At 43.0% G+C, this 48832-nt stretch carries 43 protein-coding genes and 5 tRNA genes (1 of these 48 only partly in view); 15 read left to right on the plus strand and 33 right to left on the minus strand.

Going from position 1 to position 48832, the window contains the following annotated elements:
* The 5 genes from thiI to rlmM all read left to right on the plus strand — a co-directional run.
* Positions 1–278, plus strand: partial view of a tRNA uracil 4-sulfurtransferase ThiI gene (gene thiI, locus L4C39_RS14895; protein ID WP_429746653.1) — the final stretch only. 1171 nt of this gene lie to the left of the window's left edge; the window shows 278 of its 1449 coding nt (coding positions 1172–1449); the start codon falls outside the window, past its left edge; it ends in the stop codon at positions 276–278.
* A 481-nt stretch (positions 279–759) separates the two neighbouring features.
* Positions 760–1668 (plus strand): transcriptional regulator GcvA, encoded by a 909-nt coding sequence (locus tag L4C39_RS14900; protein WP_371711899.1) that lies wholly within the window; start codon positions 760–762, stop codon positions 1666–1668.
* Positions 1661–2293, plus strand: coding sequence for an alpha/beta fold hydrolase (locus tag L4C39_RS14905; protein ID WP_136996072.1), 633 nt, complete (start codon positions 1661–1663; stop codon positions 2291–2293). Before L4C39_RS14900 ends, L4C39_RS14905 begins: the two co-directional genes overlap by 8 nt.
* Positions 2283–2681, plus strand: a complete 399-nt coding sequence (locus L4C39_RS14910; RefSeq protein WP_017052999.1) for a DUF423 domain-containing protein — start codon at positions 2283–2285, stop codon at positions 2679–2681. Before L4C39_RS14905 ends, L4C39_RS14910 begins: the two co-directional genes overlap by 11 nt.
* Positions 2678–3769, plus strand: a complete 1092-nt coding sequence (gene rlmM / locus L4C39_RS14915; protein ID WP_371730729.1) for a 23S rRNA (cytidine(2498)-2'-O)-methyltransferase RlmM — start codon at positions 2678–2680, stop codon at positions 3767–3769. Before L4C39_RS14910 ends, rlmM begins: the two co-directional genes overlap by 4 nt.
* A gap of 141 nt (positions 3770–3910) precedes the next feature.
* On the opposite strand, the gene xni is transcribed toward rlmM, so the two are convergent.
* The 5 genes from xni to queF form a co-directional block, all read right to left on the minus strand.
* Positions 3911–4687, minus strand: coding sequence for a flap endonuclease Xni (xni, locus tag L4C39_RS14920; protein WP_429746656.1), 777 nt, complete (start codon positions 4685–4687; stop codon positions 3911–3913).
* 82 nt (positions 4688–4769) lie between these two features.
* Entirely contained in the window at positions 4770–6128 is a 1359-nt protein-coding gene (gene ppnN / locus L4C39_RS14925) for a nucleotide 5'-monophosphate nucleosidase PpnN (protein ID WP_113796490.1), read from the minus strand.
* Between the two features lie 253 nt (positions 6129–6381).
* Positions 6382–7947, minus strand: a complete 1566-nt coding sequence (locus L4C39_RS14930) for a GGDEF domain-containing protein (protein WP_113796488.1) — start codon at positions 7945–7947, stop codon at positions 6382–6384.
* A gap of 109 nt (positions 7948–8056) precedes the next feature.
* Complete coding sequence (locus L4C39_RS14935; RefSeq protein ID WP_429746659.1) at positions 8057–10315, minus strand: tetratricopeptide repeat protein; 2259 nt, start codon at positions 10313–10315, stop codon at positions 8057–8059.
* A 42-nt stretch (positions 10316–10357) separates the two neighbouring features.
* Positions 10358–11203, minus strand: coding sequence for an NADPH-dependent 7-cyano-7-deazaguanine reductase QueF (queF, locus tag L4C39_RS14940; RefSeq protein WP_429746661.1), 846 nt, complete (start codon positions 11201–11203; stop codon positions 10358–10360).
* A gap of 144 nt (positions 11204–11347) precedes the next feature.
* Between queF and syd the strand changes: the two genes are divergently transcribed.
* From syd to L4C39_RS14955, 3 genes are all read left to right on the plus strand, one after another.
* Complete coding sequence (gene syd / locus L4C39_RS14945; protein ID WP_429746663.1) at positions 11348–11893, plus strand: SecY-interacting protein; 546 nt, start codon at positions 11348–11350, stop codon at positions 11891–11893.
* A 2-nt stretch (positions 11894–11895) separates the two neighbouring features.
* Positions 11896–12672: a Zn-ribbon-containing protein gene (locus L4C39_RS14950; protein WP_017053007.1), complete on the plus strand. Its 777-nt coding sequence runs from the start codon at positions 11896–11898 to the stop codon at positions 12670–12672.
* Between the two features lie 403 nt (positions 12673–13075).
* Positions 13076–14281, plus strand: a complete 1206-nt coding sequence (locus tag L4C39_RS14955) for a carbohydrate porin (RefSeq protein ID WP_429746665.1) — start codon at positions 13076–13078, stop codon at positions 14279–14281.
* A gap of 92 nt (positions 14282–14373) precedes the next feature.
* On the opposite strand, the gene L4C39_RS14960 is transcribed toward L4C39_RS14955, so the two are convergent.
* The 3 genes from L4C39_RS14960 to metN are packed head-to-tail and all read right to left on the minus strand — an operon-like array spanning position 14374 to position 16923.
* A complete protein-coding gene (locus L4C39_RS14960; RefSeq protein WP_113796478.1) occupies positions 14374–15183 on the minus strand; it encodes a MetQ/NlpA family lipoprotein in 810 nt (269 codons plus the stop codon).
* A gap of 38 nt (positions 15184–15221) precedes the next feature.
* Entirely contained in the window at positions 15222–15899 is a 678-nt protein-coding gene (locus L4C39_RS14965; RefSeq protein ID WP_017053010.1) for a methionine ABC transporter permease, read from the minus strand.
* Positions 15889–16923 (minus strand): methionine ABC transporter ATP-binding protein MetN, encoded by a 1035-nt coding sequence (gene metN / locus L4C39_RS14970; RefSeq protein WP_017053011.1) that lies wholly within the window; start codon positions 16921–16923, stop codon positions 15889–15891. Before metN ends, L4C39_RS14965 begins: the two co-directional genes overlap by 11 nt.
* 192 nt (positions 16924–17115) lie before the next feature.
* Here metN and gmhB point away from each other — a divergent pair, with 192 nt between their 5' ends.
* The 4 genes from gmhB (at position 17116) to treC (ending at position 22098) form a co-directional block, all read left to right on the plus strand.
* Positions 17116–17670 (plus strand): D-glycero-beta-D-manno-heptose 1,7-bisphosphate 7-phosphatase, encoded by a 555-nt coding sequence (gmhB, locus tag L4C39_RS14975; RefSeq protein WP_017053012.1) that lies wholly within the window; start codon positions 17116–17118, stop codon positions 17668–17670.
* Positions 17670–18614, plus strand: a complete 945-nt coding sequence (gene treR / locus L4C39_RS14980; RefSeq protein WP_429746668.1) for a trehalose operon repressor TreR — start codon at positions 17670–17672, stop codon at positions 18612–18614. Before gmhB ends, treR begins: the two co-directional genes overlap by 1 nt.
* A gap of 313 nt (positions 18615–18927) precedes the next feature.
* Positions 18928–20352 (plus strand): PTS trehalose transporter subunit IIBC, encoded by a 1425-nt coding sequence (gene treB, locus L4C39_RS14985; RefSeq protein WP_429746670.1) that lies wholly within the window; start codon positions 18928–18930, stop codon positions 20350–20352.
* Between the two features lie 60 nt (positions 20353–20412).
* On the plus strand, positions 20413–22098 hold the full coding sequence (treC, locus tag L4C39_RS14990) for an alpha,alpha-phosphotrehalase (protein WP_429746672.1): 1686 nt from the start codon (positions 20413–20415) through the stop codon (positions 22096–22098).
* A 145-nt stretch (positions 22099–22243) separates the two neighbouring features.
* Here the strand turns inward: treC and L4C39_RS14995 are convergent, their stop codons facing one another.
* The 3 genes from L4C39_RS14995 to L4C39_RS15005 form a co-directional block, all read right to left on the minus strand.
* The gene (locus L4C39_RS14995; RefSeq protein WP_017053016.1) at positions 22244–23152 is read right to left on the minus strand and encodes a hypothetical protein; all 909 of its coding nucleotides are present in this window, start codon (positions 23150–23152) and stop codon (positions 22244–22246) included.
* Positions 23153–23254: 102 nt separating this feature from the next.
* Positions 23255–24820, minus strand: a complete 1566-nt coding sequence (locus tag L4C39_RS15000) for a winged helix-turn-helix domain-containing protein (protein WP_429746674.1) — start codon at positions 24818–24820, stop codon at positions 23255–23257.
* 82 nt (positions 24821–24902) lie between these two features.
* Positions 24903–25505 carry a YitT family protein gene (locus L4C39_RS15005; RefSeq protein ID WP_029203416.1) on the minus strand — a complete coding sequence of 201 codons (603 nt, stop codon included), beginning with the start codon at positions 25503–25505 and terminating at the stop codon, positions 24903–24905.
* Positions 25506–25853: 348 nt separating this feature from the next.
* Between L4C39_RS15005 and glyA the strand changes: the two genes are divergently transcribed.
* The gene (gene glyA, locus L4C39_RS15010; protein ID WP_017053019.1) at positions 25854–27104 is read left to right on the plus strand and encodes a serine hydroxymethyltransferase; all 1251 of its coding nucleotides are present in this window, start codon (positions 25854–25856) and stop codon (positions 27102–27104) included.
* Between the two features lie 251 nt (positions 27105–27355).
* On the opposite strand, the gene lipA is transcribed toward glyA, so the two are convergent.
* The 12 genes from lipA to leuS all read right to left on the minus strand — a co-directional run bounded on the left by lipA (position 27356) and on the right by leuS (position 39999).
* Entirely contained in the window at positions 27356–28321 is a 966-nt protein-coding gene (gene lipA / locus L4C39_RS15015) for a lipoyl synthase (protein WP_113796469.1), read from the minus strand.
* A 4-nt stretch (positions 28322–28325) separates the two neighbouring features.
* Positions 28326–28985 carry a lipoyl(octanoyl) transferase LipB gene (gene lipB, locus L4C39_RS15020; protein WP_371730723.1) on the minus strand — a complete coding sequence of 220 codons (660 nt, stop codon included), beginning with the start codon at positions 28983–28985 and terminating at the stop codon, positions 28326–28328.
* A gap of 232 nt (positions 28986–29217) precedes the next feature.
* Entirely contained in the window at positions 29218–29493 is a 276-nt protein-coding gene (gene ybeD, locus L4C39_RS15025; RefSeq protein WP_017053022.1) for a DUF493 family protein YbeD, read from the minus strand.
* Positions 29494–29621: 128 nt separating this feature from the next.
* The gene (locus tag L4C39_RS15030) at positions 29622–30803 is read right to left on the minus strand and encodes a serine hydrolase (protein WP_429746677.1); all 1182 of its coding nucleotides are present in this window, start codon (positions 30801–30803) and stop codon (positions 29622–29624) included.
* 83 nt (positions 30804–30886) lie between these two features.
* On the minus strand, positions 30887–31711 hold the full coding sequence (locus L4C39_RS15035; RefSeq protein ID WP_136996081.1) for a septal ring lytic transglycosylase RlpA family protein: 825 nt from the start codon (positions 31709–31711) through the stop codon (positions 30887–30889).
* Positions 31712–31714: 3 nt separating this feature from the next.
* Positions 31715–32836, minus strand: a complete 1122-nt coding sequence (rodA, locus tag L4C39_RS15040) for a rod shape-determining protein RodA (RefSeq protein ID WP_017053025.1) — start codon at positions 32834–32836, stop codon at positions 31715–31717.
* Entirely contained in the window at positions 32836–34719 is a 1884-nt protein-coding gene (mrdA, locus tag L4C39_RS15045; protein WP_113796463.1) for a penicillin-binding protein 2, read from the minus strand. The genes rodA and mrdA overlap by 1 nt, the downstream gene beginning before the upstream one ends.
* 6 nt (positions 34720–34725) lie before the next feature.
* The gene (gene rlmH / locus L4C39_RS15050) at positions 34726–35196 is read right to left on the minus strand and encodes a 23S rRNA (pseudouridine(1915)-N(3))-methyltransferase RlmH (protein ID WP_029203417.1); all 471 of its coding nucleotides are present in this window, start codon (positions 35194–35196) and stop codon (positions 34726–34728) included.
* A 4-nt stretch (positions 35197–35200) separates the two neighbouring features.
* Positions 35201–35518, minus strand: coding sequence for a ribosome silencing factor (gene rsfS / locus L4C39_RS15055; RefSeq protein WP_017053028.1), 318 nt, complete (start codon positions 35516–35518; stop codon positions 35201–35203).
* An 85-nt stretch (positions 35519–35603) separates the two neighbouring features.
* Entirely contained in the window at positions 35604–36641 is a 1038-nt protein-coding gene (gene holA / locus L4C39_RS15060) for a DNA polymerase III subunit delta (RefSeq protein ID WP_429746680.1), read from the minus strand.
* A gap of 8 nt (positions 36642–36649) precedes the next feature.
* Positions 36650–37237, minus strand: a complete 588-nt coding sequence (locus L4C39_RS15065; RefSeq protein ID WP_084654812.1) for an LPS-assembly lipoprotein LptE — start codon at positions 37235–37237, stop codon at positions 36650–36652.
* A gap of 185 nt (positions 37238–37422) precedes the next feature.
* The gene (gene leuS, locus L4C39_RS15070; RefSeq protein WP_429746682.1) at positions 37423–39999 is read right to left on the minus strand and encodes a leucine--tRNA ligase; all 2577 of its coding nucleotides are present in this window, start codon (positions 39997–39999) and stop codon (positions 37423–37425) included.
* Positions 40000–40177: 178 nt separating this feature from the next.
* On the opposite strand from leuS, the gene L4C39_RS15075 reads away from it, so the two are divergent.
* A complete protein-coding gene (locus tag L4C39_RS15075) occupies positions 40178–40648 on the plus strand; it encodes a zinc ribbon-containing protein (RefSeq protein ID WP_429746684.1) in 471 nt (156 codons plus the stop codon).
* 84 nt (positions 40649–40732) lie between these two features.
* Here L4C39_RS15075 and lnt read toward each other — a convergent pair whose 3' ends face one another.
* The 5 genes from lnt to miaB form a co-directional block, all read right to left on the minus strand.
* Positions 40733–42256 carry an apolipoprotein N-acyltransferase gene (gene lnt / locus L4C39_RS15080; RefSeq protein ID WP_429746686.1) on the minus strand — a complete coding sequence of 508 codons (1524 nt, stop codon included), beginning with the start codon at positions 42254–42256 and terminating at the stop codon, positions 40733–40735.
* Between the two features lie 39 nt (positions 42257–42295).
* On the minus strand, positions 42296–43189 hold the full coding sequence (gene corC, locus L4C39_RS15085; RefSeq protein ID WP_017051695.1) for a CNNM family magnesium/cobalt transport protein CorC: 894 nt from the start codon (positions 43187–43189) through the stop codon (positions 42296–42298).
* 72 nt (positions 43190–43261) lie between these two features.
* Positions 43262–43726, minus strand: coding sequence for an rRNA maturation RNase YbeY (gene ybeY / locus L4C39_RS15090; RefSeq protein ID WP_017051694.1), 465 nt, complete (start codon positions 43724–43726; stop codon positions 43262–43264).
* A gap of 38 nt (positions 43727–43764) precedes the next feature.
* Positions 43765–44832: a PhoH family protein gene (locus L4C39_RS15095; RefSeq protein WP_017051693.1), complete on the minus strand. Its 1068-nt coding sequence runs from the start codon at positions 44830–44832 to the stop codon at positions 43765–43767.
* A gap of 92 nt (positions 44833–44924) precedes the next feature.
* Positions 44925–46349 (minus strand): tRNA (N6-isopentenyl adenosine(37)-C2)-methylthiotransferase MiaB, encoded by a 1425-nt coding sequence (gene miaB / locus L4C39_RS15100; protein WP_029203265.1) that lies wholly within the window; start codon positions 46347–46349, stop codon positions 44925–44927.
* Between the two features lie 281 nt (positions 46350–46630).
* On the opposite strand from miaB, the gene L4C39_RS15105 reads away from it, so the two are divergent.
* Entirely contained in the window at positions 46631–47785 is a 1155-nt protein-coding gene (locus L4C39_RS15105) for a 2-octaprenyl-3-methyl-6-methoxy-1,4-benzoquinol hydroxylase (protein ID WP_429746689.1), read from the plus strand.
* Between the two features lie 242 nt (positions 47786–48027).
* Here the strand turns inward: L4C39_RS15105 and L4C39_RS15110 are convergent.
* The 5 genes from L4C39_RS15110 to L4C39_RS15130 all read right to left on the minus strand — a co-directional run bounded on the left by L4C39_RS15110 (position 48028) and on the right by L4C39_RS15130 (position 48709).
* Positions 48028–48112, minus strand: a tRNA-Leu gene (locus L4C39_RS15110).
* Between the two features lie 87 nt (positions 48113–48199).
* Positions 48200–48274 (minus strand) — tRNA-Gln (locus tag L4C39_RS15115).
* Between the two features lie 29 nt (positions 48275–48303).
* Positions 48304–48388 (minus strand) — tRNA-Leu (locus tag L4C39_RS15120).
* Positions 48389–48496: 108 nt separating this feature from the next.
* Positions 48497–48573, minus strand: a tRNA-Met gene (locus L4C39_RS15125).
* 51 nt (positions 48574–48624) lie between these two features.
* Positions 48625–48709: transfer RNA gene (locus L4C39_RS15130), tRNA-Leu, on the minus strand.
* Positions 48710–48832 lie beyond the last annotated feature (123 nt).

Below are 48832 nucleotides of genomic sequence, written 5' to 3' on the forward strand. Positions count from 1 at the left end.
GTAAAGAACAAGCGCCAGAAGTTGAACAAGTGACTGCGGTTGAAGACAATGCGGTAGTACTTGATATTCGTAGTGCTGAAGAAGAAGAGGCTAGCCCACTTGAACTGGATAGCGTTGAAGTGAAACATTTGCCTTTCTTTAAGCTTGCGACTCAATTTGGTGATTTGGACCAGTCTAAGACATACCTATTGTACTGTGACCGTGGCGTAATGAGCCGCTTACAGGCGCTTTACCTGCAAGAGCAAGGTTTTAGCAATGTAAAAGTTTATCGCCCTTAGAAACCGTTTGAGCGTTAGCTGAATTGAAACCGTTTACGATTCACTGATAAAGTGAGTAGTGAGCGGTTTTTTTATGGCCACTACTTTATTTTGAGATTGTTTCTTTGTCGTAAGCCTTTCTGATTTTCTAAGATAAGAAGATAAGAAGATAAGAAGATAAGAAGATAAGAAAAAAGTGACAGATAAAAAAACACCGCCATATAGGCGGTGTATAAAAATTTGACAGACAGGTCAAAAAAACAGGAAGCAGTCTTATCGCCACAGGGATAATGGGCAATAAACTACGGTAGAAATTCTACCTAACTCGAAATACGAGTTTGCAAACACAACATCGCAACAACTAAGCCAATTGATTCTGAGAGAACCAAGCCGTTCAGGCTAGCGCTGCGGGATGAAATATAGAATTTCTCTAGCCCTTAGGCAATGGACAATTTATAATGTTTCAGATTAAAAAAACTAATGTATTTTTTAGAGCGTATTTATGTCCAGAAGATTGCCACCATTAAACTCGTTAAAAGTGTTTGAAGCTGCGGCTCGACACTTAAGTTTTACCCGTGCCGCTGAAGAACTTTTTGTTACTCAAGCCGCTGTGAGCCATCAAATAAAAGCGCTGGAAGAGTTCCTTGCGTTGAAATTATTTCGCCGCCGAAACCGCTCTTTGTTACTAACAGAAGAAGGACAAGGCTATTTTCTTGATATCAAAGATATCTTCACATCTTTAGCCGAAGCGACCGATAAAGTGCTTGAACGTAGTGAAAAAGGGGCTTTGACCATCAGCCTTCCGCCAAGTTTTGCAATTCAATGGCTTGTCCCTCGGCTTTCTGATTTTAATCAACAGCAACCTGATATTGATGTACGAATCAAAGCGGTTGATATGGATGAAGGTTCACTGACCGATGATGTGGATGTGGCGATCTACTATGGACGAGGAAATTGGCCAGGATTAAGAGCCGATAAACTCTATCAAGAATTCCTGATTCCACTCTGTTCACCCTCGTTACTTTTAAGTAACAAACCATTAGAAACTCTAACTGATATAAATCATCACACTTTGCTTCATGATACCTCAAGGAAAGATTGGAAATCGTTTGTGAAGCAGAACTCAATCGAAGGTGTAAATGTTAACCAAGGGCCAATTTTCAGTCACTCGACGATGGTGCTTCAAGCTGCGGCTCATGGACAAGGGATTGCACTTGGTAATAATGTACTGGCTCAGCCGGAAATCGAAGCGGGTCGTCTGATTGCGCCTTTTGATGAAATATTGGTGAGTAAGAATGCGTTCTATGTAGTGTGCCACGATAAACAGGCTGACATGGGGCGAATTGCCACTTTCCGTGATTGGATGTTAGCGAAAGCGCATAAAGAGCAGGAAGAGTTACTGGATGACTGAGAATAATCATCAGCTGATTAATGGCGCAGAGCATAAGGCGACGTTTATTTTTGCTCATGGCGCTGGCGCGGGAATGGATCACCATTTTATGGCTTCTGTCGCGCAAGGGTTAGCTGAAAAAGGCATTAAAGTGGTGCGCTTTAATTTTCCTTATATGATTCAGCGAGCAGAAATGGGCACCAAGCGTCCGCCGGATCGCGCTCCTAAGTTGCTCGATGCTTATGTTGACGTCATCAATGAACATGCAGGCGTACCAGTCGTTATTGGTGGCAAATCGATGGGGGGAAGGATGGCGAGTTTATTAGCCGATAACCCTCTCGTCGCGGGAGTGGCTTGTTTGGGTTTTCCATTTCACCCTCCGGGTAAGCCTGAAAAATTTAAAGGCGATCACTTAGCGACAATCGAAAAGCCTTGTTTAATTTTGCAAGGGGAAAGGGATACATTTGGTAAGCGTGAAGAGTTTACTGACTTTGATCTATCTCCGATGATTGATGTGGCGTTTCTCCCTGATGGCGATCATGGCTTTAAACCGCGTAAACGTTCTGGTTTTACCGAGCAGGGGAATTTAACCTTAACAATAGATAAGCTCTCTGCTTTCATTTTTGAGGTTTTAGATGAAAAGTAAGTATTTACTCACTATTGCAGGGATGTTTTCTGGGCTTGGTGTGATGTTAGGGGCCTTTGCCGCGCATGGTTTAAAGGCTCAATTAGCGCCATACTTGCTTGATGTTTTTAATACGGGAGTGCTTTATCAATTGCTTCACTCCTTCGCGATCATTGCTTGTGCGGTGTTGCTGCGCTTTAATCTTGGAATAAAGTCGCAAAAATATTTTTTCATTGCGGCAATTTGCTTTATTATCGGCATCCTTTGTTTTAGCGGCAGTTTGTATGCGCTAGCACTAACAGGCATAAAATGGTTTGGCCCAGTCACTCCATTTGGTGGTTTGTTGTTTATTGTCGGATGGGGAAGTTTCTCTTTCGCGGCATTCAATATTAATGAGGTTACTAAGTGAAACACGTATTACTGTATTGTCGTTCTGGTTTTGAAAAAGAGTGCGCAGGTGAAATTCAAGACAAAGCAACGCAACTTGAGGTGTTTGGTTTTCCTCGTGTAAAGAATAATAGTGGTTATGTTCTTTTTGAATGCTACCAAGATGGTGACGCGGAAAAACTGATCCAGAAAATCGATTTTCAATCATTGATTTTTGCTCGTCAAATGTTTGCGGTTGCCGCTGAATTAAAAGAGTTGCCGTCTGAAGACCGCATCTCGCCAATTTTGGCTGAGCTTGGTGATATTGATGGTTTCCCTCGCTGTGGTGATATCCGCATCGAAACTCCAGACACTAACGAAGCGAAAGAGTTGCTGAAGTTCTGTCGTAAATTTACGGTGCCGCTGCGTCAAGCTCTACGTGGTAAAGGGATCTTGTTCAATAAAGACCACCCTAAAAAACCAGTACTGCACCTTTGCTTTATTGCGCCAGGGCACTGCTACGTTGGTTATTCACTACCAACTAACAACTCTCAGTTCTTCATGGGTATCCCACGCCTGAAGTTCCCATCTGATGCACCAAGCCGTTCTACACTGAAATTGGAAGAAGCGTTTCACGTATTTATTCCTCGTGATGAGTGGGATGAGCGTTTAGCATCAGGCATGTGGGGTGTCGATTTAGGTGCTTGCCCGGGTGGTTGGACTTACCAACTTGTTAAGCGTTCAATGTTCGTTCACTGTGTTGATAACGGCATGATGGCAGATAGCTTAATGCAAACTGGCCAAGTTAAGCACCATATGGAAGATGGCTTCAAGTTTGAACCACCACGTAAGAACGTGACATGGCTTATTTGTGACATGATTGAGAAACCATCACGTGTTGCTCAGTTAATGGGTGAGTGGTTGATCCGTGGTTGGGCGAAAGAGACAATCTTTAATCTTAAACTGCCAATGAAAGGTCGATACGATGAAGTACTACAAGATATCGAGAACTTGAAGCAGTTTTTGAGTGACAATGATGTGAAATATAAGCTGCAAGCGAAGCATCTTTATCATGATCGCGAAGAGATCACGGTGCATATCCAATCTCTATCGAATATTTCACCCTATTAATATCGAGTAATGTGAGAGTGATAAGTTAAGTTCTTCGCTTAAGCTTGCGTGTTCTACATCAAATAATTCAAGGCCGCTGTCTTATACTTTAAGACAGCGGCCTTTTCGTTTATTGAGCCGTAGGATTGTCAAAGCTGCTTGCTATGAGCCTGGCTGTTCGAACCTCAGGTCTTGCAAATTAAAACCGAGTTCAATGTCGGTTTTGAGTGCCGATATTTGCTTACAGATTCGAGCTGATTCAATGTGCTCATCGAATTTCTTACGGTATTTTGGTAGCAACTCTTCTGAAGCATGTGCTTGTTCTATATCTTTAAACTGCGTCAAAATCTCTTTTGCTGCTTTGGGGCCAATGCCGGGGATTCCGGGAACTTGGCTAGAACTTACGCCCGTGAGCCCCCAATAATCAGCTAGTTGATCTGGTGTCACGCCAAACTCTTTCTCTATGAAGGGTTCATCTAACCAGCGGTGCTGAAAATAATCACGGATCTGTAATGTCGGGGTTAGAAGTTGGCAGTAGCCTTTGTCTGTTGAAATGATGGTGACTTTCTCACCGTGACTGGCGACTTTGGTTGCCAGTGTTGCGACTAAATCATCGGCTTCATCGCCCTCAGACAGCAGTGAGTCTATTCCTAGCTCCCACCATGCTTGCTGGATCGCATCCAACCCTTTCATAAGCGGTTCAGGCATGGGTTTGCGGTTCTGCTTATAAGTAGGAAGTACCTCGGCTCGCCACCCTCTGTCTTGTTCGTGGTGATCGAATACAGCGATGATATGAGTCGGTTGAGATTCCGATAAAATGCGATTTAATGTGCGAGTGGTGGTGGTGATGGTTCTTGCAATATCGTTAGGATCTGGCTGGGCAGAGTGCACCCGGCGGATCAGGTTGAGCGCATCGATAATAACAAGATGAATAGACATAACATTCCAATAAAATAAGGGGCCATTTAGCCCCTTATAGTAACTGACTTAGGAATCAGTTTAAACGCTGTTGCCGATGATCTTAACGGTTTGCGATTTGGTAGCAGGGAACATAAGCACTGCCCGGTAGCTTCATGCGTTGCTGCTCAACAAAATCATTCAGTAGCTTATCCATTTTTTTCATCAGTGACGCATCGCCATCAATGGTGAATGGACCGTGACGTTTGATCTCTCTGATCCCCTCCGCTTTTACATTACCAGCCACAATACCAGAGAACGCTTGGCGTAAATTGGCGGCCAAGTTTTCAGGGCGTTGGTTTAGGTGTAGATCCAGATTCTTCATATTGTCATGAGTTGGGTCGAAAGGAAGTTGGAACTCCGGGGCTATTTTTAGTGACCAGTTGTAGCTGTATGCATCGCCGCTCTGCTTTCTGTGCTCACGCACTTCAGGCATGGCTTGGCTCATTATTTGCGCCGCTTTTTGCGGATCATCAATAACGATTTGGTAATGTTTCTGTGCCGCTTCGCCTAGTGTGTCACCAATGAATTTATCAATGGAGCGGAAGTAGGCTTCACTCTCTTTCGAGCCCGTCAATACGATTGGCATCGGCTGATCTTTATTTTCTGGGTGCATCATAATGCCGAGAATATACAGCAGCTCTTCAGCCGTTCCCGGTCCTCCAGGGAAAATAATGATCCCATGGGCCATGCGGACAAACGCTTCTAAACGCTTCTCTATATCAGGCATAATGATAAGTTCGTTCACAATTGGGTTAGGTGGCTCAGCAGCAATGATTGACGGTTCAGTTAACCCAAGATAACGCTGTTCAGCGTAGCGCTGCTTAGCGTGGCCGATAGCTGCACCTTTCATCGGCCCTTCCATCGCCCCTGGGCCACATCCTGTACAGATATTCAATTCACGCAGCCCAAGCTCGTGCCCAACTTCACGGGTGTATTGGTATTCGCTAGGATTAATTGAGTGACCACCCCAACACACCACTAAATTTGGCTCAATGCCAGGGGTAAGAGCACCTGCATTGCGTAATATCCCAAAGACGAGGTTCGTAATGTGGGTGGCATTCGTGAGGTTAAGATGCTGGTTATCTGCTAAGTGCATATTGACGTAAACAATATCGCGAAGCACAGAAAACAGATGTTCTTGGATCCCTTTAATAATCTCTCCGTCCACAAAGGCATGCTCTGGTGGATTATGGAGCTCAAGTTTTATTCCGCGTTCACGGCGCATCACATTAACATCGAAAGATTGATACTTATCGAGCAGTTCTTGCGAGTTATCGGTGTGGCTACCTGAGTTCAATACCGCCAATGTGCAGTTGCGATATAACTGGTATAGATCACTAGATGCAGTTTTTTTAAGACGCTCAACTTCAAGTTGAGAAAGCAGATCCATGCTACCTGCTGGGCTAATATGAGTGATCATAATGCCTCCTTTGGTGAGAGGTGAACAAAATACCCACGTTGTAATTAGAATCGATGCTACTGGACTAATTTGATGACAGAACAAATGCAAATGGTTCAGTGGTGAACAACTTGGAGAGGTTCATTTTTGTAGTGGGTATCATTTAGCTTAGCAAACAAATTGGGGATTGTTTTGTGATAACTGATTGAAAAATTTATAGCAAATGAATAATTAGGACAAAAGGGAATGAGGAAAGGTGGAAATAGTACTTAAACTATTTCCATACCACTTGATTCGTTCCTAGGTTTTTCGCTTCATTCAGTGAGCAATTTAATCGCTCTAAAATGATTTCAGGAGTATCAGAATCTTTAAAGCTAGTCGTTGATGCCGAGAGAGTGATCGTGATGCTCTGATCTCTAAATTTGAACGGTAACTTGCTGACACTTTGCTGAATACCTTTGATTAACTCATGGCAATATTCGTCGGTTTGTTCAGGCAAGATCAAAATGAACTCTTCACCTGAAAAACGAGCGACAGTGTCGGTATCACTTGCCGCTTTTGCTATGGTGCGTGCAATGATTTTAAGCGCTTTATCTCCGGCAGTATAACCAAAGCTATCGTTGATTTTTTTGAAGTTATCGATATCAAAAAGCACCATTTTCAATGCTTTTTGCGAACGTATCCAGCGACGATATTCCAACTCTAATCGATCCGTTAAGGCGGTACGGTTATACACTTTAGTTAAAGGATCAAGCAGCATTCTTTGAGCTTGGTCATCCAGACGTCGACGATAATCTTGTGTGACTTCAAAAAGGGCTTCTAACTGGTTTTGACCATATGCCATTCTTTCGTTGAGTGCTTGTTCACGCTGTTCTGCATGATGTAAGCGTTCAGACAGTGATGACAGCTGGCTAAGAAGTGGGTTAATAGTTTGTTTTAATTCATCTAATTCTGAAGAATCTTGGACGGACTCCTGGCTTCGCTTAACCAGTGAGCTTAGCTCATCGTTCATCCCTTTTCTGTGTTCAAAATAGCTTTGGCTTTGATCTGAATTTTGTGACGAGGTTTTAAGTGAAGAGGCGAGTGATGAATTAATTTGTTCTAAAAACTGTTCTGACGTTTTACGTTCTAAATGAGTACCCTGAATGACCAGTTTCAATATTTGTAATGTCAGCTCAAGGAGAGACTCCGTCGACACTCCGATCAGTAGCTTGGCTCGAATATCAATGAGGACATCACCGGACTCACCATCGAAATCGAGTTCCGTGATTAAGTGTTGTAATTCATCCGTTAAGCAAGAGAACAGCTCTTTATCAGGGGAGTGATCAAAACTCCCAACCGAATGGCTAGAATTAGACGCCATTATTTTAATGGCACGTTCATAAATTGTTAGTAAGCGAATCGCGTGATCGACCTTTTTGTTCCCATTTGTCGCCGGGAAACTCAGTAAATTACGCAGGTCACGTTTCAGTTGAGCAGGTAAGCCTGTCACTCTCTGAAGTGTTTCACCACTATGCTTGATCTGTTCATCAAGATGTCCAGTTTGTTTTTCCATAGCCAACGTTTTTTGTTTTAGCATTCTTTCTAATACCGCAAGTCGTGGTATCAGGGCGCTAATTTCTTTTTGTTGTTCTAATTCTTGTTTTAGCGCGATTAAGTTGCTATCAAGTTGAGAATTTGTACCTACACAAGCTGAACTTAAAGATGTGACGATACGCTTAAGAATCTTTTGTTCTCGTTTAAATTTGAATGATGTATCTCTCTGTGTCAAACGCACTTGTTCCAACTGACTTTTTAGCTGGTGTAACTGTGTTTGAATATCTTTTTCGAGAATGCCCATGGATTGTTAAACTTCGACAAATGATCAAGCGTAAGCTTATTAATGAATCTCTCGATAATAGCAAAAAAAGTCACAAGGTCACGTGTTGCAAGTGCCGACAGGGCAGTTTTTATTCATCTTTTAGCATTTTTTTGATGTTATCCTCATTCTGGTAAGAAGATTGAATTTTTATTAGGCCTTGATTTATTGCATGTTTACACGCTTCTCTTATGTTACCAGTTGCAAGGCTTGCCGCAGGGGCATTATCAATCGCTTTGAAATATACCCATTCGCTACTGTGTTCTTTGAGGCTTATATCACGAGCAAGGTGTGTTGACATCAGTAGAACATCAAGCAGTTCTTGATCGTTTATTGCCGTATAGGCGCGTGGCAAAAATGGATAATCCGCGATACCAATACGAATACGACGATTGATTTTTCGATTGGGTTCAAACTCATTAATCCAAGTTTGGATTTTGCTAAACATCGCCTCTGGTGAAGCATTACGGTCTGAATTTGATTCAATATACAACAAGTTAGCATCAGAGAAGTGATAAAGGCGTGAGGAACCTTCAACTTTGGAAGCAAGGTATTGTCCAAAGGATTCTTCTAATTGTAGTCCAGATTTGTATCCGTGTTGGATATACATACTGCGTAAAAAAGGCAAATCAATCATCACAAACCGTAGTCGGTCATTTAATGGCTCGTGAATGAGCTCTCCCATTTGCCACTGCTCAAAGGTATCACTCGTTTTTTGGAGTGAACTTGATAACTTGGCATTAAGCATGCGTAAGTTACGCAATTTTGAGCGTGAATGAGTATAGAGCTGCTTGGTTAATTTACTATTTTGTCGGTTGAGAGCCTGGATAATGAACCCTCTGCGCATGACGACAAAAAACAGAATTATAGAGAGAGCAAACAGGGAAAACGCGATTTTTTGATATTTTCGATGTTCGATCGCCATCTGCTTTAGCTCATTTTCTTGATTGGCGTAATGCAGAGTTTGTTCAGCGAACTCTTTTTGTTGTCTAAAGGCATCCTCACTGATCTGGTTGAGTTGCTGCTGTTTTATCGCCACTAACATGTTGTATTTTTTCATGTAATCAAGGGCGAGGGCATACTGCTCATTTTGTTCGTAACCCATTGAAAGTAAGTCGTATGAACGTTGCATAAGATCTTTGTTTTTGATGTTCTTCGCGATGGCTAACGCTTTATGAGCGTGAATAATGCCATTTTTACTTTCATGCTGATGATAAGCTAATCCCGATCTTAATAGTTCAGCTTTAGCTCTGAGTGCTGAGATGTCGGTGTATTCTAAAAGTTCGATTGCGCGGTTGAGGTACTGCTCTGCAAGAGGGTAGTTGTAAAGGTTTAGGTAAGTGGCCGCCAAACTGATGCGCACTTCGATAACTTGTTCTATGTTTTGTGCGGTGCTTTCATGATCCAGTACATTAAAAAAGTGCACTAAGGCTAAATTATATTTTCCTTGTTGAAAGTAGATGTCGCCCATCATTTTTAAGACATGAGATAGAATAGGAGATTGGTCATACTTATTGTAGAAATCAGCCGCTTGAGACAGATGCTCAATGGCTTTGTCCAATACTTGTCTTTCTAAGAACAGTTGCGCTAATAATCGGTTTACTTGTGCCAGTTGCGGGCTTAAATCGCTCTCTACTGACTTCCAATAACCAAACAGTAATTCAGATAAAGCTCGATTGTACTGTTTGTGGTTGAGGTAGAACTCCCCAATTTGTAAATGGTATTCAATGAGGTTTTTTTCGGAGTTACTGGTATTAATGAAGTTTTTTGCTTCGGCGTAAAAATTCTCCGCCGCTGATATTTCACTTTCTTTCGATGCGATCTTTGCTCTAAGCATGGTTAGGCGGTAGGTAATGCCTCTGGTTAGTTGCTGTGAGTTGTCTAGCAACTGTAAGTTATGATCGATGTTATCAAGGGATAGCTTCGCTTTTGTTGAGTCGTTATCGGTTAGCCAAACAAGGCGAGTTCTTAAAATATCAACGTCCATCTTTTGGTAAGGAAGGCGATGTGTTTGGGTAAGGGTAGAGGCTAAATCGAGTTGTTCTAATGCTTGACGAGTATTACCTAGATTGAATTCGGCTTTGGCCAGAACCTTATATGCATCAATGCTGGCTCTAGGTGAACGAAGTCGGTTATCTGCCTCTTCTCTTGAAAGTGCAGTTAGGCTTTTATCACTTTGATCGGAAAGTTGGCGCTGTACAAGATAGTTACTTGCAATTTTTTTTGCCTGTATTGGTGATATCTCAACCAATTTATTTGCGTCATTAAGCTGAGGTGATGAGTAAATAGTGGCATTTACTCCTGACGATAGCAGTGCACAAAATAGCAATAACAGTCTTAGCCAGCGCATTTTAATTCCTTTGAGTTATATATCGATTGATTTGTAAATCGATTACTGACGAGCCATGCGACAGTTGTGGCTTGGCTTTGCTTGCTCGGTAGAACGGTACGGGTTGATGTCTAATCCACCACGGCGAGTATAGCGTGCAAAAACAGTGAGTTTGCTCGGCTGACAGTATTTCATAATATCAGTGAAAATGCGCTCAACACACTGTTCGTGAAATTCATTATGCTCACGGAATGAAACTAAGTAACGCAGTAATGACTCACGGTTAATCTGTTTACCTTTATATTGGATTTCAACGCTGCCCCAATCTGGTTGATTGGTGATTAGGCAGTTTGACTTCAATAGGTGGCTGTGCAGAGACTCTTCAACGATGTTTGTTCCTGCGGCGCCAGAAAGCAGTGTAGCATCGAAATCATAGCTAGTGATTTCAATATCTTGCCCGTCAATGCAGTCACCTTCCATCGTAACAATCGCTTGAGTGGTGTATTGGGTAACAGGGTTTACTTCGACTTCAACCGCTTCACCTGCACACTGTGACAGATCTTTTGCAAGACTAGCTTGAACGGCAGACCAGTCGTTGAAACGAGTTTGATTGTAGCTGTTAAGGTAGAGCTTAAAAGATTTAGATTCAATCAAGTTTGAGCTCGTCGCGGGGATATAAACTTCAGCTACGGCGACTTGCGGTAGGCCTTTATTGTTGAGCCATGATAGTTCGTATAATGTCCAAATATCGTGCCCCATAAATGGCAATTCGTCACCTAATTCAAGATCATCTCGGTTTAGGCTACGTGGTACGGGTTGTAGTAGGCTTGGATCGTACTGAGATGCGTATTCAGTCTTTTGACCAAGGGTTAAACCTGCTAGCTCTTTTGCGTCAGAATATTTGCTCATACTTTCGTTTAAATTCGATTAGAATGGCATGAATTTTACTGAATCCCCCTTTTGCTGTCATTAAGCATTTACTTGGTTGCCTTCAACTATTTGTATAAAAGGTGGGGTCACACATTTATCTTGTCCATCTTTTAGGAGATCTTCATGGATCAATCTGCCGAGAAAGCTTTATATTCATTCAGTCAACGCTATCTTGATGAGTGGCAAAAACAGCACAATAGCTTGCCAGTTAACCAAGAACTGGTGGATTTAGTTTCCCCTTGTGTAGAAGAAAAACGTGCCGATGACGTGTTATGGAGAGCGCACCCTCGAGATCAGAAAGCGGATTTCACGAATGTTGAGAATGGCATTGAGCTGACGTTACATGACGATATTAAAACCTTCTACGGCACACAATATAGCGCGGATATGGATGCCAAATGGCAAGATAACTCACTGACGCTGCTTCAAGTTTGGAGTGATCATGATTTTAAACTTTTACAAGAGAATATTTTGGGACATTTAGTCACGCAGCGTCGTTTAAAGTTAAAACCGACGGTATTTATTGCGGCAACCGATGCTGAGTTGGATGTGATTTCGATTTGTAATTTAACGGGTAATGTCATTCTGGAACGCCTAGGGACAAGCAACCGCGATGTATTGGCTGAAGATTTAGCGGAATTTTTAACGAAACTTGAGCCTGAGGTTTAATTATGTACGTTGTTGAACTCCAGTTTGAGTGCTTTGATAACACGACGGTTTCAGCTGTCGATAAAGCAGTAAATGGTTTGATGGATGCATTTCGTTACAATGGACAGGTACTCGGCCGAGAATTTCCGATTGTGATGGGCGACGGAGAATTTTTTGTTCGAGTGGTGTGCCCAGAGCAAGACAGTTTGCATCCGCGGAATCACTCAGACTTCGTGAAAGTGTGTTTTGATCGCTTATCTAACGCGTGCCTTCTTGCGCCTAAAATGCGTTTGTTAGGGCGAGATCTTAACTCCGAAGAAGTGGCAGAAGATGAAACACCGAGTTGGCAGGTGTTATACACGACATTCGTTCATACTTGTTCACCTTTGCGCAGTGGCGATAGCTTGCTGCCAATCCCTTTGTATCGCAACCCTCCTACATTCAACGGCGACCATAAAGCCGTACTGAAATGGCAGACAGAATGGCAAGCCTGTGATGAAGTACAAATGGGCGGTGGTTGCCGTGCTGAACATGCAACGCTAGCTGAAATCAGTGATACTAAGAGTGTATTGTTTAAACGTGGTTGGGGGTTAAGAGGGCGTATTGAGTATCTGACTAAGGTACCAACCTACTACTATTTATACCGTGTGGGTGGAATCAGCTTGAAAGATGAAAAAGAGCGCAAATGCCCTCAATGTGGTGGTGAATGGCTGCTTGATGCGCCGATCCACGATATTTTCTATTTCAAGTGTGATGATTGTCGACTGGTGTCAAACATCTCTTGGGATCATCTTAAGTAACTCTCCTGTTTTGATTTAAACGTCATATTTTAGATGTCGGAGCACTACCTAAGTGTTCTGATATCGATTTTCCCTTTGGTATTAATTATTTACCTTCTGTTTCCTTACTCGATTTCATGACTTCGATACCGATCTTTTCCCAATATTTCTTACTCCCTAATTGTTAGCTACTGTTCCCTGAATACGCGCAGAACGTGTTATTCCCCTCTTGCTTCAGCTCCAATGTATTCATTGAAATAATCCAACACTCATCAACTTTTAGTTACCTCAATAGTTAGCCTGATCACAATAATCAATCAGTTCTCTTTCAATTTATATTCATCTCAATATAAATGGGATCGATCCCATGGGAATGTTCCCAATTTTGATAATCACCTGATTCTAAATCTAAAAGGAATGGACGATGAAACTGTTACCTATTGCTGCAGCGCTTACTACTGCTTTACTTACTCCTAGTTTATACGCTGGTGAAACCGCACCATTGGAATTTAATGGCTACATGCGCGGCGGTGTTGGCCTTAGTAATGAAGGTGGTTCAAATAGCAAGTGGGAGGTGAGTAAGGTTGGTCGCCTCGGCAATGAAAATGACCTGTATGGTGAGTTTGGTTTTAAGAAAGAGGTGTATGCAGAGGGCGACGTTTCGTTTTTAGTTGATTCTATGTTGTCGTACTGGCAAGGACAAGATGAGAACGCTGCGGATAAAAACGTTGATGTGGTGCAATTGAATGTTCAGGCTGTAGGGTTTTTTGAAGATAAGGATATTGGGATTTGGGCGGGTGAGCGCTACTACCAACGTCATGATGTGCACATCGTTGATAACTATTACTGGGATGTAAGTGGTATTGGTGCTGGTGTTGAACACATCAATATGGGCCCAGGTAAATTATCGGTGGCTTTGATTCAAGACACGGTCACGGGTGACATTGCCGATGGTAAAGAAACCACAGCCATGATTGCTGATGTACGTTATGCGGGCATTCCACTGTGGAACAATGCTGATCTTGAGGTCGGTATTGATGTGAACTTTGCCAATGAAAAGCAAGGTCAAACTGTGGATGCGGATGACAGCGTAATGCTAACGGCGAGCTTGAATCAGAATCTTTCAGGTGGCTTCAATAAAACCATTCTACAGGTTGCTAACTCTGGTTATGCAGAGCAGATGACGACTTTTGGGACGGGTAAAAATATCGTTCGTGATGCAAACAACAATGACGCCGATGGCTTCAGATTGATTAACTGGGGCGTACTTGCGATCGGCGAGAACATCGAGTTTGGCCACACTGTTCGTTATGCCGCGTCAACCGGTGTTGGCGCCAATAACAGTGATGATGATTCTTTTAGTGCGGTAATTCGCCCGCTTTACAAGTGGGATAAACGTATGCGAACCATCCTTGAAATTGGTGGCTTTGTTGAAACCATTAATAACCAAGATGGTGCGGGTGGCAAGCTTACTGTGGCTCAGGCTTGGGTACCGCAAGTGGGTTTCTGGTCGCGTCCTGAATTTCGTATCTTTGCGACTTACCTAAACGACGCTGAAAACGACAATGCTTTCGGTGAAGGTAAAAACAGCGAAATGAGTGTTGGTATGCAGGTGGAAGCTTGGTGGTAAGCCGATTTTCCTAACCAGTCTAAACCAACAAAAAAGAGGCTGACATTATGTCAGCCTCTTCGGGTATCTATAGGGTGCTGTCGTTTAGTTGATTACCAACCTTTTACTACGCCACCTTGGAAGATTTCAGATGCTGCGTTGTATACTTCGTCTGTTTGGTAAGATTTCACAAAGTTTTGTACGTTTTCAGCGTCTAGATTTTCAATACGAGAAACAATGATGTTCACGTATGGAGACTCTTTATCTTCAACAAAAATACCGTCTTTTTGTGGTGTTAAGTTGATGCTGCTTGCGTAAGTGGTATTGATTACTGACAAAGCCACATCGTCTAGAGAGCGAGGAAGTTGCGCTGCATCTAGCTCAACAATCGTAATATTCTTTGGGTTGCCAACGATATCGCGAACGGTTGCTAGAAGGCCAACGCCATCACGAAGTGTGATAAGGCCTTGCTGTTCTAAAAGAAGTAGAGAGCGGCCAAGGTTTGTAGGATCGTTCGGTACCGCAATACGTGCATTGTCTTGGATTTCATCAACACTTTTAACCTGCTTTGAATAGCCTGCAATTGGATAAACAAAGGTATTACCCGCAATCGTGATTTTGTATTCACGGTCAGCGATCTGTTGATCTAGGTATGGCTTATGTTGGAACGCGTTGATATCGATTGAACCATCGTCTAACGCAGCATTAGGAGTAACATAGTCAGTAAAAGTGACGAGCTCAACATCAAGTCCAAACTTCTCTTTAGCAACTTTAGCGGCAACTTCTGCTACTTGAGCTTCTGCTCCTGCCATTACGCCGACTTTGATTTTTGAAGTATCGATCTCTTTTTCTCCACAACCTGAAAGCACAAGTGCTGAGGCGGCAACGGCAATGGCTAATAAGCCCTTAAGATTAAATTTCATGACTCTCTCCTTGTTATATGATTATATTTTTTATCTAACTATCTGTGATCAACGCGGCGAACTAGTGCATCGCCAATCGATTGAATTATTTGTACTAATATAATAAGCATTACAACCGTCACTGCCATGATAACAACGTCGTAGCGGTGGAAGCCGTAGCGTATGGCGACATCACCCAAACCACCACCACCAACAGTTCCAGCCATTGCAGAGTAACTGACTAGCGTCACCATGGTGATCGTGACTGAGTTAATAATGGTTGGTAGTGCTTCCGGTAATAATACTTTGGTAATAATCTGGCGTGGCTTAGCACCCATTGATTGCGCGGCTTCGACTAGACCTGTAGGGACTTCTAAAAGCGCACTTTCAATTAAGCGTGCAACAAATGGGATAGCGCCAATCGTTAAAGGAACAATGGCAGCAGTCGTGCCGATGAAGGTGCCAATTAACAATTTAGTTAAAGGAATAATCGCGACCATCAAAACTAAGAAAGGGACTGAACGTCCGATATTGACGACTGCACCTAAAATACTATTGAGTTTGGTATTTTCTAACAGCCCACCTTTTTTACTGGTATGCAGAATTACACCTAGTGGGATCCCCACAGCAAAACCTACAATGCCAGCGACTGCGACCATGTAAAGGGTTTCAAGAGTTGCGCCTAGTAGTAGGTCACCATTTAAACTTAGCCAATCGATGATTGAATTAAAGGACATAACCTAATACCTCTACTTTTACTTTGTGTGCGCGTAAAAATTCAATCGCGCCGTTATCATCTTGTTCTGTTCCGAATAATTCAGCGACCATCATGCCGAATTTTACGCCGCCAGCGTAATCTAAGTCTGAGCTTAAAATACTGACATCGATATTGAATTTACGTGCGATTTGCGTCATTAACGGCGCATCAACGGTTTCCCCTGTAAACTCCAAACGCAATAGAGGGTAACTGCCATGCACTCGTGTTTCTTGTAGTCGAGCTTGGTAATCTTCAGGAATCGAAAGATCTAAGGTCGAGCGGATAAATTGATGGGCTAACTCTGTTTTTGGATGAGCAAAAATATCGCCAACACTGCCTTTTTCTACTAGTTTTCCGCCACCAATAATAGCCACTTCATGACAGATGCTTTTAACCACATCCATTTCGTGAGTGATTAATAACATGGTGATATTGAGTTTACGGTTAATCTCGCGCAGTAACTCTAGAATTGATTGAGTAGTTGCGGGATCTAGCGCGCTGGTGGCTTCATCACAAAGCAGTACTTTTGGATCAGACGCTAGCGCACGAGCAATGGCGACACGCTGTTTTTGTCCGCCACTTAAATTTGATGGGTAGGTCTCTTTCTTATCCGCCAAGCCAACTAAATTGAGCAGTTCAGTGACTTTTTTGTTGATGTCACCTTTGTCTACTCCTGCAAGCTCTAACGGTAGGGCGATATTACCAAAAACAGTTCGAGAAGAGAGCAGGTTAAAGTGTTGAAAGATCATACCGATGTTACGTCTTGCAGCACTTAGCTCAGATTTAGAGAGTTGTGTTAAGTCAACACCATCAACAATGACAGAGCCACTGGTTGGAGCTTCTAGCATGTTGACACAGCGTATAAGAGTACTTTTCCCTGCTCCTGAAGAACCAATAACCCCAAAAATACCACCTTGAGGAACTTGGAGGTTTATATCTATTAAGGCATTGATTTCTTTAGTACCTTGATAGAAAGTTTTGTTAACTTGATTAATTTTAATCATCTAAAAACCTATGCAGGAGTAACAGTGGAAAATGTTGTTCAAAGTTTGAATCTATAGAAGATGCTATGGGCTAACTTGATTTAAGTCAATAGATATTTTGACGTCTAGACGTCTAAAGGGCAATTAGGTAGTGCCGTAAGAAATAAAGCGTGTAATAATTCTTTTCATATAGAGTAGATAGAGACATAAATTTTGGCGAAACCAGCAGTTTTTCTAGATCGCGATGGTGTGATTAATGTTGATCATGGCTATGTGCATGATGAGCATGATTTTGAATACATCGATGGTGTCTTTGAGGCGACAAAGAAGCTTCAAGATATGGGGTATATGTTAGTCCTCGTGACGAACCAATCGGGCATCGCTCGTGGCATGTTCAGTGAAGACCGCTTTTTGTCTTTAACGCAATGGATGGACTGGAATTTTGTCGATCATGGCGTTGAGCTTGATGGGATTTATTACTGCCCGCATCACGCAGAACATGGCGTGGGTAAATACAAAGAAGATTGTGATTGTCGTAAGCCTAAACCCGGTATGTTTATCTCTGCTCGTGATTTCTTAAAAATCGATATGGAAAAATCCATTATGATTGGCGATAAAGCAGAAGATATGATGGCAGCCGAAGCGGCAGGGGTTGGAACGAAAATTTTAGTGAGGACAGGTAAACCAATCACTGAAAAAGGTGAAGCCATTGCCACCGTTGTACTTGATAGTATTAAAAATGTTCCAGATTACGTGCTAGGTGCTTAATGAACAAAAAACTCACTATTCTTGATATTGCCAAACTTTCTGGTGTAGGGAAATCAACCGTTTCACGAGTTATAACCAATGATCCGAAAGTGAAACCTGCAACACGAGCAAAAGTTGAACAAGTAATACAAGAGTCTGGCTATGTTCCATCAAAGTCAGCGCAATTGATGCGAGGTGGGAGTCAAAAAGTGATCGGGGTTATTATCTCTCGCCTCGATTCTCCCTCTGAAAATCGAGCGGTGAGTACGATGCTCGCTGAGCTTTATCGTGCGGGCTATGATGTCGTTATTATGGAGAGCCAGTTCAGTCGGAGTAAAACCAATGAACATTTAGCAGTATTACAAAAGCGTAATGTTGATGGTGTGATTGTATTTGGCTTTACTGATTGTGATGTTGAAGCTCTGAATTTATGGCAAGAAAAAGCCGTCGTTATTGCATTGGATACTCAAGATGTATCTTCGGTCAATTATGACAACATAGCCGTGATCCAACTGGCCATTTCTCATTTAGAGCTGATGGGTATTAACGATATCGCCTTTATAGGGGTAGATCCTAGTGATCGTTCCACTGGTGAACTACGTTTAAGTGCCTATCTTGATTGGTGCAAGAGAACGAGCGTCGAGCCTAATTATAAGACAGGCCAACTGCACCATGAAAGTGCTTATGGGTTAGTCGATGACGTGATTACGGAAACAACGCAAGCGATTGCGTGTGCGAGTGACACTCTTGCGCTAGGCGTAATCAAACGTCTACAAGAGCTGAAACGTACGGATATTGCGGTGACAGGTGTCGGCGGAAATGATCTGCTTTCTTTTCTTTTTCCGAACATCTATAGCATTGACCCTGGCTACTCTCAAGCAGGAGAAAAGGCAGCTAAGTTGTTGATTGCTCAGCTTTCTGGTGAGGGTGATATCACACATGTAACCCAAAAGCCTGTTGTTTAAAACAGGCTTGTAACCTATTTAAATAATGACCATTCATCCATGATTTTAAAGGAAGTCACCCTAAATCGTGCCGTGAAACTCACCATTGATTCCTATCTATTTAAGCTATTGTTTATTCATTTAAAATAAAATATTGTGTGATCTCTTTCAATTAATGGGAATGTTCCCATTTAAAGATTCTATTGATCTGTGCAATATACTCACATTGATGTTTGGGAATGTTCCCATGACGGTAGGTATGAAAGTAGAGCTTGTTTGCGGGCACAGCCTTACTAACGTGCAGAATTCAGGAATAGAAATAGGGTGGATAGTTATGAGTAAAATAGCGAGACAAGACGTTGAGCGTCTTATACAGCTTGTCGGAGGGAATGATAACATTGCTAGTGTTAGTCATTGTCTCACTCGGTTGCGCTTTGTATTAAATGATACGGATCTTGCAAATAAGCAGGAACTAGAATCAATGCGCTTGGTGAAAGGCTGTTTTACTAATGCAGGACAATTTCAGGTTGTTATCGGCACTGAAGTTGATGAGGTTTACGCTATTCTCATTGAATTATCAGGCAAAAGTGAAGCGTCAAAAGATGAGTCTAAGCTCGCTGCTCGTCAGAACATGAATATATTAGAGCGCGGAATTTCCCATTTAGCAGAAATTTTTGTTCCGCTTTTGCCCGCAATTATTACGGGTGGTTTGATTTTAGGTTTCCGAAATGTGATTGGTGACATTCGCATGTTCGACGGGAAAACCCTTGTTGAAATCAGTCAATTCTGGGCAACCGTGCACTCATTCTTATGGTTGATTGGTGAGGCGATCTTCTTCTTCCTTCCTGTTGGTGTTTGTTGGTCTACCGTTAAGAAGTTAGGTGGAACACCAATTCTTGGTATCACGCTTGGGGTTACCTTGGTCTCGCCTCAATTAATGAATGCTTACATGATCGGTAAACAAGTGCCAGAAGTCTGGGATTTTGGGCTGTTCGTGATTGAGAAGGTAGGCTATCAGGCTCAAGTGATCCCGGCAATGTTAGCCGGTGTAGCATTAGCCTTTATTGAAACTAACTTAAAACGAATTGTACCTGCCTACTTATACTTGGTGGTGGTGCCATTTGTCTCCATCATTCTTTCCGTCATTTTAGCTCATGCTTTCATTGGTCCCTTTGGACGTGTGTTAGGTGATGGCGTTGCTTTTGCGGCAAAAGCGGCAATGACAGGCGATTTTGCGGTGATTGGTTCTATTATCTTCGGTTTCTTGTATGCACCGTTAGTCATTACCGGGATCCATCACACCACGAACGCTGTCGACCTTCAATTAATGCAAGACTTAGGTGGCACGCCAATTTGGCCTCTAATTGCTTTGTCTAATATTGCTCAGGCATCAGCTGTAGTGGGTATTATTATTCTGAGTAAGAAAGAGGGCGAGCGTGATATCTCTATTCCTGCAGCTATCTCTGCTTACCTAGGGGTAACGGAACCTGCGATGTACGGTATCAACTTAAAATATAAGTTCCCAATGCTTAGCGCGATGATCGGTAGCGCAGCGGCGGCGGCGATTTGTGGCAGCGCTGGCGTTATGGCGAACGGTATCGGTGTTGGTGGTCTGCCCGGTATTCTGTCTATTCAACCTCAGTACTGGACAGTTTACTTAATAGCGATGCTGGTGGCGATTGTTGTACCTGTGGCGTTAACACTACTCAGCTACAAACGAGCACAAGCGAAAGGTGAGTTAACTGCCGTTAACGAATAATAGATTTTGGAGTGATGCTTTTGTCACTCCGTTTTTGATTTTTAGTAAGAGTAAGTCGAGATGATGATTCAAAAGAAAGATGCGTTGTGGTGGAAAACAGCAACCATTTATCAAATTTACCCAAAAAGTTTTTGCGACAGTGGTGCTCAAGGTTCTGGTGACATTAAAGGCATTATTTCAAAATTAGATTATCTGAAAACATTGGGTATTGAGGCAATCTGGTTAACGCCAGTCTACGAATCACCGATGATCGACAATGGTTATGATATTTCAGATTATTACGCGATAAATCCAGAATTTGGAACCATGGAAGATTTTGAACGTCTGCTGTCGGAAGCTCACCAGCGCGGCATTCGAATTATCATGGATATTGTCGTGAACCATACCTCAACGGCTCATGCTTGGTTTCAGTCAGCTCTGGGTGACAAAACAAGTCCATATCGTGATTATTATATTTGGAAAGATCCAGTAAACGGAGGTACTCCAACGAACTGGCAGTCTAAATTTGGTGGAAATGCATGGGAGATGGATGAGGCGACAAGCCAATACTACTTACATCTTTTTGCAAAAGAGCAAGCCGATTTAAATTGGGAGAATCCACAAGTTCGAGATGAAGTGAAAAAAGTCATCAGCTATTGGGCTGAAAAAGGGGTGGATGGTTTCCGGCTAGATGTGATCAACCTGATCTCTAAACAGCAAGACTTCCTTAATGATGAGATTGGAGATGGGCGACGTTTTTATACTGACGGCCCACGAGTTCACGAATACCTGCAAGAGATCAGCGAAGCGGTTTTCCAGAAATACGGGAGTGTCACGGTTGGTGAAATGTCTTCAACGACGTTAGAGCATTGCCAGCAGTACTCAAGTACGGATAATAAAGAGTTGTCTATGGTGTTCAATTTTCATCATTTAAAAGTGGATTATACGAATGGTGACAAATGGACAAAAGCGCCATTTGATTTTGTTCAGCTTAAATCAATTTTCAATCATTGGCAGACAGGCTTGAACGGCAAAGGTTGGGGGGCGTTATTTTGGTGTAACCATGATCAACCTAGAGTTGTAAGCCGACTGGGTGATGATAAGCAATATCGAGTTGAATCTGCCAAAATGCTTGCCGCGTCTTTGCACATGATGCAAGGAACCCCTTACATCTATCAAGGTGAAGAGATCGGCATGACTAACCCTCATTATACAGATATCAGCCAATATCAGGATGTTGAGAGCACTAACATGTACGATATTATGGTGAACCAACAAGGGGTGGAACATCTGGATATGATGGCGATCTTAGCGCAAAAATCCCGCGATAACTCACGAGCGCCGATGCAATGGAACAGTGAGCCTTACGCCGGATTCTCACAAACTCAGCCATGGCTTGATGTAGCGAATAATTACCCTGAGATTAACGCTGAGCAAGCACTTGAACACAAAGACTCTGTTTTTTACTTCTATAAGAGCTTGATTGAGTTACGTAAACAAGTGCCAGTGATTACGGATGGCAGCTATCAAGACCTCTTGCCTGAGCACTCATCCATTTTTGCGTATGTACGTGAGAACGAAGGGCAAACCTTGCTGTGTATTAACAACTATTATGGTGAAGAAACAGAGAGCGTTTTACCTGAGCGTTTTGAGATGATGAAGGCTAAGAGCCTGTTATCCAATTATCAAGTGAGCGAAAGTTTAGTTACGTCTCATCACCAAGTGCTACGACCTTACGAGACTCGTATTCTCCTGATTGAAGATTAGCCTCGTTACTATTTCAAGAAACCTAATTCTCAGTTCCCCCTAAAGATTTAGGTTTGAACAAAGGCTTTGGAGTGCTCCCAAAGCCTTTTTTATTGTTTGTGGCTAGTCAGCAGCCACGCTCAGGTTCAGTGAATCTAAGTCAGGGCTAGCTAATCGAAGTCAGTACCGCTGCTGATTCTTCGATCGTAGATTGCTCTACAGACATCAATTCAATCTGCTCAACTAGTCCGAGCGTTGGGTTGAACCAACGCTCAGACGATGTGCCAAACTCTGCTGAGTCCATCCCGACACAGCCAATGTAGTAAGTGTTTTTTTCCGTAAGATTCGCAGCTTCGATGGATTTACCCGAAACAGTGAAGCTCTTACGTACACCTGTTTCATTAATTTCTTGCTGCCAAGTAACTTGGCATGAAGCATCCGTGGGCAGTGATTGCACCCACTGGTGATCTTCAAAGTCACTTAACATATTCGAGACAGCTTCCCCTTCTAACGTGATTTGCATTGAAATAGTTTCTTCACTGATATCAATGATCGGGCTGCTCTCTTTTACGTCTGTTCCTTGCAAACGGAACAGTGGGCTGCTGTACATCATTCTTGTGATGTATTGGCTACCAATCAAGTAGGCATTGGTGATCTCGTGTAGACTGCGGTCGAGACCTGCAAAATAAATGCTGCCGTCTTCTTGTGTACCTTCAGCATTCGTCATGATGTCTTCAGAAACATAAAATTCGGTGATGCCGTAATTGATCAGGTCGTTGATAACTTGAACTACCGCTTTATTGCCGGCCTCTTCTTCTAACCCTGCAATAATGAGTTCACCGCTTAAAGGAGTGAAGTTCATGGTCATCACGCCTTCAGTCTGACCATCTTTGGTAAATGAGTAGCCCAATGTTGTTTCTGGTTTAGGGGAAAATGCAGAGCTCGCAATAGGGTAATCCACCTGACTGTTTGGACCTTTATTACCATCTATTGAACCAGAAGAAGAGCTACCTCCGCCACCACAACCATAGAGAGCAAAGAGAGAGGTCGCTAGCAGCGTCATTGTTTTTTTCATGTTGAACATTCCTAAAGTAGAAAGCCCTTGGTGGGCCCGATGTTTTTTAGAATGCTATTGCTTGAGGAGTAAATAGGGCAAAAAACGAAGTCACATAAGATCTTAATTTATATTTAAGTTATTTATTTTAAAGGGCTTTTTGTTGTCCTTTGAGAACTGCTGCCCGACAGCGGTGCAGTAGTTAAGCATTAAGTTTTCCCACTGCTTTATGATTAGAGGCTCTTTAACGCTCAGCTTTAAGCTCTTCCAAGGCTGTAGGCAGGTCGATTTAGATTCAGGTTTAGATAGTCGAGCGAATAGATCTTCGGATGGAACCACTCTTAATAACGCGACCAGAGACTCCATGTAGTTGAGGCGGAACTTCTCCATGTTGCCTTGCTTATAAGCAATGTGAGAAACCATCATATAAACCAACGCATTTTCGATCGTAGAGTTTCCTGAGGTATTGGTTAGGAGTTCTTTTGCGGTTTGCAGGTCTCTCAGTTTGAAATGAATGGTACCAACCCACAGTTTGAGTTCGTCCGGTAGTAACTTAAATCGAGTTTGAACAAGATTGGTGAATGCAATGAGCTTCTTCTGATCCGTTTCAAATAGAGCAAGTTGTCGCGCAATCAGAGTAGAGGTCATGGTGTTGAGTTTGATGTCATCAAACGTGATGGTTTTACCACTCAGCAATTCGCTGACTTCAGTGTTGTCGACTGACCATTCTGGCGACAATGGTGCGGGCAGAGCAAAGTAGTTAGCTAACTTTCGGTTGATCTCCATAACGCTGCTGCTGATATTATTAACATCAATAGAGTAAACCCCACCAAACGCCAGTTTCCCTGAGTTTGGGTAAATCAGGCTTATTTTAGCGACAAGGCGTTTATCTACTTCTTGATCCTTTAGCTGAATGTTAAGCAGGTAATCACTGGTACGCATGTTCTTTGCACCCGGAAAGAAGGGAGAGCTATCTATAGGGTCAAGGAAGTAGCTTGGCGCATCTTGGTTAGCAAGATCGGTGTAGGCGTATTCAATCTGCTGTTGAAGTAGCAATGCTTTTACGACTTTTCGGTATTTTCTGGAATTATCGCCAATGGCATCCAATCGATTCAGGAGAAGTTCGACCTTAGGAATCAATCGTTGGTCGCGTTCGACTTCAGAAGCACGAGTCGAAGGTTGCCAAAGCATATAACCCATTATCGCAGTGTTGATCAGTAAAACCAAAGACACCACAACAAGCCAAGAGTTAACTGAATTGGTGCTAAATCCTTTTTTACTGGTTGGAGATTCTATGGCTGCATCTCCCGCTGTGGTATCAGGGGAGTCCGCGGCAAAGCTAATCGAGCTTGGGTTAAGGAAATAGCCCTTGCGTGGGTAAGTCACCAGTATTTTGGTTGCATCGCTATCAGGCAGATATTTTTGAAGTACTGAACGTAAGGTACTGATTCTGTTTGTCAGAACATTTTTGGAAATGAAGTTACTTTGCCATACAGATTCAATGATGTGCTCGGCAGCGAGCGGTTGACCAACGCTGGTAAGAAATAACACTAAGAGCTCGATAGAACGAGGTTCTAAATCTATGATCTGTTCGCCGCAGCTTAAGACTCGTGTGTTGGGGTTGAATTCCAAGCCTTCAATGTAAATAGAGGCTTGTTGGTCTTTGGCGCTAGAGAGATAATCTTGCATAGAAAAGGCGACGGTTTATAAAACCTAAATACTAGCTGTTTTTGTTATTAAAAACAGCTAGTAATTCATAGGGTGGTTGGTATTAAGATACGTACTTCACAGTGTAGCGTGTTGGTTTGTGGTTCATTGCTAATACGACATTAAGCGCGACAGCTCCTAGTACAGAGACTGCAATGACTTCTGGAGCAACGAAGAAGCAAGATGTGAAAAGAATACAGCAATCGATAGCGAGCTGAGTCTTACCGACTGAAATCCCAAACTTGTCTTGAATGACCAAGCAAAGTACATTGAAACCACCTAAGCTTGAGCGGTGTCTGAATAGAATCAACATGCCTAATCCCATCAGTAATCCCCCTGCAATCGCACAGTAAATGATGTTCATTGTGTCGAGTGAGATCACTAAATATAGATGATCGGCAAAAACTGAAACTAACGCGCCAGAAATAGCACTATTGATCGCAAATCGGTGTCCGAAACGTCGCCAAGCGAGAATGTAGAAAGGACAGTTTGCCACAAAATACAGTATGCCAAATGACAGAGGAATGAACTGGGTTAATAATAGTGCTAGTCCTGTTGTGCCGCCGGTTAAAAGGTTCGCGGCCTGAAGGAAGAAAACACCCTGAGCAACTAAAAAGGTGCCTGTCAGTATTGCCATCCAATCTTCTTTACGTGAGTGTTTTTCCATCATTCTTATTTTTAACTGCTTAATAATGGCGTGCATAGTAGAGAAAAGATGATCTTTTCGGTAGCTTGAGAGGTTAAATTAAGGTAAACCTATGTAATCTGCGTTTTACAGGGTGTAAAACGTGAAATTGACACTCAATGTAATGACTCATGCGTGAAGTCGTTTCAGTATGAGGAGCGTTGAATGTCATTATGAAAAAACTGCATGATAAATTTTGCATTTACTCTTTATGACCTAGATCAAATTATGTAGAATGCATTTCATCAAAAACGGTTACGAAAACGTTTGCTTTCGGTCGTTGAGTGGTTTTTTTGAAACTTTCAGTACAATCTGAGTCAGGAGATACAGATGCTTAAGCGTGACATGAACATTGCTGATTACGATGCGGATCTATTCGCAGCAATCCAAGAAGAGACGATTCGTCAAGAAGAACACATCGAGCTAATCGCTTCAGAAAACTACACAAGCCCACGTGTAATGGAAGCTCAAGGTTCTCAACTTACTAACAAATACGCTGAAGGTTACCCTGGCAAGCGTTACTACGGCGGCTGTGAGTTCGTTGACAAAGTTGAAACGCTAGCAATTGAACGAGCATGTGAACTATTTGGTGCAGAGTACGCGAACGTACAACCTCACTCAGGCTCTCAAGCAAATAACGCTGTATACATGGCTCTACTGAATGCTGGTGATACCGTTTTAGGCATGAGCCTTGCTCACGGTGGTCACTTGACTCATGGTTCGCCTGTAAACTTCTCAGGTAAGCTTTACAACATCATTCCTTACGGTATCGATGAAGCAGGTCAGATCAATTACGAAGAGATGGAAGCGCTTGCGATTGAGCACAAACCTAAGATGATCATCGGTGGTTTCTCGGCTTACTCTCAAATTTGTGATTGGGCGCGTATGCGTGAAATCGCGGACAAAGTTGGTGCTTACTTCTTCGTTGATATGGCTCACGTTGCAGGTCTTATTGCTGCTGGCGTTTATCCAAACCCTGTACCTCATGCTCATGTTGTTACAACAACAACGCACAAAACCCTTGCTGGTCCTCGTGGCGGTCTTATTCTTTCTAATGAAGGCGAAGACTTATACAAGAAGCTAAACTCAGCAGTATTCCCTGGTGGTCAAGGTGGCCCTCTAATGCACGTTATCGCGGGTAAAGCGGTAGCGTTCAAAGAAGCTCTAGAACCAGAATTCAAAGAATACCAAACACGCGTGGTTGCTAATGCAAAAGCAATGGTTGCAGAATTCCTAGCTCGTGGTTACAACATCGTTTCAGGTTCAACAGAGAACCACCTGTTCCTTGTCGACCTAATCGATAAAGACATCACAGGTAAAGAAGCGGATGCAGCACTTGGCTCTGCGAATATCACTGTGAACAAGAACTCAGTACCAAATGATCCACGTAGCCCATTCGTTACTTCTGGTATTCGTATCGGTTCTCCTTCTATCACTCGTCGCGGTTTCTCAGAAGCAGACGCGAAAGAGTTAGCGGGTTGGATGTGTGACATCCTAGATAACATGGGCGATGAGTCCGTTATCGAAGCGACGAAAGCTAAGGTATTAGAGATTTGTAAGCGATTACCTGTTTACGCATAATCGAATGTCTAGAATAAAGAAAAAGGAACGGTAATCGTTCCTTTTTTTGTGCGTGCTATATTTGTAGCAAATTGAAAACTAAATGCTAAATGCTAAATGCTAAGAGCTAAATGCTAAATGCTAAGAGCTAAATGCTAAGAGCTGGAGAAAAGGTGATAGGCATAAAAAAAGTTGATGGGTAAACATCAACTTTTTAGATCGGATTCTACTAGCAGGGAGAAGTGACTATCCACTGTCTCTCGTCCTCGGAATTATTTAATTTCCATGCCTTGAGCTTGTAAATCTGCATGGTAAGAAGAGCGAACAAATGGCCCACATGCAGCATGAGTAAAGCCAAGCTCTAGAGCAATCTCTTTTAGCTCATCAAACTCAGCAGGTGGCACGTAGCGTTCCACGGGTAAGTGGTGACGGCTAGGTGCTAAGTATTGACCTAGAGTTAGCATGGTTACACCGTGCTCTCGAAGATCTTTTAGTACTTGAACGATCTCTTCTTTGGTTTCACCAAGTCCCATCATAACACCCGATTTTGTTGGGATATCTGGGTGCTGTTCCTTGAATTTCTTCAATAGGTTGAGTGACCACTTATAGTTCGCTCCTGGGCGAGCTTTACGGTACAAGCGTGGTGCTGTTTCTAGGTTGTGGTTAAAGACATCTGGCGGATTGTCTTTAAGTAATTCAAGAGCAGTATCCATACGGCCACGGAAATCAGGAACCAAGGTTTCGATTCTGATCTCTGGGTTTAATGCGCGAATTTCACGGTTACAATCTGCAAAGTGTTGTGCGCCGCCATCACGTAGGTCATCACGGTCAACTGAAGTGATCACCACGTATTTAAGCTGCATATCCTGAATGGTTTTCGCCAATTTTTGTGGCTCATTCGTTTCTGGTGCAATTGGACGCCCATGAGCAACATCGCAGAATGGACAACGGCGAGTACAGATCGCGCCTAAAATCATAAAGGTCGCGGTGCCGTGGTTGAAGCATTCTGCGAGGTTTGGACAAGATGCCTCTTCACACACCGAGTGAAGTTTGTTTTTACGCAGAGCCGATTTGATATCTTGAATACGTTTACTGTCAGAAGGAAGTTTGATTTTCATCCATTCAGGTTTACGCAGTACTTCTTTTTGCTCGGTTGGCATATTCTTAACGGGAATTAAGGCCATCTTTTCAGCGTCACGGTATTTAACGCCTTTTTCCATTTGGATAGGTTTGCTCATGATTTTATGCTTCTGCTGTAATGTTACTTTCGGCTTGGATATCCACTTGGTCGTAATCAAGTAGAGCCACAAGCTCTTGTATTAGTTGTTGTTCTACGGGTTCTAGGCTTTCTGGACCACCAAATTGACTCACCTGAATCATTTCCATACCTTCATAACCACATGGGTTAATACGCAGGAAAGGGGATAAGTCCATATTGACGTTGAGAGCCAGTCCATGGAATGAACAGCCTTTACGGATGCGAAGTCCAAGCGAACATATTTTCTTACCATCGACGTAGACTCCTGGGGCGTCAGGTCGGGCGGCTGAATTGATATTGTATGCTTTTAGCGTATTAATTACGAGATTCTCAATGTGCGTAACGAGATCTCGCACTCCGAATTTTTTCCTGCGAATATTAATTAGAAAATAAACAACAAGTTGGCCAGGACCATGGTAAGTCACTTGCCCACCACGGTCACTTTGCACTATCGGAATATCGCCTGGGTTTAGGACATGTTCTGCTTTGCCCGCTTGCCCTTGAGTAAACACCGGATTATGTTCAACCAGCCAAATTTCATCGACTGAATTTTCGTCACGAGTATCGGTAAAATCATGCATGGCTTTCCAGACTGGTTCGTAATCTTGTCTGCCTAACTTTTTAACGATCAGTTGATTGTGCAAACCGCGTTCCCTCAAGGATTAATAAAGTGTTTTCATTATAAACTCGAAAAGCATTTCTCACTACTGGAAATCCGTATCAATTAACAGATGTTGGCAGTAATCGTTACAACTGGTTTTAAATACTGTTACGTTTCAGTCGTCTGCTAGATAAGAAACTTATGTCTAGATAGCAAAACAGCGACTATTGAGCCGCTGTTTGATGTTTTTGTTCGGAATCTGGTGATATACCGAATTACAGAACCATACGTACGATATCAATCTCGCCTAACTCTTTGTATAGAGTTTCGACTTGTTCGATAGAGGTCGCCGTAATATTAATGGACACTGAGTTATAAGTACCTTTACCACTAGGTTTTACTGTTGGGCAGTAATCTCCTGGTGCATGGCGTTGGATAACTTCTAAAACCAACTCAGGCAGCTCTGGTTTAGCATAACCCATTACTTTGTACGTAAACGAACAAGGAAATTCCAGTAGGTCTTTTAGTTTAGCATCAGAATTAATGTTCATGTTTGACTCCAAGTTGGAAAGCAATTTTCGATAACAAGGGCGGGATATTACTGGCAATGAGGTTGGAACTCAAGAACAACAAAAGCCGCATTTAGCGGCTTTTGTTATTAGAAAGAACAAATTCTAAGTTAGAACAAGCCCTTTAGCAGTAATACGATGTAATCCCATAAGCGGCTAAATAGGCTGCCTTGCTCTACATTTTCAAGTGCAAGCAGTGGGTATTCAGCGACATCTTCACCATCAACTTGGTAGAAAAGTTTACCAACAACATCACCTTTACTGATTGGCGCTTCAAGCTCTTTCTCTAGAACAAAGCTCGCTTTTAGGTTCTTCGCTTGGCCGCGAGGTAAAGTTACATATGTATCTGTATCTACACCAAGAGCAACGGTATCTTTGTCACCCATCCAAATTTTCTCTTCAATAAACGTTTCACCAGCCGTGTGCGGTGCTACTGTTTCGAAGAAGCGGAAGCCGTAACCCAGTAATTTCTTACTTTCAGATTTACGAGCGTTGGCATTTTTGGTTCCCATCACAACGGCAACAAGGCGCATTTTACCTTCCGTTGCTGAGCTAACTAAGCTGTAACCAGCATTACTTGTGTGGCCAGTTTTAATGCCGTCCACATTCATGCTTTTATCCCAAAGAAGGCCATTACGGTTGTATTGAGTAATGCCGTTGTAGGTGAACTTCTTCTCAGAGTAGATTCGGTACTCTGCTGGCACATCACGAATAAGCGCTTGGCCAAGTAAAGCCATATCGTAAGGTGTTGAGTATAAATTAGGGTTGTCTAGGCCGTGCACGTTAGCAAAATGCGTATCTGTCATGCCAATTGAGCTTGCCCAAGCATTCATTAAATCGACAAATGAATCTTCAGAACCTGCAATATGTTCAGCCATCGCAACACAGGCATCGTTACCTGATTGGATAATAATGCCGCGATTTAGCTCTTCTACTTTTACCGTTGTGCCAACTTCAATGAACATCTTTGAGGAGTCTGGGAAGTTTTTAGCCCAAGCATTTTGGCTAATAACGACATCATCTTGTAGGCTGATATTTCCGCGATCTAACTCCTGACCAATGACGTAGCTGGTCATCATTTTGGTTAAGCTCGCTGGAGACAGTTTGGTATTCATCTCTTTTTGCGCGAGAACTTTCCCTGAATGGAAGTCCATTAGAACAAAACCCTTCGCTGCGATTTGCGGAGCGTCAGGTACGACAATAGGAGCGGCAAACGCTGAAAATGCGATAGAGGCAGAAAGCGCGACCGATGAAGTTAAAATAGATGTAACGATTTTTTTAGTTTTGTTCATTTTGGGTGCAATTCTTTGGTTAACTGTCGGTATCTTAACAGAATCATTCTGGCAAGTCAGAAATGGTAACACTAGAAGCAGTGCTACTCATTGTCAATAGTGTTACTCATTGTTAATTTTGGCGTATGCTTTTTGATAAAAGCGGATGAATAGCCCAACATTTTAACTTGTTCTAAAGTTGTCTGCGTCAGAGCGTAGTCATTAAATGGGCCAAGGAACACTCGGTGCTGTTGCTCTGTACTCTCAAGAAAACTAGCAACTGATAGTTTTTGACCTAATTCATCCGCTAAAGTTCGGGTACGTTCAGGATGTTTTGAAGTGGCAACTTGAATAATGTACTTAGGCAGTAGCTTATTGGCTTGTTCGCCTACTGGTTTATCGATATTGATCACTTCAATCTCGACACTTGCTGTCCCTGTTTTAACGACATCGAGTTTATAAGCGGCGGCATAGCTAAGATCTATGATTCGACCTTCATGAAAAGGACCACGATCATTGACTCGAACAACGGCTGATTTTCCATTATCCGTATTGGTGACTTTAACATAGCTAGGAATCGGTAGCGTTTTATGGGCGGCAGACATGGAATACATGTCATAAATCTCACCATTTGAAGTTAGGTGCCCGTGAAACTTCTCTCCGTACCAAGAGGCTTTTCCTTGCTGTTTAAACTCATTGGTATTTTTGATTATTTTGTAATCTTTCCCTCTGAGTGTGTAGTCCGTATTCCCTCCTAGACTGTAAGGTTCATATTTTGGATGTGCATCTTCAATATGGTCAACAGTCAGTGGGGCATCAGGGGCAATATCATTATCTATTGAGTAGCGGCTAGCATCCTCTTTAGTTGAGGTGCATCCAACTAAAACGGTGCCAAATAGAGCGAAAATGAAACAGCTGCGCATGGTCATAATTTATGTTGCCTTTGAGAATGCTTTTCTATGTGTATGGATCGACATTAACATACCGAAACCTGCCATAAGTGTCACCATAGAGGTTCCACCATAGCTTATCAGGGGCAGTGGTACACCAACTACGGGAAGAATGCCGCTCACCATGCCTATATTTACGAAAACATAGACAAAGAAACTGAGAACGATACTACCAGCCATCATTCTCCCAAAAGCGGTTTGAGCTTGGCTCGCTAAGAATAGCCCACGACCGATGATAAATAGATAAAGCGTTAATAGGAGTAAAATACCTATCATGCCCCATTCTTCTGCGATGACTGCAAAGATAAAGTCAGTATGTCGCTCTGGAAGGAACTCCAATTGTGATTGAGTACCTTGCAACCACCCTTTGCCTGAGATGCCACCTGATCCGATTGCGATTTTACTTTGAATAATGTGGTAACCCGCTCCGAGAGGATCAGATTCCGGATCAAAGAGGGTTCTTACGCGAACCTTCTGATATTCACGCATCAAAAAGAACCACAGGATAGGGATAAAACAACCTAAGGCTGTTGCGGCAGCCGCGATGATCTTCCAACTAATACCAGCCAGAAAGATCACAAAAATGCCAGAAGCAGCAATGAGGATTGAGGTTCCTAAGTCCGGCTGTTTTGCAATCAAAATAGTGGGAAGAAATACCATCACTAATGATATTACGAGCGTTTGAAAGGTCGGTGGGAGCGATCGCTTACCGATAAAGCGAGCGACCATTAATGGTACTGCAAGTTTGAGTAATTCTGATGGTTGGAATCGAACAAAGCCTAGGTTAAGCCAGCGTTGTGCCCCTTTTGAAGCCTCACCAAAAAACAGTACGCCTAGCAGTAGAACCACGCCACTGACAAAAAGTAAGGGCGCAAGCGTTTCATAGGTTCTCGGAGAGATCTGCGCTAAAAAAAGCATAACCCCTAAGGCTAAAGCCATACGCATCGCTTGGCGATCCATCATCGCCAGGCTCTGACCACTGGCGCTATACATCACAATGAGACCAAACCCCATAAGCACAAGTAAGCCAAGAAGGAGAGGCAAATCAATGTGGAAGCGCTCAAATAAAATTCGATTGCGACCGGTTGATGGATCCAGTTTCATTACTTGTTAGCCTCTTTCGAATTGAGAATGACATGGTCGAAAATTTTGCGAACCACAGGCCCACCATTGCTTGAACCACCGCCTGCATTTTCAAGAACTAGGGTCACGATCAATTGTGGATCATCAACTGGGGCAAAACCGGTAAATAATGCGTGATCGCGTAAATGTTCCGCGAGCTCATCTGCGTTGTACTCTTGATCTTCTTTAAGGCCGAATACTTGTGCGGTCCCCGATTTTCCCGCAGACACATAAGACATTTTTTGGAATGAGCGTCTTGCTGTTCCCTTTTTGCCGTGATTCACTCGGCGCATCCCATCTTTTGCGATATCCCAATAACGAGTAGGCACGTTAGTGATAGGCGGGTAAGTCACGATCTCAGAAAGTTGTTGAGAAGAAAATTCGCCGCCATTCTCAATGGTTGAACGCAATAGGTGAGGAGCTGTCACTTGGCCATCATTCACCAATACTGATGTTGCCTTGGCAATTTGCATCGGTGTTGCCGTCCAATAACCTTGGCCAATACCAACAGGAATAGTATCACCTTGATACCATGGTGTTCTGTGTCTGCCCATTTTCCAGTCTCGGGTTGGCATATTGGCTTTGCTCTCTTCGTTGATATCAATGCCAGTGTAATCACCAAAGCCAAACATCATCATCCAACGAGATAGGCGGTCGATCCCCAGATCAAACGCGATTTGATAGAAAAAGGTATCCACAGACTCTTCAATTGCTTTGGAGATGTTAACTTTGCCATGTCCCCAGCGAAGCCAGTCTCTGAAAGGTTTGGTTTTTGAGTTGGGTATTTTCCAATAACCGGGATCGTTACGTGTTGTACTTGGTGTAATAACCCCTTCCTCTAATGCCGCGACAGCAATAAAGGGCTTAATGGTTGATGCTGGTGGGTAAATACCGAGTGTGGCTCTATTTACCAGTGGGCGGTCTGGGTTGTTGAGTAGTGCGTTATAACCTTTCACCGATATTCCATGCACAAATGCATTGGGGTCATAACTTGGGCTAGAGACCATCGCAAGTACGCCATTGTCTTTCGGATCCAGAACAACGGCAGAGCCTCGGCGTCCATCTAATAATTTAGTGACGTACTGTTGTAGCTTAATATCTAAATTAAGAACAATATCTTTCCCTGGCACAGGAGGAACATATTTTAGAGTTCGAATAATTCGCCCGCGGCTATTGACTTCCACTTCTTGGTAGCCGGCAATCCCATGTAAGACATCTTCGTAATAGCTTTCGATGCCCAATTTCCCGATATCACGGGTTGCTTGATAATTGGAGTCTTTCTCTTCTCGAATCAGTTTCTGCATATCGCGGTCATTGATGCGAGACACGTAACCAATAACGTGAGTAAGTTCTCTTCCAAAAGGGTAGAAACGCTTTAGTGTTGCAGTCACTTCAACCCCAGGGTATTTGTGCTGATTAACTGCAAAGATTGCGACTTGTTCTTCTGTTAACTGAGTTAATAACGGGACCGACTTAAAACGGCGAGCGCGTCTTTTCTCTTTTTTGAAGCGAGCCACTCGTTCTGGAGAGATCTCTAAAATTGCTCGAAGACGTTCAATCGTCTCATCGATGTTTTTAATTTTTTCAGAGGTGAGTTCTAAATTATAAACAGGGCGATTTTCGGCAAGTAATACACCATTACGATCATAAATCAGGCCACGGTTGGGCGCGATAGGAACGACTTTAATGCGATTGTCGTTAGAGCGAGTTTTATAATCTTGGTATTGGTTGACTTGGATGTTGTATAGGTTTGCAATGAGAAGCCCCATCATCACAATAATACCAATAAATGATACAACAGCACGGCTAGAAAATAGCCGTGCTTCTGCTTTGTAATCTCGTATTTGGCTACGTCTGCGTAACATTACAAATTATTCTCGGTGGTACGGATGATTAGTTGTAATACTCCATGCTCGATATAAGCTTTCAGCCATAACGATTCGAACAAGGGGGTGAGGAAGTGTGAGTGCAGATAAAGACCAACTCTGCTCAGCTGCCGCTTTACAAGCTGGTGCTAACCCTTCAGGTCCACCAATTAGGATAGAGACATCACGAGCGTCTAACTTCCAACTCTCTAATTGACCAGCTAGCTGTTCGGTATCCCATTTCTTACCTGGGATATCGAGCGTAACAATGCGGTTGCCTTTAGGTACGGCAGCCAACATCGCTTCCCCTTCCTTTTGCAGAATACGAGCAATATCAGCGTTCTTTCCGCGCTTGCCTGCTGTAATCTCAATTAAATCGAGTGGCATGTCATGTGGGAATCGACGACGATATTCTTGAAAGCCTTCCTCTACCCACTTGGGCATTTTTGTTCCGACTGCGATTAATTGAATTTTCAAAAGACTAGCTCCACAACTTTTCTAGTTGGTAAAGCTCACGGTGTTCCTCTTGCATCACATGCAACATGCTTGTGCCTAAATCTAGAACGACCCATTCACCTTCTTGCTCACCGCTAATTGCGATAGGTTCAATACCTGATTTTTTCATTTCATCGGCTACATGTTCTGCGATAGAAGCGACATGGCGCTTAGAAGTGCCCGTACAAACAATCATGTAATCTGTGATGTTTGATTTGCCTTCTACATTAATCGTAACAATGTTTTCTGCTTTCATGTCGTCAGCTTTATCAGCTAAGAAGTTGTTCAATTCTGCTTGTAACACGGTGTGTTCCTCTGGGGCTTAGATATAAGCTTTAAATAAAATGGTAAAAATGAAATTCATTTCGCGGGCAGTGTATACCACGATTTTAGTTGTGAAAAGCGGTCGAGAACGGTATCTCATGCTCAGGCTTACACACTTCTAGGCTTAACTGTATTAATTGTGGCCAAGGTGAATGTTCATATTGTGTTTTTGCTGTGAGCTCTATTTGAGTCAGTAAAATGAGCAGTCGATGAATCTTAGCTACAGATAAACGCTGAAGCGCGGCATTATAAAACGGTCGCTTTGATTGCCATATTCTATTTTTTTCAAAGACTTGAGCCATATTCGTCAGCTTCGATTGTTGATGCATTCTAAGCAGTAGGCTGAACTCTTTTTGAATGCTTCGAAGTAGAATGACCGTTTCGACACCTTCAGCTTCAAGCTGACGTAATATCCGCTGTGCCCGATTGGCTTTGCCTATTAATAGGGCATCGATCCAATGAAAAGTCGTAAAATGATTATGTCTGCTTAAGGCTTCTTCTAAGCGAACGAGCGTAAGTTGTCCGTCAGGGTAGAGTAAAACTAATTTTTCTAAGCTCTGAGCCAGTGCAAATAAGTTACCTTCATGCCACTGAGCAAGCATTTGTAGTGCTTCTGGATCTGGCTTTAAGCCTAATTTTCGACAACGAGCTTGAACAAACTGTGGTAGACGCTGGATGTCTGGCGTTAAGCAGCTGACCCAGTCACCCTGTGCGGAGAGGGCTTTGAACCATTTGGCATTTTCTTGCGCTTTCGTCAGTTTGCTACCGACAAGGATCAGTAGAATATCGCCATGAAGCAAGCTTGATAGTGCGAGTAACTCTTTTGCTATTGCCGCATTTACGCCTGATTCTGGAAGCTCTAATTCAATAATTTGGCGAGAAGAAAACAAGCTAAGTGCTTGGCAGCAATCCGCAACTTGATTCCAATCCAAACTGTTATCAATTGAAAATCGATGCTTTTCATCGAACCCTTGCTCTTTAGCGATATGTTGAATCGCTTCGCGGCTTTCCTGAAGCAGTAATGGTTCATTACCAAATAGCAAATAGACGTTTTGAAGTTGACGGCTAAGGTGCTCGGTTAATTTGTCTGCATAAATGCGCATTATTGATCTTAATTACTGCTTGTTGATTGGTTATTGCTATTAGGCAAGCTTGACGTCGCGATATCACGAGATTTTTTTAGCTCAGCTTCACTTATTTGAGTTCGAGTTCGAGCAAGCTGACGGATGATCTGAGCGGCAGCCTGTGTTCGCATTTCACTTTCAATGACATCTCGTTCAACCGATTTTGCTAGGGCCGTTAATGGGTTGTCTAAGTAATTACGATTTACGGTAGTGGAGAACACGTCTGAACCGATAGTTGGTAGAGTCACTCGATAAGAGACTTTATAGGTCAGCTCTTTCTCTGCGGCTTGGCTGTTTTGGTATAGAGAAAGAGTCCGTTCATCGATGCTTTCATCGATGAGGTGAATATTGGGAGTGGTGTTCGATGGTGTTACAAGAGTGATATTGTTAAGTATTAGCTGATCTTTAACATCACGAGTTAACTCATTATATTGGTCGAAACTGGTTAGTGAGAGTGTTGCAAGCTCTTGTGGGATGGAGTATTCGCCACGTAAGTGGAAGCCACATGCACTGACTAAACTAGTAAGTAAGACAACAAGTGAAATCTTCATTGACGGTAGGGAAAATAGGCGCATTGTTTGATGGCTCTCATGTAGTGGAATACTTATCTCAGCCCACTGTTGTGCTAATGAAATAGGTTGAGATAAATAGTTGGTTAGTTTGAATAATAAACAGGACAGTAATGGCTGTCCTGTTTAAAGACAGATTAACTACAAAATAGTTCGTAATTAATCTGCCACATTAAATTCACGTCGCAATCTTAGTTAGCTACGATGTTTAGAAGCTTGCCTGGTACAAAGATAACTTTACGAATCGTTAAGCCATCTAGGAACTTCTTAGCGTTCTCATCGTTTAGACCAAGTTCACGAACTTGTTCTTCTGTTGCGTCAGCAGCAACCGTTAGCTTCGCACGTAGCTTACCGTTGATCATTACAACGATAGTTTTCTCGTCTTCCACTAGCGCTTTCTCATCAAACGTTGGCCATGTTGCTGAGTCTACGTTTGATTCACCAAGTGCAATCCACATTTCGTAAGAGATGTGTGGAGTCATTGGGTAAAGCATGCGAACTACTGCTTTAAGCGCTTCATCAAGGGTTGCGCGATCTTGTACTGATTCTTGAGGTGCTTTTGCAAGCTTGTTCATCAGTTCCATGATTGCCGCAATCGCAGTGTTGAACGTTTGGCGACGGCCAATATCGTCTGTCACTTTCGCGATAGTTTTGTGGATATCACGACGAAGTGCTTTTTGGTCACCAGATAGCGCAGAAGCGTCAACAGATTCAGCTGTACCCTTAGCAGAATGAGCGTGAACCAATTTCCAAACACGCTTAAGGAAGCGGTTTGCGCCTTCAACGCCAGACTCTTGCCACTCAAGCGTCATGTCTGCAGGCGATGCAAACATCATGAATAGACGTACTGTATCAGCGCCGTACTTGTCTACCATCTCTTGTGGGTCGATACCGTTGTTCTTAGACTTAGACATTTTGATCATGCCTGAGTGCTCAACGTTACGTCCTTCGTTATCTACCGCTGTTTCAATGCGACCTTTGCTATCACGTTCGATGGTCACGTCAGTTGGAGCAATCCACTCTTTCGTGCCTTTTTCGTTGGTGTGATAGAACGCGTCAGCTAGAACCATGCCTTGACATAGAAGTTGCTTGAACGGTTCGTCAGACGTTACGTAACCCGCATCACGAAGAAGCTTGTGGAAGAAACGAGAGTAAAGCAGGTGCATACAAGCGTGCTCGATACCACCAACATATTGGTCAACCGGTAGCCAGTAGTTTGCTTTTTCTGGATCTAGAATGTCGTCAGCTTGTGGTGAACAGTAACGTGCGTAGTACCATGAAGATTCCATGAACGTATCGAACGTATCAGTTTCACGTAGAGCTGGTTCGCCATTGAACGTTGTTTCAGCCCAAGACTTGTCAGCTTTGATTGGGCTAGTTACGCCATCCATTACTACATCTTCAGGAAGAATGACTGGCAGTTGGTCTGCTGGTACTGGGTGAACTTCACCGTCTTCAGTGGTTACCATTGGGATTGGAGCACCCCAGTAACGTTGACGAGATACACCCCAGTCACGTAGACGGAAGTTTACTGTCTTCTTACCTTTGCCTTCAGCTTCAAGCTTCGTAGCAATTGCATCGAACGCTTCTTGGAACGCTAGACCATCGAATTCACCAGAATCGAACAGTACACCTTTTTCTGTGTAAGCTGCTTCAGAAACATCTAGTTCAGAACCGTCTTCAGGTTTGATTACTGGGATGATATCGATGCCGTACTTAGTTGCGAATTCATAGTCACGTTGATCGTGAGCAGGAACCGCCATTACCGCACCTGTGCCGTAATCCATAAGAACGAAGTTTGCTACGTAAACAGGTACAACACGACCGTTAAGAGGGTGGATAGCTGTTAGACCAGTATCCATACCTTTCTTTTCCATCGTTGCAAGTTCAGCTTCTGCCACTTTTGTGTTGCGACATTCATCAACGAATGCAGCAAGCTCAGGGTTGTTCTTAGATGCTTTCTCTGCAAGAGGGTGACCTGCAGCGATACCAACGTAAGAAACACCCATTAGCGTGTCTGGACGTGTTGTGTACACTTCTAGCGGTGCTTCTTCGCCGTTAACAGCGAAAGATAGCTCAACACCTTCAGAGCGACCGATCCAGTTACGCTGCATGGTTTTAACCATTTCAGGCCAACCTTCAAGGTTGTCTAGATCGTCTAGCAGCTCTTGAGCGTACTCAGTGATCTTAATGAACCACTGTGGAATTTTCTTTTGTTCTACTGGAGTGTCACAACGCCAGCAGCAACCGTCTTCTACTTGCTCGTTCGCAAGAACAGTTTGGTCGTTTGGACACCAGTTAACAGAAGAAGTCTTCTTATACACTAGGCCTTTTTCGTAAAGCTTAGTGAAGAACTCTTGTTCCCAGCGATAGTACTCTGGAGTACAGGTCGCGAATTCACGTTTCCAGTCGTAACCAAAGCCTAGAAGCTTAAGTTGGTTTTTCATGTACTCGATGTTTTCGTAAGTCCACGGTGCTGGAGCGGTTTTGTTTTTTACTGCTGCATTTTCAGCTGGTAGACCAAATGCATCCCAACCAATAGGTTGCATAACATTTTTGCCTTGCAGTCGTTGGAAACGAGATACCACATCACCGATAGTGTAGTTACGCACGTGACCCATATGCAGTCGGCCACTTGGGTACGGGAACATTGAAAGACAGTAGAATTTTTCTTTGTTTGGGTCTTCACTTACAACAAAAATTTCATTGTTGTCCCAGTGTTGTTGAACCTTTTGTTCAATCTCTTGCGGGTTATATTGTTCTTGCATCGATGGTATCCGGTTATCTTGGAATTTGTGAGTTCGGTTAGAACAGAATCTAGTTGATCGTCATAGAATACCTAAAGGAGCGTAGTACAACAATAGAAATACCTATTCCATTGGTTATCTGTAGGCGAAGAGTTCTACTATGATCAATAGAATGAAGGTAAATTCACGGAGGTGGGGTATGCCAAAGCGTAAAAAAGGTTATGAAGAAGTGCTAGAGGATGTGGTTGAAACACTCAAACACAGCCCAGATGAGATAGGCAATGTGCTTGAAACCTCTGGCAAAGTTGTTAATGCTGCCAATGATATGACAAAAGATGAGCTCTCATTAGTCTCTGCCTATGTTAAATCTGACTTGAAAGAGTTTGCTGATAATTATGAAGAGAGTAAAAGCGGCCCATTTTATTTGATGATCACCGACACTATTTGGCAGGGATTACTGGAAATTACCGATCGAACCAAAGTGGAGTGGGTAGAGCTATTTAAAGATTTAGAACATCAGGGGCTTTATCAATCAGGAGAGGTGATAGGGCTAGGTATTTTGGTCTGTGAAAACTGCGGACATAAAGTGCAATATAGCCACCCAACCGTCATTTCAACCTGTTCCCGTTGTGGAAATAATGGGTTTAGCCGCCAAGCGTTAAAACCATAGCGAGGTCAGTTGGCTTTCTAGCTAAAAAAAGGAGGTATGATCCACTCATACCTCCTTTTTAATGCCATTACGATAGGACTTAGATTATTCTTTTCTGAATTTCCAACCCACCACTAAACTTAACAGCACCCAAATATATAACGGCCAAGTGCCTACCGTTCGATACGGTGTCATGCCATCCGTTGAGGTTAACTCAGCGTTAAGAACCGCGGTCTCAAATTGTGGTGCGAGTTCAATTATCTTTCCTTTGTAATCAGTGACACCTGTGACGCCATTGTTGGTTGAACGTATCAGAGGTTTGCCTAGTTCTAGGGCACGCATTCGCGCAATTTCCATGTGTTGCAAAGGCCCGATAGAGCGGCCAAACCAAGCATCATTCGACAAGGTTAAGATAAAATCGGTCTCTTCGGTTACGTTCTGCCTAACTTGTTCATTGAAGATGATTTCATAACAGAGTGCAGGAGCTAAGTGACGCCCATTTGCCACAATATTCGGTTGCACAAAATCACCGCGACTGAACGAAGACATCGGCAAGTTGAAGAAAGGGGCTAATGGCCTTAATAGAGCTTCTAAAGGAACAAATTCGCCAAATGGTAATAGATGGTGTTTATGGTAACGCTGATTTACATCATAGCGGTAGTCACCATAAGGCGTAGCTCCTATTGCGAGCACACTATTGTAATACTTTCGGTTTTCAGCTTGGTTAACCACACCAGTAATGATAGCGCTGCTGTTCATTTTGGCCGCTGAATCTAAGTTGCTTAGAAAGGATGAGACTTCAGATTCAAAAGCTGGGATTGCAGCCTCTGGCCAGATGACGATATCAGCATCCCAATTTTCACGGCTTAGATCGGTGTACTTCATGATGGTCGGCCAACGTTGGCTTGGCAGCCATTTCTTCTCTTGATCGATATTGCCTTGAATAAGTGCAACTGATGTTGTTTTTTCTGGGTTTGGTGTTACCCAGTTGATGTTTCGAATTCCAAAACCTGACGCAAGGATCACCATTGGGATAATTGAGACTGCCCAGCGTTTATGGATGATTGCATAGGCCAAGCTCGATGCGGAAACGACAATTAAGAGAGTCAGTAATTCCACACCTCCAATAGGAGCAAACGGGGCGAGGGGGCCATCAATTTGACTATAACCCAGCCAAAGCCACGGGAAGCCCGTCATTACCCAGCCTCGTAGCCAGTCGAAAACTAGCCACAGAGCGGGCAGCACGAGAAAATATCGAGATCGAGATCCGCGCTGTTGAGTATGTGGGAAGAATTTGTTTAAACACCAAGCAAACAAGCCTGAGTAAATGGCTAAATAGCCGACCAGCATCGCCATGAGAAATAGGTTAGCAATGAGTGGCATTCCACCGAAGCCTGCAATGCTGACGTATACCCAACTGATGCCAGCACCAAATTGACCAATTCCCCAAGCGTAACCAATCGCTAATGCACTTTTAGGGCTGCGATTATGAATTAACAGGAAAAAAATGGCAGGGCTGAGAATGGCTAACGGCCAGATTTGATATGGAGCAAAGGCAAGTGTGGTTGTTGCGCCAACAAAAACGGCCGCAAGCGGCCGTAGTAGGCGATGAGTAAGTTTATTATTCATCTAATTATTTTCTATGTTCTCTATATAAAGAAACTAGCGTTACTCTTCGGTAGTCGGAAGAGGCTCTTCATCTGGAATTGTTACCTGCAATTGGACAACTCTTCGATTATCTGCTGCCGTTACCTTAAAGCTATAGCGACCTATTTCGACAATTTCTCCGCGTGAAGGGAGGTGTCCAAAGTTAGTCATAACCAACCCACCTACAGTATCTACTTCTTCATCGCTGAATTGAGTACCAAAAGTGTCATTGAAATCTTCAATTGTGGTTAAAGCTTTAACTGCAAAGGTATGTTTGCTCAGCTTACGGATATCAAGCTCTTCTTCTTCATCGTCGAATTCATCTTCAATTTCGCCAACGATCTCTTCTAAGATATCTTCAATGGTGACTAGGCCAGAAACACCGCCGAATTCATCGACGACAATCGACATGTGATAGCGTTCCTCTCGGAACTCTTTCAATAGTCGATCAACGCGTTTGCTTTCGGGAACAACCACCGCAGGGCGGATCACTTGTTCAATATCGAATGGTGCGCTTCCTGAACCTAAGTACTTAAGTAGGTCCTTCGCTAATAGAATGCCTTCCACATGGTCTTTGTCTTCACTGATCACTGGGTAGCGAGAGTGTTGAGCATCAGTAATCAACGCAATTAATGTATCTAAATCATCAGTGCGTTCTACTGTAACCATTTGCGAACGTGGCAACATGATGTCACGTACTCGCATTTCGGAAATTTCCATTACACCCTCAAGCATGTCGCGGGTGTCGTGGTCAATAAGGTCATTAACTTCAGAATCTCGAATAACATCTACGAGCTCTTGGCGATCTTTTGGATCACCTTGAAATATTTGACCTATGCGTTCTAAGAAGGACTTTCTACTCGGACCTTCAGACTTTTTACTTCCCTCAGAAGTGGGGGGGTTACCTTCGTTCATGATTTCTCAAAAAATAACGCTATCAGATGTGTGATAGCACACATAAAGTAGATCTAAGCTAAATACTTAATACTACTGTTTTTCTGCGATGTACGGGTCGTCATAACCCATAGATTGCATGATTTCTGTTTCGAGACTTTCCATCTCTTCAGCTTCATCGTTCTCGATATGATCATAACCTAGCAGATGCAAGCTACCATGTACAACCATATGCGCCCAGTGTGCCAGTAGAGGCTTACTTTGCTCTTCTGCTTCTTTTTCGACAACTTGGCGGCAAATGATGAGATCACCTAAGAGATCGATCTCGATACCCGGAGGCGCTTCAAAAGGAAAAGATAACACATTCGTTGGTTTATCTTTGCCACGGTAGTCATAATTTAGCTGGTGGCTTTCTTGTTCATCCACAATACGAACCGTTAATTCAGCTTGAGGTTGAAATTGAGTGATGGTTTTGTCTAACCATCCCTGAATATCTTTCTCGCTTGGAAGGCCGCTTTCATTTTCGACCGCTAATTGTAGATCTAGTTCGATTGACATTGGTTCACCAGTAATCTTAGTGCGTAATAATAATTGAATTAGTTTGTCTGCGTATTTTGTGCAAGGGCAGATTCACGCTCTTCACGGCGGCGCTGTTCTATTAATTTGCGCTCTTTTTGATCGTTGTTTTCCCATTTCTCATAAGCGTTAACGATACGAGCAACCACTGGATGTCGTACAACATCGTCAGCTAGGAAGAAATTGAAGCTAATCTCATCGACATCACTGAGCACTTCAATGGCATGGCGTAAACCTGAACGCGCGCCACGTGGTAAGTCTATCTGGGTAACATCGCCAGTAATTACCGCTCGCGAATTAAAACCAATACGAGTTAAGAACATCTTCATCTGTTCGATAGTCGTATTTTGGCTTTCATCAAGAATGATAAAGGCATCGTTCAAAGTACGTCCGCGCATATAGGCCAGCGGTGCAACTTCAATGACGTTACGCTCAATTAATTTTTCAACACGCTCAAAACCAAGCATTTCAAATAGAGCATCGTAAAGAGGGCGTAGGTATGGATCGACTTTTTGGCTTAGATCGCCCGGTAAAAATCCTAGCTTTTCTCCAGCCTCGACCGCTGGACGCGTCAGTAGAATGCGACGAACTTCTTGACGTTCTAGTGCATCTACCGCAGCCGCAACAGCCAGGTAGGTTTTACCCGTACCAGCAGGGCCAATACCAAAGGTAATGTCGTGAGTGACCATATTGACCAAGTATTGGCCTTGGTTAGGCGTTCGTGGCTTGATGACGCCTTTCTTGGTCTTGATGAACACCTCTTTGCCGTGCTCCATGACTGAATCGGCAACGTGCTCTAATACACCAGACTCTTTGATCGCTAAGTGGATATGATCCGGTTCGATGTCGGGAGTATTACCACGGACAGGAGCGGTTTCAACATATAGCGTTTTTAAAATATCAAGTGCAGCAGAGGCTGAATATGCCTTACCAACAATACTGAAATAGTTATTTCTATGGTTGATTTCGACGCCTAAGCGACGCTCTAGCTGTTTGATATTATCGTCGAAAGGACCGCAAAGGCTGGATAAACGGCGGTTGTCAGAAGGTTCTAGATCAATTTCTAAAGTTACTATTTTATTGCTCAATGCGACCTCACATTCAGACTATCTAATAAAGCCCGAGGACATCGGGCTTTATTGATACATTATATTGTTATTTTGAGATTATGCTTTTGCAACTAGGGTGTAAAGGTTGCAACGCCTAATTCATCTTCTTTTCGTGTTTTTTCCATCATTTCTGTTGGAGAAGTAACGCTTCGAAGATCCATCTCTTTTTCTGTACGTATCAGCTCACCGCGCAATGAGTTAGTGAAAACATCGGTAATTTTAACATCTACAAATTGACCGATTAGGTCTGCAGAACCTTCGAAGTTAACCACACGGCTGTTTTCAGTACGGCCACGAAGTTCCATAAGGTTTTTCTTCGATGGGCCTTCCACTAAAATACGCTGCTCTGTACCTAACATTAGACGAGAAAAACGCATCGCTTGAGCGTTGACCGTTTGTTGTAGTTCGTACAAACGTTCTTTCTTCTCTTGCTCTGGAGTATCACATGGATAGTCTGCCGCAGGAGTGCCTGGGCGAGGAGAGAAGACAAAGCTGAAGCTCATATCGAAGTCGATTTCTTTAATCAGCTTCATTGTGTCTTGGAAATCTTTGTCGGTTTCACCAGGGAAGCCAACAATGAAATCTGAACTGATCTGAATATCTGGACGCGCTTTACGTAGCTTACGAATAATTGATTTGTACTCAATAGCAGTATGAGGACGCTTCATCATGGTCAAAATACGATCTGAGCCGCTTTGTACAGGCAAGTGTAAGAAGCTCACAAGTTCTGGAGTATCTTTATATACTTCAATGATGTCGTCACCAAATTCTAGCGGGTGGCTAGTGGTGAAACGAATACGGTCGATGCCATCGATAGAAGCCACTAAACGTAGTAATTCAGCAAATGAACAAATATCGCCGTCAAACATAGGACCACGATAGGCGTTTACGTTCTGGCCAAGCAGGTTAACTTCACGTACGCCTTGCTCTGCTAATTGTGCAATTTCAAAAAGTACATCATCCATCGGACGACTCACTTCTTCACCACGCGTGTAAGGCACAACGCAGTAAGTGCAGTATTTTGAGCAGCCTTCCATGATAGAGACAAACGCCGTTGCGCCATCTGCTTTTGGTTCAGGAAGATTGTCGAATTTTTCGATCTCAGGGAAAGAAATATCCATCACTGGTTTTTCGTTTGATAGCGATGAGCGGATCATCTCAGGCAGACGGTGCAGCGTTTGAGGGCCAAAAATCACATCTACATAAGGTGCACGTTGACGAATATGGTCGCCTTCTTGAGTCGCAACACAACCACCGACGCCAATCACAACGCCTTCTTTCTTATCTTTCAGTGTTTTCCAACGACCAAGCTGGTGGAATACTTTTTCTTGAGCTTTTTCACGGATCGAACAAGTATTAAGTAGGAGTACATCTGCTTCCTCAGGTACTTCTGTTAGCTCGTAGCCATTTGCAGCATTTAGCAGGTCAGCCATTTTTGATGAATCGTATTCGTTCATCTGGCAGCCCCAAGTTTTTATTAGCAGTTTCTTACTCATCTTTTGTTCGCTCGATCGTTAGTTTAATTTAAGGGAGCAAATCGCCCAGTATTTCTCCGCCTAGAATATGTCAGCTATAGCTGTGCTCAGGCGGCAAGCCGCGTATTGTACTGCTTTAAAAACCAACTGACTAGTAGTCGACGTAAATCTCTTCAAGCCACCATTCCACAAGGTGTTCACTGCTCAAAAAGGGCAGTTTTATCGTTAAATAGTTTCGCAATAAGGTTACGAAATCGTACAATTAAAAATAGGCGATAAATCAACATGATGAAGTGTAAAAAATGAACAAATTTGATATTGCAGTGGTGGGCGGTGGCATGGTTGGTGCTGCGATTGCACTTGGTTTTGCAAAGCAGGGTAGGAGCGTTGCTCTTATTGAAGGTGCACGTCCTAAGGGGTACGAACATGACCAACCAATGGATATTCGAGTCTCTGCAATATCTCAGACATCAGTGAATCTATTGAGCTCGTTAGGGGCATGGGAGGCTGTTTCTTCAATGAGAGTGTGCCCATATCGTCGTTTGGAAACGTGGGAACACCCTGAATGCCGAACTCGCTTTAGTTCTGATGACGTTAATTTAGTCCAGCTTGGTTATATTGTTGAAAATCGTTTGATTCAATTAGGGTTATGGGAGCAATTTGAACAGCAACCTTCATTATCCCTTTTCTGTCCGGATAAATTGAAATCAATTGCATTCGGAGTCGAAGAGAATCAAATAGCCCTAGAATCAGGAACCAAACTCACAGCTAATTGGGTTGTTGGTGCTGATGGAGCTAATTCTGTAGTTAGGCAACAAGCAAATATAGGCGTAACCGCATGGGATTATCGTCAGCACTGCATGTTAATTAATGTTGAAACGGAACTTCCGCAGCAAGATATTACGTGGCAACAGTTTACCCCTTCAGGGCCTCGATCATTCCTACCATTGTGTGGGAATCAAGGTTCACTCGTTTGGTATGATTCACCAAAGCGAGTTAAGCAGCTAATGAATATGAGCCATGTACAATTGCGTAATGAAATTGTGAGTGTTTTCCCTCGCGAGTTAGGTGATATCAAAGTACTTCAAACCGGATCGTTTCCGCTTACTCGTCGTCATGCTCAGCAATATCACAAGAATGGATGTGTTCTCGTGGGTGACTCTGCACATACGATTAACCCATTAGCAGGACAAGGGGTTAATCTTGGCTTTAAAGATGTTGCAGCATTATTAGATATAACGGCTGAACAAGATGAGCTTACTACTGACTTACTGAGAAAATACGAGCGATGTCGCCGTGGTGATAATTTATTGATGCAAAGCGGGATGGATTTTTTCTACAAAACATTCAGCAATGATCTTATGCCTTTAAAGGTGGTAAGAAATGCAGTGCTTAAAATGGCTGAAAACTCAGGACCAATTAAGCAGCAAGTTCTGAAATATGCGTTAGGGTTGTAGTGGTTTCAGCCAATGCTGTAAGTTTAACTAACTCGAAGAGTAAATAGAGTAGAAGAGAGTCTTTAATAGGCTCTTTTTTATTGCTGAAGAAACATATAGACAGGGGAATAGACTTAGAAAGAAGTAGGTGCAGAAATAAGTAGGTATAGAAAGAAATGGGGACTGGTAGAAATAGATAAACAGCAGATAAAAGAAAACCCAACTAAAAAGCTGGGTTTCTAATTTTCTTTTACAAGAAATAATGGTGCGGTCGGAGAGACTTGAACTCTCACACCTCTCGGCGCCAGAACCTAAATCTGGTGCGTCTACCAATTCCGCCACGACCGCAGCAAGTCTTTCCTCTCAACTAAGCAAATAACCTAGCGAAGAGTATATAGTTAGGAAGACTATTGGTAAGTCTAAATAACGTTGTAATGGCTGGGCTACCTGGATTCGAACCAGGGAATGCTGGCATCAAAAGCCAGTGCCTTACCGCTTGGCGATAGCCCAACAGTGATATCAWTTAAGAYATCTAATAATGGTGCGGTCGGAGAGACTTGAACTCTCACACCTCTCGGCGCCAGAACCTAAATCTGGTGCGTCTACCAATTCCGCCACGACCGCAGCAAGTCTTTATAGTTATATTAACATTGGTGGTTCAATATAACGTTGTGCTCTTGGTTTTCTATTTAGCTTAAAAACAAGCTAAGTAATAAACAAAGAGTTTAAAAATGGTGGCTACTGCGGGATTTGAACCTGCGACCCCATCATTATGAGTGATGTGCTCTAACCAACTGAGCTAAGTAGCCAATAATGAATTTTATGTATTCACTATTTTATCTCTAATTAAAGAGAAATAATGGTGCGGTCGGAGAGACTTGAACTCTCACACCTCTCGGCGCCAGAACCTAAATCTGGTGCGTCTACCAATTCCGCCACGACCGCAGCAAGTCTTTTACTCTGACTAAGAGTATAGTTAAGAAGACTTATGGTTTGTCTAAATAACGTTGTAATGGCTGGGCTACCTGGATTCGAACCAGGGAATGCTGGCATCAAAAGCCAGTGCCT

Origin of the sequence: Vibrio clamense (genome assembly GCF_050337905.1) — a bacterium.
Taxonomy (GTDB): Bacteria; Pseudomonadota; Gammaproteobacteria; order Enterobacterales; family Vibrionaceae; genus Vibrio; species Vibrio cortegadensis.

Coding starts and splice junctions, on each gene's coding strand:
- L4C39_RS14900 (WP_371711899.1), top strand. CDS start 760: ATGTCCAGAAGATTGCCACCATTAAACTCGTTAAAAGTGTTTGAAGCT.
- L4C39_RS14905 (WP_136996072.1), top strand. CDS start 1,661: ATGACTGAGAATAATCATCAGCTGATTAATGGCGCAGAGCATAAGGCG.
- L4C39_RS14910 (WP_017052999.1), top strand. CDS start 2,283: ATGAAAAGTAAGTATTTACTCACTATTGCAGGGATGTTTTCTGGGCTT.
- xni (WP_429746656.1), bottom strand. CDS start 4,687: ATGTCTATTCATCTTGTTATTATCGATGCGCTCAACCTGATCCGCCGG.
- ppnN (WP_113796490.1), bottom strand. CDS start 6,128: ATGATCACTCATATTAGCCCAGCAGGTAGCATGGATCTGCTTTCTCAA.
- L4C39_RS14930 (WP_113796488.1), bottom strand. CDS start 7,947: ATGGGCATTCTCGAAAAAGATATTCAAACACAGTTACACCAGCTAAAA.
- L4C39_RS14935 (WP_429746659.1), bottom strand. CDS start 10,315: ATGCGCTGGCTAAGACTGTTATTGCTATTTTGTGCACTGCTATCGTCA.
- queF (WP_429746661.1), bottom strand. CDS start 11,203: ATGAGCAAATATTCTGACGCAAAAGAGCTAGCAGGTTTAACCCTTGGT.
- syd (WP_429746663.1), top strand. CDS start 11,348: ATGGATCAATCTGCCGAGAAAGCTTTATATTCATTCAGTCAACGCTAT.
- L4C39_RS14950 (WP_017053007.1), top strand. CDS start 11,896: ATGTACGTTGTTGAACTCCAGTTTGAGTGCTTTGATAACACGACGGTT.
- L4C39_RS14955 (WP_429746665.1), top strand. CDS start 13,076: ATGAAACTGTTACCTATTGCTGCAGCGCTTACTACTGCTTTACTTACT.
- L4C39_RS14960 (WP_113796478.1), bottom strand. CDS start 15,183: ATGAAATTTAATCTTAAGGGCTTATTAGCCATTGCCGTTGCCGCCTCA.
- L4C39_RS14965 (WP_017053010.1), bottom strand. CDS start 15,899: ATGTCCTTTAATTCAATCATCGATTGGCTAAGTTTAAATGGTGACCTA.
- metN (WP_017053011.1), bottom strand. CDS start 16,923: ATGATTAAAATTAATCAAGTTAACAAAACTTTCTATCAAGGTACTAAA.
- treR (WP_429746668.1), top strand. CDS start 17,670: ATGAACAAAAAACTCACTATTCTTGATATTGCCAAACTTTCTGGTGTA.
- treB (WP_429746670.1), top strand. CDS start 18,928: ATGAGTAAAATAGCGAGACAAGACGTTGAGCGTCTTATACAGCTTGTC.
- treC (WP_429746672.1), top strand. CDS start 20,413: ATGATGATTCAAAAGAAAGATGCGTTGTGGTGGAAAACAGCAACCATT.
- L4C39_RS14995 (WP_017053016.1), bottom strand. CDS start 23,152: ATGAAAAAAACAATGACGCTGCTAGCGACCTCTCTCTTTGCTCTCTAT.
- L4C39_RS15000 (WP_429746674.1), bottom strand. CDS start 24,820: ATGCAAGATTATCTCTCTAGCGCCAAAGACCAACAAGCCTCTATTTAC.
- L4C39_RS15005 (WP_029203416.1), bottom strand. CDS start 25,505: ATGGAAAAACACTCACGTAAAGAAGATTGGATGGCAATACTGACAGGC.
- glyA (WP_017053019.1), top strand. CDS start 25,854: ATGCTTAAGCGTGACATGAACATTGCTGATTACGATGCGGATCTATTC.
- lipA (WP_113796469.1), bottom strand. CDS start 28,321: ATGAGCAAACCTATCCAAATGGAAAAAGGCGTTAAATACCGTGACGCT.
- ybeD (WP_017053022.1), bottom strand. CDS start 29,493: ATGAACATTAATTCTGATGCTAAACTAAAAGACCTACTGGAATTTCCT.
- L4C39_RS15030 (WP_429746677.1), bottom strand. CDS start 30,803: ATGAACAAAACTAAAAAAATCGTTACATCTATTTTAACTTCATCGGTC.
- L4C39_RS15035 (WP_136996081.1), bottom strand. CDS start 31,711: ATGACCATGCGCAGCTGTTTCATTTTCGCTCTATTTGGCACCGTTTTA.
- rodA (WP_017053025.1), bottom strand. CDS start 32,836: ATGAAACTGGATCCATCAACCGGTCGCAATCGAATTTTATTTGAGCGC.
- mrdA (WP_113796463.1), bottom strand. CDS start 34,719: ATGTTACGCAGACGTAGCCAAATACGAGATTACAAAGCAGAAGCACGG.
- holA (WP_429746680.1), bottom strand. CDS start 36,641: ATGCGCATTTATGCAGACAAATTAACCGAGCACCTTAGCCGTCAACTT.
- L4C39_RS15065 (WP_084654812.1), bottom strand. CDS start 37,237: ATGCGCCTATTTTCCCTACCGTCAATGAAGATTTCACTTGTTGTCTTA.
- leuS (WP_429746682.1), bottom strand. CDS start 39,999: ATGCAAGAACAATATAACCCGCAAGAGATTGAACAAAAGGTTCAACAA.
- L4C39_RS15075 (WP_429746684.1), top strand. CDS start 40,178: ATGCCAAAGCGTAAAAAAGGTTATGAAGAAGTGCTAGAGGATGTGGTT.
- lnt (WP_429746686.1), bottom strand. CDS start 42,256: ATGAATAATAAACTTACTCATCGCCTACTACGGCCGCTTGCGGCCGTT.
- corC (WP_017051695.1), bottom strand. CDS start 43,189: ATGAACGAAGGTAACCCCCCCACTTCTGAGGGAAGTAAAAAGTCTGAA.
- ybeY (WP_017051694.1), bottom strand. CDS start 43,726: ATGTCAATCGAACTAGATCTACAATTAGCGGTCGAAAATGAAAGCGGC.
- miaB (WP_029203265.1), bottom strand. CDS start 46,349: ATGAGTAAGAAACTGCTAATAAAAACTTGGGGCTGCCAGATGAACGAA.
- L4C39_RS15105 (WP_429746689.1), top strand. CDS start 46,631: ATGAACAAATTTGATATTGCAGTGGTGGGCGGTGGCATGGTTGGTGCT.